Source organism: Planktotalea sp. (genome assembly GCF_018607965.1).
Classification (GTDB): domain Bacteria; phylum Pseudomonadota; class Alphaproteobacteria; order Rhodobacterales; family Rhodobacteraceae; genus Planktotalea.
Genome location: NZ_JABBAM010000125.1, coordinates 1 through 40655, shown reverse-complemented (window position 1 = coordinate 40655; position 40655 = coordinate 1). Strand labels below are relative to the sequence as shown.

Genomic DNA, 40655 nt, shown 5'->3' with positions numbered 1-40655 from the left:
CTAAGGTACATCCGCAGATTGCTATCAAAACAGTTTCGATCTGACACAGGCTAGTTTTAAGCTGACGTTAATAAATTGACCCGAGGCAGGGCAAACAGCAGTACGGACCCAACGTGGTCTATCAGGTCCAACGAGGCCAAAATAAAATGAGACCCATAAAAATGTGGGCGTAGAGCAGTTTGAACTGTCTCAATCCGAAAGGTATTGAGACATGCCAGCAACCGGCGCAGGGCTAGGTTATAATACAAGTGCATCCGCGATGGCGATGGCGAACGCTATCTTTGGCGCTGGTGTTACCGTACCAAGTGCAAGCTATACAGGCGACAATCGCAGTTCTGCGATCTATTCCAATGGTGATGCACTGTCCCCAGATGCAACACTGGGTGATACAGGTGTTATTCTGTCCACTGGCCGCGCTGATCGTTTCACCCAAAGCAATGGGTTCAACAAATACCTCAACGAATACCAGCGGACCAAACAACGATTCCGATTTCAATGCCGCTGCTGGTGCGAATACTTATGATGCGTCGTTCCTAGAGGTTGATTTTACCTCAGCCACTGCCGGGTTCATGACCATGCAGTTTGTCTTTGCCTCGGAAGAGTATCCCGGATACGTCAATTCGCTCTACCATGATATGGTCGGTGTCTGGATCAATGGCGCGCAAGTCGACATGACGATTGGCAACGGGGATGCAGACCTCGGTAATATCAACGCGTCTGACAACGGCAATCTGTTCATCAACAATACCAACGATGACTACAACACCGAGATGGGCGGTTTTACCATCACCTTGTCGCTGAAAATTCCAATCGTTGCGGGAACGAACTCGATCAAGATCGGTGTCGCCGACGTTGGGGACAACAGTTACGATTCCAATTTGCTCATCGCGGCTGACTCGCTTCAAACCGTTGTTGTTGCGAATGATGACAGCGCCAATATCAATCCTAACGGATCCAAAACGATTGATGTCCTTGCCAATGACGTCAACAGCACAGGCGGCTCGCTAACTGTCACTCACATCAACGGCCAAGCCGTGATCGTTGGCAGCATCGTCACGCTTGGCTCTGGTCAAACTGTTGAGCAGAACGCAGATGGTTCTTTCACCGTTGTGGGCGATGGCGACACAGATGACGTAAACTTTGCCTATACAATCGAAAGTTCAACGGGTGAATCTGATACGGCCTTTGTCAATTTCAACATGGTGCCTTGCTTTGTTGCAGGGACATTGATCGAAACAGCAGAGGGCAAAATGCCTGTCGAAGTTCTGGAATCTGGCGATCTTATTTTGACTCGTGATCAAGGCTATCAGCCGCTGCGTTGGATTGGGCAGCGCGATGTCGATGCAACCGGCAAAATGGCCCCAATCGAAATTGCAGAAAATACCTTTGGCGAACACGGCATTCTTCGCGTCTCGCCTTTGCACCGCATCTTGATTCAAAACGAAATGGCCAAACTGCTGTTTGGGGAACCCGAAATTTTGGTTGCCGCCAAGGAACTGGTCAATGACCATAGCGTTCGTGTGCGCGAAGGCGGTTCGGTGACCTATGTTCACCTGCTATTTGACCGCCATCAGATCGTGATTTCCAACGGCCTAGAAAACGAACTTCTACTAGGGAGTGCTGCCTAATGGGTTGGCTTGCATGGAGCGGAGGCGGCGACACGGGTGCGGCGCACGCTACGATCACCCAAGAAAGTATGATCGACACAGGCGCGCTTTTCATTGAGGCACCTTTGCCCTCGGAAAAGCGTGCAGCCACACTATTGGAAGTCACAAGCGTTCACCCCGAACGGAGCTTGCTACGCATTCAATCGATTCCCGGCGCGGGTTTTTCCGTACTCATAAGTTCGGGAAAATCCGTGTTCCACGCACTTATTTCCCACACCCTTCAAGCGCGGACTGACAACTTTTGGCTCACCTTGAATTGGGATGCGACGACAGAAAATGGGTTCTTATCGATTGAACACCCTGGTGACGATGCTCTTTTCACCCGTGAACTTGCTGGCTGCATTCCCTTGCCCGGTGCCCTTATTTTAGGCGCACTGTCCCAATGCACAGCGCAGATGTTTCGCAGAATATTTCCTACATTGGCTTTCATAAAGGTGCGTTATCCGTCGGGCCGACTCCTACGCTAGATTACCACACCCCAGTTTTAACGCCTCAAGGGTATCGCAAGATCGGGGTCATGCAGCCCGGTGACACGGTTGTCAGCACGTCAGGCGATATTGTTCCCGTGCTTGGTGTTTTTAAAAAAGTCACACCAGCCTTTGGCAGCTTTGCCCCTGTCCGTTTGCGTGCGCCTTATTTTGGATTGCAATCCGATCTGGTTATGGCCGGCACACAACGTTTGATCGTTGGTGGGTCTGACGTTGAATACACGTTCGGACAAGACGAAGTCCTTATTCCAGCGCATCACTTGATCAATGGTACAGCGGCGATTGCCCAACCCTCAAAAGGAACGATGACGTATTACCAGTTGCTGCTTCCTGAAAACGAAGCGTTTGTCGCATCTGAACTTTGCTTAGAAAGTCTGTTTATTGGACGCCTACGCCGTCGCAAAGATATCTTTCGCAATACATCACTGGCCGCATTTCCCCGCAACTTGCTTCCCGAACATGCCGCCACACTTAACAAGATATTGCGTCCCTATGAAGCAATTACACTTGCCGCAATGCGAGCAGCCTAAAGTATGGCTAATTTACGGGCTTGTCGTCGAACAGTGGCGTCATTTGTGCAATAATAACTGAATTTTCATCCAGTGCTCGCTGCATCAGCTCGCGTTCGTCATCAGCGATGTCATGGCCCTCTGCCAAACGTTCCTCTAATGTGCCGTATCCCGTCACGTCCAAAGGCGCGACATCGGCCTGCTTTAGAATAGCAACTGTTTCGCGCACGGCTTCGGCTTCATCAACACCAGATGCATAAACCATTAACGCAGCGCCGCTTGATCCTTTAGGGAAACCATCACCTTCGGATCGACCTGCTTGCACCAACAATGTGAAGACAAGCTGCTTTTTACGGATTTTTTTGGGCTTTTCTGTCATAAGTTGCGACCTAACTGCTGCACTCCCTAGCGTCAAGCGTCTGGCTCGCTTGACGAAGCGACGCGAAAAAGACCAAAGTTCCACCAGCTTTCCTGAACCGATGGAACTTGCACCTATGGCCTTTTTGAAACGTATCGCGCTGACTTTTCTAACGGTGTTGTCATTTGCCGTGCCCGCAAGCGCCCAATCAGATGATACTTTGGTATTTGCCACCGTCCATCGCCCACCTTTCGTGGACACCGAGGGTGACCAGATCAAAGGGTTCAGCATCGATCTTATGCGCGCCATCGCGGATGAACTTGGTGGTAAACGGCGGCTTTGAAGAGCGCGTTCCACGTTCCACGTTTGGCCGTATCTTCGCGGTGCTTTTGGTGGTTTCCAGCCTGTTTGTCGTTTCCATTTTTGTGGCGTCCATCACCGCAGCAATGACGGTCAATGCACTTACCTCGAACGTCCAAGGTTTGCGCGATTTGGAAAACCGCCGTGTTGCGACGGTGACAGGCTCAACAAGTGCCGCGTTCCTTCAGGCGAATGGGTTGGTTTTTGCTGACTTCGCCTCACCTGACGAAATGTTTGAAGCGTTTGAGGCAGGTATCGCCAACGCTGTCGTCTTCGACGGCCCGATCCTAGCCTATTACCAACAGACCTTCGCACAAGGAAAAGCGCGCGTTCTTGAGCGCACGTATCGTCCCGAAAACTATGGAATTGTGCTCAGCAGCGGTAGCGAACTTAAGGAAGAGATAGACCAAGTTCTGCTGAAATTCCGTGTTGACGGAACCTACGATGATCTTCTGAACAAGTGGTTCAGCAATATCTACACGCCTCAGTAAAAGGCAGATGTAGATCGGCAAGAGCACCGCATTGGACGCTCTTGCCAGTTTCTCAAATTAGTCGCGTAGCAACTCATTGATGCTTGTCTTTGAACGCGTTTGCGCATCAACGCGCTTCACGATCACAGCGCAATACAGGTTCACGCCATTCTTGGATGGCATGGAACCCGCGACAACCACAGAACCTGAAGGCACTTCGCCGTATGTGAATTCACCTGTTTCGCGATCAACGATCTTTGTGGACTGACCAATAAACACGCCCATGCCCAAAACAGACCCTTCACGAACGATGCAGCCTTCAACAACCTCAGACCGCGCGCCAATAAAGCAGTTGTCTTCAATAATTGTCGGACCCGCCTGCATTGGCTCTAGAACACCGCCGATGCCAACGCCGCCAGACAAGTGAACGTTCTTGCCGATCTGTGCGCAGGATCCAACCGTGGCCCATGTGTCGACCATCGTGCCTTCACCGACATATGCGCCAAGGTTCACGAAAGATGGCATCAAAACCGCGCCAGGCGCAATAAACGCGGACTTGCGAACGATACAGTTTGGAACGGCGCGGAAACCGGCCTCTTTCCACTCGTCATCGCCCCAGCCTTTGAACTTGCTGTCGACCTTGTCCCACCAGCCGGCACCCTGTGGGCCACCCGCGTGCTGTTCCATATCCTTGATGCGGAAGCCTAGCAGAACAGCCTTCTTCGCCCACTGGTTCACATGCCAATTTCCATCAGTCTGCTTTTCAGCAACGCGCAATTTGCCGCTATCAAGCGCGTTCAATGTATCTTCGATTGCGTCGCGTTGCTCACCTGTGGTGGACGGTGAAATCGTGTCACGCGCCTCCCAAGTTGCTTCGATCGCTGTCTCTAACTGTGCATTTGACATGGGATTCCCTCGCTAAAATGAATTGGCGGCTTTAGACAACAAACTCCCTCTTGGTGCAATCATGATCGTGACTGGCAAGCTTGGCTCTGTCTCGTTAGACATAGTCCAAACAGGGCTAAGAGGATTTGAGTGATGAAAGATAACAAGAATAAGCCATTTCGCGATGCGGAAACTGATCTGGATGCGCAAGAGCAAATGCCAGACACGCCCCAAACGCGCGCACCCGCTTACAAACTTGCTTTTGCAGACGAAGATTTCTTGTGCCGCGACGAATTGCGTTCCGTGCGTTTGCAGCTCGAATTGCTCAAGCCTGAATTGATCATGGACGAACGCGGTATCGAAAGCACAATCGTTCTTTTCGGTGGCGCGCGTATTCCAGAGCCCACAAAGAAAGATACAGCACGCACCAAAACGCTGGCTGATCTGTCCAAATACTACGACCAAGCCCGCGAATTCGCACGTCTGATGACCGAAAAATCGATGAAGTCTTACGGCAAAGAAGACGTGATCGTCACAGGCGGCGGACCCGGCGTGATGGAGGCGGGCAACCGCGGCGCAATGGATGCGGGTGGTGCCTCAATCGGGCTGAATATCGTGCTGCCGCATGAACAAGCGCCGAATGAATATGTGACGCCTGATTTGTGCTTCAACTTCCACTACTTCGCGATCCGCAAAATCCACTTCCTGATGCGCGCAAAAGCAATCTGCGTGTTTCCCGGCGGCTTTGGAACGCTTGACGAAACATTCGAGGCGTTGACCCTTATCCAAACAGGCCGCATGCAGCGCATTCCAGTTTTACTGTTCGGTCGCAAGTTCTGGGAAAGCATCATCAATTGGGATGCATTGTCCGAGGCGGGAACGATTTCAGCCGAGGATCTAGATTTGTTCCGCTTTGTCGAGACCGCAGAAGAAGCGATCGATGCGATTGAAAATTGGGATGGCGCGGGCGAACGTCGCGGCGAAATTCCAGGCCGTTAAAAGGATTAAAAGATGTCTGAAAATAGCTATGAATCAGGGCGCTTGAACCTGCCCTTCGTGGGCATCTCTACCTTTGCCAAAAAGCCCTACGTCGGCGATTGGGACGCGATTGATGCGGACGTCGCGGTCCTTGGTGCACCCTTTGATTTCGGAACACAGTGGCGTCCCGGTGCGCGCTTTGGCCCGCGCGCCGTTCGCGAAGCCTCCACCCTGTTCAGCTTTGGACATGCCGGTGCCTACGACCACGAGGATGACGCCACATATCTTGGCGGCGACGTGCGGATCGTGGACATCGGCGACGCTGACATCATCCACACTAAAACCACCGAAAGCCACGCCAACATCGAATATGGCGTGCGCAAGATCTTGGACGCAGGCGCGCTGCCGGTCACGATTGGCGGCGACCATTCGATCAACATCCCCTGTATCAACGCGTTCTCGGATGTGTGCGACCGCGATGGTCCAGTCCATGTGGTTCAGATCGATGCGCATCTTGATTTCGTAGATGTCCGTCACGGCGTTTCAGAAGGCCACGGCAACCCCATGCGCCGCGCGATTGAAAAGCCCTACGTCAGCGGAATGACCCAACTTGGCATCCGCAATGTGTCCTCGACTGCGCGGGAGGGCTACGCCGATGCCCGCGCGCGCGGCTCTGATATCCTGTCTGTGCGCCAAGTACGCAAACTGGGAACCAAGGCTGTTTTGGACCGCATCCCCAAAGGCGCGCGCATTTATGTGACGATCGATATCGACGCATTCTGCCCCTCTATCGCCGCAGGGACCGGCACGCCCAGCCATGGGGGATTCCTGTACTATGATGTCCTTGAAATCTTGCAAGGTTTGGCAGAGCGCAATAGCGTCGTGGGCATTGATCTAGTCGAAGTCGCACCCGCCTATGATCCAACTGAAAGCACGCAAGTTTTGGCAGCTCAAATCCTGCTAAACTTCCTTGGCTTTATCTTTCACGCCAAGTCTAAAGCGCCCTAAACATAACCAGCGCATCGATCATCCCATCTTTGGGGTGATCAAACGCGTTAGGAAGACGCCCAACCGTTTCAAAGCCAGCGCGATTCCAGATGTCGATTGCCCGCACATTATTGGCGAGCACGAAATTGAATTGCATCGCCTTGTACGTCGCCGCTTTTGCACGGATCAAAGCGTCCTCCAACATCTTACGCGCGATGCCTTGCCCACCTGAATTCGGTGCCGTGATAAACCCGCAATTACACACGTGTGCGCCGCCCCCTTGGGTGTTGGTCTTTATATAGTAGGTACCAAGCAAGCGGCCATCGACCTCAATAACATAGCTTCCCGCATCTGCGCCCGTCCAATAGGCAAGCGCGTCATCTTGGCCAATGTCTGGATCAATCGCATAGGTATCACCCGCGTGAAATACCTGCTTTAGCATTTGCCAAAGTCCTTCGTGATCCGCCTCTGTTGTGGGCCGAATTTTCATCACCATGTCCCCTAGTGCTTGATTTGCGCTTTAAAGAACGCAAGTATATTGATATGACAGATCAATCGCCCATTCCTCTACATCCGCAGCCCGCCCAAATGCAAGTCGCGTTTCATCGCACCGAACTCGGCCCCATCATGTCGCTCTATGGGCAAATGGTTGCAGCCGGCGAATGGCGCGATTACGGGATTTCGTGCTTGCGTGAGCTTGCCGTTTTTTCCGTGTTCAAACGCACCGCTGAAAACCCGCTCTACCGGATCGAAAAGCGCCCTAAGCTACGTAACAAACAAGGGCAGTATTCGGTCGTCGGCATGAATGGTCAGATCTTAAAACGCGGCAATGATTTGAAAGCAGTGCTACGTGTTTTGGAACGTAAACTCATCCGCGCTGTCGATTAAAACCGCACGTGGCGTGTGATTTCGCCGTCCCCTTGCGCCGCAATGCGGGCCACCGCGACGTCCAAACCCTCTAGCACAACCGCCATATGATGCGCGTTGGCGTGGATCAATGTTTTGTTGTCCGCAAGCATTGCAACATGGCCCTTCCAGAACAGTAAATCACCCGCTTTGGGATTGCCCGTCGCATCACGGCCCAAGCTGCTTTCCTGCTGATCACTATCCCCAGCGCAATCCATGCCACAGGCCAGCAAAGCCGCTTGCACAAGCCCAGAACAATCGATCCCAAAGCGGCTGTTGCCACCCCAAAGATAAGGCGTCCCCAGAAACAAACGCGCCACTTGAGAGGGGCCGCGCTCCACGTCCCCGACCCCACAGATATGCTGACGTGGTACAAAACCGTGGGCGGTTTCAGCAAACCGTGCGTGCATTTCAAGAACAGTGATGTTGCTGCCAAAGCTAAGCGGCATCAAATCACGCGATTTGAAATTGGCGGCCTCATACGCTTGGCTGGAGGGCGCGTTGATCCAATGGGTCGGTGCGCTCGGGGGCTCAATTTGTGAGCCGTGGACATAGCCACAATATCCATCTTTACTGGCTTGAACAAAGGCCCAACCTGAATGCTCTTCAAGCAAACGGACACCTTCCCCCAACAACAACTGGCGATCCCGTGGGCCATTCGGTGCGCGCAAGAGATCGGCTACAGGAACCGACACCTGACGCGCCGCCCCGTTGACATAAGTATCCGCCGCGACCGTTCCACGCAGGGTTTCGCACGCGACGCGACCATTGGCAGGGGTCAGACGTGGATCGCTCATAGGTTCAGCAGTTTAGGAAGCGCTTCAAACAAGGCGCGCGCCGCCTGACCTGCGCCCCCTTTAGGGCGTGCGGGGGCAGCACTTGGTTGCCATCCATAGATATCGAAATGCATGTAGTTCGGGGTTTCTGTCACAAACCGGCGCAAGAAAAGGGCGGCCGTTATACAGCCAGCAAAGCCACCTTTGGGTGCGTTGTCCAAATCGGCAATGCCCGGTTCGATCATGCCTTCGTAAGGATCCCAGAACGGCATACGCCACACTGGATCCTGAACCGTTTTTGCCGCCGCCTCCAAAGCCTGTGCACTCGCGTCGCTTTGTGCAAAATAGGGGGCAAGGTCGGGACCAACAGCAACACGCGCTGCCCCTGTCAAAGTCGCCATTGAGATGATTAAATCGGGCGTTTCTTCATCCGCAAACGCCAACGCATCAGCCAAAACCAAACGCCCCTCAGCATCCGTGTTATTGATCTCAACGGTCAGCCCTTTGCGGGAATTCAAAATATCTTGAGGACGGAACGCATCCGCGCTGATTGAATTTTCAACGGCAGGCACAAGAACGCGCAATCGAATTGGCAAACCTTGCGACATGATCATTTTCGCAAGACCCAGAACAGCCGCCGCACCACCCATATCTTTCTTCATCAAACCCATTGAACCGCCGGGTTTGATATTTAGACCGCCCGTATCAAAACAAACCCCTTTTCCAACAAGCGTGAGAGTGGGGCCGGCTTTGCCCCAATGCAAATCAATCAAACGCGGCGCGCGTGATGCAGCCCGTCCGACAGCATGGATCATTGGGAAATTCTGATCCAGTAGCGCTTGGCCTTCGACCACCTTAATTTCAGCACCATGCGCCATCGCTAGGTCCCGTGCCGCATTTTCAAGATCAGGTGGCCCCATATCAGATGCAGGCGTATTGATCAGATTGCGGGTCAGGACTTCGCCAGCAACAATTGCTTCAAGCGTCCTCGCGTCCGCATTTTCAGGGCACTTCAACTGCGCCTGGGGGGCCTTCTGTTCGCGATATCGATCAAACGTGTACCCTGACAAAAGCCACCCGAGCAGTTCGCACTTCAAGACATCATCATCAAGTTCATCAACTAAATGGAAAGTCTGCGCAGGTAACGAAGCCCGCGCAGCACCCAACGCAAATCGGGTTCGCACACGCGCAGACGCAGTCCCAAATCCAACCAGCGCACCTTCAATTCCACCTGTTTCATTCGGCAAGACCAATGATGTGCCGAATGCACCCGTAAACCCAGATGCGTTGACCCAATTTTGAAGTCTCTCGGATTGCTTGCTCAACCAAGGGCCTAAGTCATCACAAGAGAGCAATGTTAAAGGAATGCTCGGGGCGGTCTGCAAAGCAAAAGTTAGGGACATAGGTGCGCTCTCACAAATTACGATTGCCACTAAGCTATCTGCTTCACCTTGCCCCGCAAGCGTAGAATTCAGTGCGCGCTAACTCTCGCCCAACCCCAACCTTCAATTCGTAACATCTTGTAGGTCCCAGATTGCTGTCAGGGATTGATCTGATGTCCGTATCAATCTGGCAAACGTCGCACCAAGCGCAGTCAAATTTCCAGAATCAATGCATATGACAACATCTTGGGCAACACGGGCAAGAGTATCCAAGCCGATTTGATCCGAGATTGGGATCAGTGAATGAACTGTCTTCCTTAATTCGCCAGAAGCGCCCGCACTATAAATTTTTTCACTTTGCTTTAACCGGATCGCCATTTCTTCCATCGCGCGGCAAAGCACATTGTCAGCACCGTCCTCACCAAGTCTCGTGTACAGAACTTCCAGACGGTCCGGATCAAGCCGGACACGTTCCATCGGTGCTAAAGTTGTAATTGATTGCATGGTTTCACCCCAATTCGCCCCCTCGGCATAAGTTGTATGCGCCTTGGGTCTTCCTAAAAGGTTGATGCGCGACACTCTTTTCTCTCGAAATTCGTTCAAATTCAGCGTATCGCACCCAAACAAAGAACGAATGGGACCAAAACATGAGCCACGCAAAACCGCTGCCAAGCTATCTTGTTCAACGCTATCATGGCTGGAAAGCGACGACCCACTCGGAGAACCGCGCGTGGTACAAGCGCCTCGCAACCGAAGGTCAGCGCCCACGCGCTATGGTGATTTCATGCTGTGACAGTCGCGTACATGTGACGTCTATCTTTGGCGCGGATCAGGGTGAATTTTTCATCCATCGCAATATCGCAAATCTCGTCCCTGCGTACGCCCCTGACGGCGATCATCACGGCACCTCAGCTGCTGTTGAATATGCTGTAACGGCCCTAAAAGTCGCGCATGTTATCGTGCTGGGCCATTCAAATTGCGGTGGCATCCAAGGCTGTCTGGACATGTGTACAGGCAAAGCCCCAGAGCTTGAAAAATCCACCAGTTTTGTAGGTCGCTGGATGGACATTCTGCGTCCCGGCTACGAGCGTGTCAGCAAGACACATGAGGGCGACGCGATGCAGACTGCTTTGGAAAAGGAAGCCGTCGCAGTGTCCCTTGAAAATCTCATGACCTTTCCGTTCATCAAAGAAGCTGTCGAAAACGATATGCTGACCCTGCATGGCCTCTGGACTGAGATCGGTGAAGGCACTTTGGAATGTCTTGACTCAAATACTCGGGAATTTTCTACTCTCTGATCTTTCAATCCACTAGACGCCCCCCATATCGCTAAAAGTTGAACGGCATTTTAAGTGCCGCAAAGAGGGACACTGCTCATGGATATCTTCTCGCTTACTGCTGAAACACTGGTAACGCCGATCGTTTTGTCGTTCGTTCTGGGTCTGTTTGCAGCGCTCGTGCGATCCGATCTTAGCATCCCAGAAGCCATCGCCAAAGGCATGTCGCTGTATCTGTTGTTCGCGATTGGTTTCAAAGGTGGCGTTAGCCTAGCCGATCATGGCATCGACCTAACGCTCGGCCTAACACTACTGGCTGGCGTCATCCTCTCCGCCCTCATCCCCCTCATCGCATACGCAATCCTGCGCGTCTTAAGCGGCCTCAGCGCACTTGATGCAGCGGCAGTCGCGGGGCACTACGGATCAATCTCCATCGTGACCTTCGTCGCCGCCACTTCGGTCCTTGAAAGCCAAGGCATCGCATATGACGGCTACATGGTTGCCGTTGCCGCCGCGATGGAAGCGCCTGCTATCCTCTCCGCACTTTGGCTCGTTACGCGCTCCAAGGGCGGCGGAACGATGGAACCCGGACTATGGCGTGAAATCATGCTGAACGGCTCAATTGTACTGCTGATCGGCGCATTCTTGATCGGCATGATTACAGGCGAAGAAGGCTTGAAAGAAATCGCACCACTGGTCATCGCACCGTTCAAAGGCGTGCTCTGCCTGTTCCTTCTCGATATGGGTATCATCGCGGGTCGTGGCCTGCGCAAAGGACGCGGCGTGCTCGACGCAGGCGCGCTGGCCTTTGGCATCATCATGCCCATCTTGGGCAGCCTGATCGGTCTAGGAACCGCCGTCCTAATCGGCCTCCCCCTTGGCTCTGCGTTGCTCCTCATGGTGCTCAGCGCCTCCGCCTCCTATATCGCCGTCCCCGCTGCCATGCGCGTGGCCTTGCCAGAGGCGAACCCATCCATCTACCTCACGCTGTCCCTTGGCGTGACGTTCCCCTTCAACCTAGTCCTAGGCATCCCGCTCTACCTCGCGCTTGCCACTGCCGTGATCGGAGGCTGACCTGATGCAAACCCACAAAGCAAAACGCGTCGAAATTACGATTGAAAAGATCATGCTATCCCGCCTGACCGCGGCCATCGAAAAGGCGGACGTGACCGGCTATTCCGTCCTGCCTGTGTTCGGCGGTTCCGGTAAATCCGGCGCATGGACACGCGAAGGCAGCATCGGACGCGGCGACGGCATGGTCCAAGTCATCTGCATCATCCGCCCCGACCGTCTGGACACGCTTTTAGACGCCGCATTCGCAGTGGTCGAACGCCACATCGGGGTTGTGTCAATTGTTGATTGTGAAGTGCTGCGCGCAGAATTGTTCTAAAACGCAGAAACTTTCGCGCGACGCCGCTCTAATATAGAAATCTGATGGGTCAACGATTGGCTTTCTAAAACCAAAAGTGTGCGCTGACATACATCTTGTTCAGCGATAATCTCGCTTCCAATGTCTTGAATACGCGATTTGAGTTCGTTAATTTCTTCGGTGTACTCATGATATTGAACGCCAACGGAATGTGCCGCTTGTAGCGCCGGTATTTGGGCAGCGGGACAAACTGCACTAAGCGCCCGACCGTTACGGCCCTCAGAATACGCCTTTGAGGGAACGCAATAGGCTGGCAAGCCACGCTGTCGACCCTGTTCCGAAACGCTTTGAACTGGCACTACACCTGTTTTCTCGCAGGCCTTAACATGGCGTTGCAGGAACGCACTGGTCTTCCCGTTAGTGCCGTCCCTAAACCCAATCTCATCCCAGTTTCCACTTAAGCATTCATCTTTGGATAACGACGCGCAGCCCGCTAATGCGAAGGCCAAACCGAAAGCTAAAATGATACGCATGTGAAGTCCTTGCAGAGAATTGTGTGCTGCTGATAAGCGCAATATGAAGAGTGTTGTGCAATATCAATCAGTTTCACATGCGCCCAAAGAAAAACCCCACCTTGCAAAAGACGGGGTTTTCCTAATTCTCTGAACGTGGGCTTAGCCCTTCTTAAGGACCCTATTCCCCAGCGTCTCTGCGATCTGCACAGCGTTCAACGCCGCACCTTTGCGCAGGTTGTCAGACACGCACCATAGGTTCAGGCCATTATCAATCGTGCTGTCCTGACGGATGCGCGAAATGAACGTTGCGTAGTCGCCAACGCACTCAACGGGTGTGACGTAGCCGCCGTCTTCGCGCTTGTCGATGACCATGATGCCGGGTGCTTCACGCAGGATGTCACGGGCTTCATCTTCGTCCAAAAAGTCTTCGAATTCGATGTTAATCGATTCAGAGTGACCCACGAAAACAGGCACACGCACACAGGTTGCAGTAACCTTGATATTTGGATCAATGATCTTCTTGGTTTCCGCGACCATCTTCCATTCTTCTTTGGTCTCACCGCTATCAAGGAATACGTCGATATGCGGGATCACGTTAAACGCAATCTGCTTAGTGAACTGCTTTGGTGGCTTGTCATCTGTCGGATTGTAGATCGACTTGGTCTGATCCCACAGCTCGTCAGCGCCGCCTTTGCCAGCACCAGAAACCGATTGGTACGTGCTTACGACAACACGCTTGATGCGCGCGCGGTCATGCAAGGGCTTTAGCGCGACAACCATCTGCGCAGTAGAACAGTTAGGATTCGCGATGATGTTCTTCTTGGAATAGCCGTGGATCGCCTCTGGGTTCACTTCTGGAACGATCAACGGAACGTCCGGATCGTAACGATAAAGCGACGAGTTATCGATCACAACGCAGCCAGACTTCGCAGCAACAGGCGCGTATTTCTTGGTGGCGTCAGAGCCAACCGCGAACAAAGCGATGTCCCATCCCGTGAAATCAAACGTGTCCAAGTCTTTCGTCTTCAACGTTTTATCACCAAAGCTGACTTCCGTGCCCATGGATTTACGGCTTGCCAAAACGGCAAGCTCATCCACTGGGAACTTGCGTTCATCCAGGATGTTCAACATTTCACGGCCCACATTGCCTGTGGCGCCAACGACGACGACTTTATACCCCATGGGGTCTCTCCTCTACGGGTTGTGATGACGCGCATGTGCGCACCAACGGGGCCGCTATACGCCTATCGCACCCATTGGAAAAGGGGCGAAGCGCTGCGCTGCGGCAACGATGAAGTATGTGTGACTTTAATCGATGCGATCTTCGCTGAAGGCATAGATCAAGATGCCTATCGCCAACATGGCAGCAAAAAACAGAAAGATCGTCTGATAGGGATCAGCGACGTTCGCTGCAGTCGGCGAAAGCGAGGCATGCATACGCCCCGATATGACCTGCCAGATGCCCACACCGCCAATACCAAACAGGTTCATCAAGGTCACCCCGCGCCCCGCCAAATGCGCAGGGACAAACGCGCGCCCATGCGCCATGAGCAACGGAAAAGACACGCCAAAGAAACCGGCCGCCGCGAACAACGCAACCGCGCTCCAATACCCTTGCGCAATGCCAAGACCCAGCAACAATACAAACAGACAAGCCATCGCGTTGCCGACCAATGCCACCCATTTGCGCGTGCCAAAGATGCGATCCAAAGGCCCGTATGCAAATGTGCCCACGATCATCGCACAGCCCATCCACAGGCTCGCAATTCCAGCATTCCCACCGAATACATCCGTCACGTATGGCCCAATCCACAGCCCGCGCATCGCACCCGCAGGTGCGTAATAAACCAACATCAAAGGGAAGATGAACCAAAGCGCACGGATCTTGAACAGATCCAGCACCGACCCCTTAAGATCCCCCCCAACCGCAGGCGGATCTTTGATCACGATCCACAAACCAACCGCAATCAGCACGGTGACACCTGCCAACACCCATAACGTCTCACGCCACCCGAACACGTCCACGGCCCATGTCAAAGGAACAGATCCCGCAAGGTTCCCAAGCGATCCAACCCCGATCATAATCGCCCCAAGCGTGGCGAACATTTTTGCGGGATACATGCGCGCAAACACAAAAAAGCTCGCCATCAAGACAGGCGCGCAACCAATACCGATCAAAAGCATCGCAATATTGATATGCTGGGGTGTCGTTGCCATGGCAAAGACCGCCGCACCACCTGCCCCACCCAGCAACAAAAGAAGTGCCGTGGTGCGACGCGGCCCATGCGTATCCAGCGCCCAACCGACAGGTATTTGCATCGCCGCAAAAGACAGAAACCAAAGTCCGGACGCCGTCGCCAACATATCAGGCGTCGCGCCTAAATCTGCGCCAAGTACATCCGTGAGAACCGCAAGAAACGCGCGATAAAATTGGCTAAGAATATATGCCAGACACAACAGGAAAAGACCCAAATTCATTTCTTAGACCCTTTCATCAGCCAACTCGACCTGAGTGGCAGATAAGCCGTGCATCGACAAGCCTACGCCCAATTCACCTTTTCCAAATATCCCGGGGAGCGCGAGGGGCTGGCCCCTCGCCTACGTCGGATTGCAAATGCAATTCGAAATCAAACGTTATCTTCACCCAACTTCGGCGAAGGACGATCCAGGTCTAATTCAGCGTCCGAAAACACGAACGGCGACCGCATCGACGGGATACCGTCCAACTCAATCTGCATCCCACGCGCCTTGATCTGTGGATCGTTCAACATTTCACCCATGTCATTGATCGGACCAGCAGGCACACCATGTGCCTCACAAGCCGCAAGCAACTCAACCTTCGACATTAATGACGTACGTTCCGTCAACAAACGTGTCATCTCATCACGATTGGCAATGCGATCTGCGTTGGTTGCAAAACGTGCTTCAACACCCATCGCCTCAACCCCCAACAACAAACACAATCTCTGGTACTGCGAGTCATTACCTGTCGCGATAATGATATGCCCATCGCTACAATCAAACACTTGATACGGCGTCAGGTTCATATGCGCGTTGCCCATCATGCCGGGTGCGTCACCCGTCGCAAGATAGTTCATCGCTTGATTGGCCGTCACAGAGGCCGCAACATCCAGCAAGGACATATCAAGATGCTGACCTTTGCCCGTCGTATGACGCTGAAACACTGCCGCCAAAATACCAGACACAGCATAAACACCGGTAAAAATATCCGTGATCGCTACGCCTGATTTCTGCGGCTGACCACCGGGTTCACCCGTGATGGACATCAAGCCAGACATCCCTTGGATAATAAAATCATACCCCGCGCGATGCGCGTAAGGACCCGTCTGACCAAAGCCCGTCACAGAGCAATAAATCAGCGTCGGAAATTCTTGTTTCAAAGTCGCGTAGTCAAGGCCGTATTTCGCCAAACCACCAACCTTGAAGTTCTCAATCAGAATATCCGCATCCGCCAAAAGCGCCTTTAGCTGCGCTTGACCCTCAGACGTGCGAAAATCAATTGTGACGGACTTCTTACCGCGATTGCAGGAATGAAAATATGCCGCTGATGTATCGCCCTCACGTTCAATGAACGGTGGGCCCCAACGGCGTGTATCATCCCCCTCAGGCGCTTCGACCTTCGTCACATCTGCGCCTAGATCAGACAAAGTCTGGCCAGCCCAAGGGCCAGCCAGTATGCGCGCCAATTCGACGACTTTTAGGCCTGTGAGCGGTGCGCTCATTCAGCCAATTTTTCGTCGATGATCGCAGAGAAATCCGCATAATTCATGTTGGAATACGGCTCACCATTGATCAAGAAAGACGGGGTCGAACGGACATTATCACGCTCGGCGTTCTCTTGATACCAAGCAACCATGGCCTGTGCTTTATCTGCGTCCGCAAGGCATGCATCCAGCATTTCATCGTTCATGCCACCCTTAAGACCCAGCTTGCGCAATTCAGCAACGATTGCCGCAGGATCGCCCGCACGCGACCAAAGCGACTGCTCTTTATAAAGCAAATCCGTCATGCCGAAAAAGCGATCAGGCCCAGCGCAACGTGCGATCATGGATCCCCACAGACCAAAGCGATCAAAGTAAACTTCGCGATAAACGAACTTCACCTTATTTGTATCGATGTAATCCTTCTTGAGATCCTTAAACGGACCCGCGTGGAATGACGCACAATGGGGGCAAGTGAACGATGCATATTCGATAATTTCGACGGTCGCATCAGCGTCGCCGAGAACCATGTCTTGGATTTCGCTTTCCTGCGCGGTTGCCATGCTCAGGCTAAATAGAACCGCTGCTGCGGTAGTGACGAGGGTGCGAAGCATTCGGCTTCTCCTTAATTTTGGGATTTTGTTAATACATTTTGCGCAAGCCGTTCAAGGGCAACGCGCAAGTCATCACTTTTTACACCGCCCGCAGATTGCGCGGCAGCTGCTTTGATTTCGGGTGTGGGTTCTGCTTTTTTGGGTGTCACTGCGCGTTCAAACACAGCGCGCCCTTCTGCGAAACCTGTGGGGGCTGTCTGTGTGATGCGCACGCGGCTGATCGCGTTGTAGCCATAAACGGCGTTCACTTTGGCACGGATCTGTTCCTTTTGCATTTCGACCATCGGCGCATTCGAACCAGTGGTAAGAATGGTCAACGATGCGCCAAACCCTTGGCGACCGTAGCTGACATTCACGGGGCGCGCGATTTTGGCAATATCGTCCCCAACCACTTCTTCCCAATGTGTCAACAAACGCGATTGCGCAAAGCCACGCGATTCCGACGCCTTGCGAATGCGCTGGGTCAAAAGGCTAGACGTCAAAGCGAAACCTTTGGAAGGGGGGCGGCGTGGTGCCATAGAATCTGTCCTGCCTTGCATTTTGTGTGCTCCCGCTATCTTAGAGTGCCAAGCGCTGCGTGCCAGCAAAACCGAACAAATGGATGTATAAACATTGCGTGATGCCGTCGATCCCTTAGCTATTCTGGAGTGGTATGATCGCAACGCGCGCCCCATGCCGTGGCGCGTCAGTCCTGCGGATCGTCGCGCTGGCGTGCTGCCTGATCCTTATCGCATCTGGATGAGCGAAGTGATGTTGCAACAAACCACTGTCGCAGCGGTTAAAGAATACTTCCTACGCTTCACGGCGCGCTGGCCCACTGTCACTGATCTGGCTGCTGCCAAAGACGCAGATGTCATGGGCGAATGGGCTGGCCTTGGGTATTATGCCCGTGCGCGCAACCTGCTGAAATGTGCACGCGCGGTTGCGGATGAACACGACGGCATCTTCCCGACAACGCGCGACGGTCTTTTGGAACTACCCGGCATCGGCCCCTACACCGCCGCCGCAATTTCTTCGATTGCCTATGATCTGCCAGAGACAGTTCTGGATGGAAACGTCGAACGCGTGATGTCGCGGCTCTATGATATCCACACGCCACTGCCTGCGGCTAAACCTGAATTGATGACGGTTGCCGAGGCTTTGACACCAATCGCGCGCCCTGGTGATTACGCGCAAGCTGTAATGGACCTTGGTGCAACGATCTGCACGCCCAAGAACCCCGCGTGTGGGATTTGCCCGTGGCGCGCGCCTTGCTTGGCACGACAGGCAGGAACGCATCTTGAACTTCCCAAAAAGACGCCAAAGAAACCCAAACCCGTTCGTCGCGGAATTGCCTATGTCGCGCGCCGCGTGGATGGCGCGTATCTTTTGGAAACCCGTCCTGAAAAAGGACTACTTGGCGGGATGCTCGGGTGGCCTAACAGTGAATGGATAGGGGGTGATCCAAGCCAAGCCGAACCGATCAAGGCCGAGTGGAAAACCCTGAACGAAGAAGCGCGCCACACGTTCACGCATTTTCATTTGCGTTTGGTTGTGAAGACCGCTCTTGTTCCAATGGATCGTGCCTCAAAAGTTGGTGATTTCGTGGAATTGGAAGACTTTCGCCCATCCGATCTGCCTACCGTGATGCGCAAAGTCTTTGATTTATCGACTGGCGGCTCTAAAATAATATCAAAGATATCCGCGAGGAGTAAACCCAAATGATATCGTCCGAGACTGCCGCAAAATTTCAAGCAGCCTTGCCATTCTGGGTGTCTTTCTTACTGATCCCTGCAATCTGGCTCGCTGCGTTCGCGGGTGGATGGTGGGTTCTGATCATCCCCGTACTGACGTGGTATTTGTTCACGGCGCTCGACCTTGTGACCGGGCTTAATCTTGAGAACGTCGATGTCGAGACGGACAATGCTCAACTCACTTGGTACACGCTTGTCACCAACCTTTGGGTCCCCGTTCAATTTCTAACAGTCTTTGGACTGATTTATTACGTCGGCCAAGCCGAACATCTTGGAACGTGGGAAAAGATCGGCCTGTTCTTCAGTGTCGGTACTGCGACCGGAACGATTGGGATCAATTATTCACACGAGTTAATGCATCAAAAGAACAAACACGAACGACAGTTGGGTGATATTCTGCTTGCCATGGTTTTGTATTCACATTTTCGCTCAGAACATTTGTTGGTGCATCACCGCTATGTTGCGACGCCACGTGACACTGTTACAGCGCGCTATAACGAAGGTTTCCATCGATTCTTTCCCCGTGTTTTGCGCGAAAGCTGGCATTCCGCATTCAGTGCAGAAAAAGCAATGCTTGCGCGCAAGGATTTGCCCTGGACCGATCTTTCCAATCCTTTCTTTCAATATTGAGGACTACAGGCGGCATTTTTGATACTCGCCTTGGTCTTAGGCGGGTGGTCTGGTCTTGCCTTGTTTATGTTCCAATCCTTTGTCGCGATATGGCAATTAGAATTGGTCAATTACGTTGAGCACTATGGTCTAACGCGCAAGCATCTTGGCGATGGGAAGTACGAGCATGTGCAGCCGCGCCATTCATGGAATGCAGCGCAAAAAGCCTCAAATTGGGTATTGATCAATTTGCAGCGTTATTCGGATCATCACTACAAGCCTGACCGTCGATTTGCGTTGTTACAGAATTATGCTGAAGCAGACGCGCCGCAGCTTCCTTGTGGGTATCCTGCCATAACTATGGCCGCACTGTACCCGCGTCTTTGGAAGCGCATCATGAATCCACGTGTGCCGCGTTGGCGTGATATGTATTACCCCGAAATCACCGATTGGCGCGCGTAAAATAAGGCTAGCAATCCGTTACCACGTTAGGGTTTTGCGCCGCTTGCGCGTCGCTGTAGCGGGGGCGCTGCCCCCTTGGCCTTTGGCCAATTCCCCGGGATATTTTCGCAAAGGAGAAGAGATCAAGGCGTGACGACAATATTTCCTGTGTGCTTCTTTTCAACGAAGGCCGTTTGGGCCTCGCGGAGTTGAGCAAGTGGATAGGTCGCTGCAAGGGCTGGTTTAATCGCACCCTTTTCGATGTATTGGATCAGGTTTGGCATGACTTCGGGGGCGATGACCGTTGAACCCGTGAACGTTAGATCGCGCAGGTAGAATGTGCGCAGGTCGAGCTCGACCATAGGACCCGCAATTGCGCCTGAACATGTATAACGACCACCGCGTTCGATGATGTCGATGAGCGTGGGCCAGTACGGGCCACCAACGATATCTGCAACAACTGTGATTTTCTCTGTGCCAAGCGTTTTACGAAGATTGGTTGGCGCACGCGCGATGATAAGGTCAGGGCCAAGCGCTGCCACGTCTTTGTGTTTCGCCTCGGACGCCATCGCGATGACATGTGCGCCGCGACCTTTGGCGAGTTGCACGAGAGCACCGCCAACGCCACCAGATGCACCTGGAACGAGAACTGTGTCTTTATCCGTAACATTGGCACGTGTGAGCATGCCCTCTGCCGTAGAATAAGAGCATGAGAAGGTCGCGAGTTCCACATCTGTAAGTTTAGAATTGACGGCAAGTGCGTTGCGCGAAGGCATGGTGGTGTATTCAGCAAAGCCGCCATTGCGTTCGGACCCGAAGTAACCTGTTTTATTGATGTCTGTCAGATCGCTAGGATCACGCAGCCAGTTGTCCTTGATCACGCGTTCACCAATGCGCTTGGGATCAACGCCTTTGCCAACTGCGATGATCGTGCCACATGCATCCGCGCCTTGTATGCGGGGGAAGGTGATCGGCGCGCCGCCCCACGACGGGTCATCCTCATTAACTGTTTCATAGCCCTCGTCAGAGGTCGCTGCAGTCACCGCTTTTGAATACCAGCCAACGCGCGTGTTTACGTCTGTGTTGTTCAGCCCGCATGCACCCACTTTGACCAAGACTTCGTCCGCTCGTGGTTCCGGCGTCTGCCAGTTTTCATGCAACTCGATTTGATCAAGACCGCCATGCCCCATCGTTACCATTGCGCGCATTGTTTTAGGGTGGGTCATGATTCAGGCTCTTTCATTGGGGTGGCGCAAATAGGTTAGCGGTGGATTGGGAACGCCAAGGTAGGCGTCTTTTGGTATCTTGATAAGGGATTTGATGCCGATGGCCGTTTTATCATCAGGTGCCAGCGCATCGATTGCCTTTGAGACAGCTATGAAGATCGGATCTGGGTCCTGAGATTTCGATGTTATCAGGGGCAGTGCGGGTGTCGGTGTGGTCCACTCTAAAACACGAAGTTTGTCAGCGAAGGGTTCAAACCGTTGGATCAGGCCCCAAGTGACTCCATCCAATGCGGCAATGTCAGCGCGCCCATCCGCGACAGCGGCGGCAGAGATATTGTGAGAACCTGTTGCGAGCAGGTTTTCGAATCAAAAGCCCTTTGCGGCAGAATGCGCATGAACAGAAGCAAAGCCAGACTGTGAATGTGTTGAATTGTAAGCCAGGCGTGCATCTTTGAAATCATCCAAAGCGACGCACGGATAATCGACGCGCACGACCAAAGGGCTACGAAAGTAACCAGCGGGACAATCTTGCATGCCGTAGTCAGGGGTGCCGACCAAATTAACCTTGTCCTTTAGCCAAATACGGTACGGCATCCCACAGGTTTGGCTGACGACCAGATTGGGGCTTTCCCAAACATCGAACGCATTCGCGTCGTTGGACAGGTGTTCAGGGCTGTCGATACCAACTACGCGCAATTCTTCACGGATCAGCGCCCAAAAGCGTGCATTCGCGCCCGCAAGTTCAGGACGGGCGTACATCATTAGGCTGGCAATCATACTACGGCTCTCTCACACGGCATTGGATTTGCGCGTTACTTGAGCCAAGCAACAGTCACACGCAAGGGTTAGCCGTTGAGGATCAGATCACTTGCTTTTTCGCCGATCATGATCGCTGGGGCATTGGTGTTGCCACTGACGATCTCTGGCATGATCGAACAATCCGCAACCCGCAGTCCCGCGATGCCATGCACACGCAGCTTGTCATCAACGACAGACATCGCATCGTGGCCCATTTTGCAGGTGCCCGTCGGGTGATAAATAGAGGCGGTGTTGCCCCGCACCCAATCCAGCGTTTCGTCATAGTTATCGATATCAAGCGACGCATGGGGCCGGAATTCTTCGGAGATTTTCGCAGCCAAGGGTTCTTGACGCGCAATCGTGCGCGCGATGTTCACACCTGCGACAGCAGTTCTGCAATCGGTCTCAGTCGCAAGGTAGTTGGCGTGGATCTTGGGGTAGGCCATTGGATCAGCGCTAGCAAGTTTGATTTCACCCTTGGATTCGGGGCGCAACTGGCAAACGGACATAGTGAATGCCGCGAATTTATCTGCACCTTTGCCGGGGTTTTCGGCTGACAAGGGTTGTACGTGGAACTGAATGTCGGGTGTTTCCAGATCATCGCGCGTTTTCAAGAATCCCGTCGCAAGACTGGCTGCCATAGCCATCGGGCCAGAGCGCGTTGTAATATATTTCAGACCGATCTTAGCCTGACCAAAGAGCGAACCCACCTCATTGTTCAACGTCGGTTCGTTGCATTTATAGACAAGGCGCGCTTGCAGATGGTCCTGCATATTTTTGCCAACACCTTTGAGATCGGCAACGACTTCGATGCCATGCTCTGCCAGTTGCTCAGGATCACCAATGCCAGACAGCATCAACAGTTGAGGCGAATTGATCGCGCCCCCCGAGATCACAATCTCTTTGGCCGCGTTGACAGTTTGGATAGTCCCAGCGCGGTCCTTGTAACGCACGCCCGTCGCGCGCTTGCCCTCGATCACAATGTTTTGCGCTTGGGCGTGTGTGATGATTGTCAGGTTCGCACGCGATTTCGCAGGGCGCAGGAACGCAGCGGCAGAAGAACAGCGCAAACCGTTCTTAGCCGTCAGTTGGAAGAAACTGACGCCCTCTTGATCTGCACCGTTGTAATCCGGGTTAAACGTGTAACCAGCGGCCTCCGCGGCCTCGATCCATGCATCTGTAATAGGGCGTTGAATCCGCATGTTGGACACCGACAACTCGCCACTGTCATTGTGAAACTCATTCGCGCCGCGTTCATTATTCTCTGAGCGCTTAAAGAGCGGCAGCACATCTTCCCATGCCCAGCCCACATTGCCCATTTGGCGCCAACGATCATAATCTTGCGGCTGTCCACGCACATAGAGAAGGCCGTTCAGCGAAGAAGAGCCCCCCAACACCTTGCCGCGCGGCCATTCAATAGAGCGCCCGTTCAAGCCAGCTTCTGGTTCAGTTTTATAGCACCAGTCCACTTTCGGATTATGAATCGTTTTGAAATATCCAACCGGAATGTGAATCCACGGATTACTATCCTTGCCCCCCGCTTCCAGCAAAATGACACGATTCTTTGGGTCTGCACTAAGGCGGTTTGCGAGAACACAGCCAGCAGAACCAGCCCCCACAATGATATAATCTGCCTCCACGACGTGCCCCTTTTCGTCCAATGTCAAAAAAAACTCTATGCAGAATACAATTTGTAAGCTAGCCTTTTTTTGAAACAAAACGTCTCATTAATTAGCAAACCGGGAGATAGCTATGAGCACAAGTAACAAAATCAATCACCTAACACGTCGGGACCTGTTTAAGGTCGCCGGTCAGTACGGCATGAGCTCGACGCTTATGGCTGCAGGTGCCTTCGGCGGCGCGATGAGCCTTGCAAACTTGGCTTCCGCAGCAGAATCCACATATGAAAAGCGCTTCGCAAAAGAGCCTAAGCACACGCTTAAGTTTGGTGCGGCTGGCTTTAACGCACGCAACCTTCTGATCGAGCGCGCTGGCGCTTTGGAATTCGCTCGTGACCTCGAATCACGCTCCGACGGTGAGATTCGTGTTGAGTTCATCGGCGACAACCAGATCTGTGGTCAGGTTTCTTGCGTTGAGAAATGTCAGCAGGGCATCGTAGATATCTACGCGGCGTCTACACAGAACTCTGCGGGTGGTGCGCCATACCTCAACGTTTTGGACTATGCATACCAGTTCCGTAATCGCGCAGACCAGTATCACTTCCTTTATCACCCAGATTCACAACGCCTTCTGCGTGATCCATATGAAAAGCGTCATGGTCTGAAATTCTTGTTCTCACATGCTGAACTTCGCGGCATCCAGTTGGGTTTGAAGTGGGAAGACAAAGAGACAGTCACATCTGTTGAGCAGCTTGCTGGCACAAAGAACCGTGTAACAGGTACACAGCTTGGCCGTATCGCCATGACTGCGATGAACCTGAACCCAGTTCCAGTTGCGTGGGAAGAAACACTCGACGCGCTTAAGACTGGCCTTATCGACGGTGCGGAGACATGGTCTTCAGCGGTTGCTTACGCGAACATGGCACCTGTTGTGTCTCAGTCTGTATATCTCGACTTCTTCTGCGGTACAGAGCACACAGCGATGAACGCAGGCGTCTTTGACGGTCTGTCCGGCGAGTTGCAGGACGTTGTCATGGAAAGCTCTTACTGGGCACAGACACACGTTCAGGCAGCGAACGAAGCTGCGCTGGTTAAAACAGTTGGTGTTTCTGACCCAATCCTTCCAGACACAATCTTCGCGAAGAACAACGTGCGTAACGCGTTCCTCTCCAAGGAAGAGAAGCGTAAAGCGGAAGAGATGTGCTCACCTGAGTTCCAACCACAGCTGTGGGAAGAGTGGCGCGAGCGTCTTAACGGATGGTCCGGCGGTCAGGACACGTACCAGGATATCTACAACATCTCTCGTGAGATTGACGAAGATACGCTTCCTGAGAACGTTGAGCCACGTCGCTGGTGGAAAGCATAAGTCTTTACTGGCTTTAAGTAAAAACGAGCCGGTCCAAAGAGTTTTGGGCCGGCTTTTTTATTCCCAGACCGCATAAATGCGGCATAGTGGGATCACGTAATTCATAGGGGAGGGTGCCAGATGTCTATCTGGTCAGACATGGTCACAATCGTCAGCGCGACGCTGAGTGGCGATATCAATTTCAAAGTTGTTCAGGCCTATCGTTCCGAAGCCGCTTGGTTCGTTTTCGGACCCCTGACACTCATCGGTGCGATCTTGTTCTATTATCGCGAACGCTTTGCTGAACGCCTTGAGGAACGCCTTGGGTATTCAGTCACAAAGATCACGCACCCGATCATCTCTGTTTTGTTGCTGCTTGGAATGCTTGCTGCATTCTTACCGGGCATAAACGACCTTCTTCTTACATTGACTGCGGGCACACTGGCCCTTCTTGTCGTCTTTGGCCCGATCATCCTGATCCTGTTCGAACGCACACCCGAACGCACGATCGTGATTTATTGCTACATCATCATGGCCGCGATCATCTTTATTGGCGTGATCCAGCGCTTTGTCTTTTCCGTGCAGGTGCCGTGGTCAACGACCATTCCACCCCTGCTCTTTATGATCATGGCTTGGTTCGGCGCAACGTTTAACATTCGCCTGCGCACGCACCTTGGCTTTTCTGAATTCCGCACCAAGCTCGGCCCTAAAGGCCAGCTCTTCTGGCTGACGTTCGACAACGTTCTGTGGCTGATCTTCTGCATCATTCTCGTGACAACCATGTCGCGCGGCACGGTCAACACCTATGACAACTTCGCCATCGTGCTTGGCACAGATGACATCATGCGCTGGTGGTTCGTCGTGACCATGCCCGTATGTTTCATGTTGCTCGCCACGCGCGCCCTTGAAAACGTGGTTGAAGACTTCGCCAAACACAAATCAGGCGAACCCCTGATCAAACAAGCTGTTATCGGAGGGGATGTATAATGGTTGATTCAACTTGGATTACGATTATTTCGCTGGCCTGCACGTTCCTGTTCATGATGGGAACACCTGTTTTGCTGGTGATCTTCTATTGGGTCGTCGGCTGTAGTTTCGTCATCGATTTGACACTCGACAACACGGGCGGCGAACTGCTGAACGTCTTCAAAGACGGGTTTGCATTGCTTGCCATGCCACTGTTCATTCTGACGGGTGACCTGATCAACAAATCAGGGATCGCCAAACGATTGTCAGACTTTGCGTATTCCTGCCTTGGCTGGATCCGTGGTGGTTTGGCAATGGCAGCCATCGGCGCATGCGGATTGTTCGCGGCGATCTCTGGATCGAACTCTGCAACAACGGCCACCATCGGTTCGATGCTTCACCCTGAAATGGTCAAAGGCGGATATGACGAACGCTTCTCGGCAGCGACTGCTGCGGCGGGCGGAACCGTGGGTATCATTATCCCACCGTCGATCATCTTCATCGTTTATGGCTTCTTGATGAACCTTCCGATCTCGGAACTCTTCATCGCGGGTATCGTCCCCGGTTCGTTGATGGTCTTCGCCATGATGGCAACGTGCTTCATCGTTTGCTCTATCAACGGCTGGGGCATCTTGATCGCTCTGTCGTTCAAGCGTGTTTTGAAAACAGCAATTGGCGCATGGCTCGGCTTCTTCGCGATTGGTCTGGTTCTGTGGGGGATTTACACAGGTAAATTCTCACCCACAGAAGCGGCTGGTGTGACAGTTGGCTTTGGTATCATCGTTGCTTTGACCAGCTATCCGTTGAACAAACTGATGGGCACAGATGCCGACACACCGATCGCGGATCGCTCTATCAGTTCGATGTTCGTTGTCGAGGGCTTCCGCCTCAAAGACATCCCATCGGTTGTTGTGCGCTCTGCACAGATCTCGGGTATCTTGGCACCGCTAATTGCAGTTTCTGTTGTGATGCAACAAATTCTATCGCTGCTTGGCGCCCAAGAAGTCATCGGTGGTTTCGTCACCAGTATGGGTGGATACTATCCCATTCTGTTCACAGCGATGGCGATTGTTTTCGTGGCTGGCATGGTTCTGGAATCCCTGCCTGTGACGATCATTCTGGCACCAATCTTGGCGCCTATCGCGGCAAGTGTTGGGGTTGATCCCGTCCACTTCGCGGTGATCTTCCTTGTGGGTGCCTCCATTGGCTTTATTACGCCCCCCTACGGTTTGAACCTCTATGTCGCATCTGGTGTGACGGGGGTTCCGTATTTCAGGCTTCTGCGGTATTCAACGATGTACCTAGTGGCGCTGATCACTGTTTGGATCATGGTCGCTTTGATCCCAGAACTAGCGCTCTTCCTCGTGCCAAACAGGTAACCGTTAATGCCCGACGACCTCAAATCCGAACAAGAGACGCAGATTCCCACGAACCTGCGCCTCTTGCTATTGGTCGAAGAGATCGCAAAGGCCGGAATCCCCCTCAAGCCGATGCAGCTTGCAGACGCTTTGGGACTTCCCAAACCAACAATCCATCGCCTTTTGCAAACTGCAGAGGCGAAGGGGTTTTTACAGCGTGATCTGGACGGTCGTTCCTACGGCCCCGGTCCACGCCTGCGCCAAATTGCGGTACACACAATGTCCTCCGAGCGCCTGCGCACGGGTCGTCTTGCGATCCTTAAGGCCGTCGCAGAAGAGATCGGTGAAACCTGCAATCTTGCCACGCCAGATCGCGAAGGCATGACCTATCTGGATCGCGTCGAAACCAAATGGCCCCTACGCATTCAGCTGCCCATCGGCACACAAGTACCGTTCCACTGCACAGCCAGCGGCAAGATGTACCTCTCCACGCTGCGCGAACGCACGTTAGAGGCGGTTCTTAGTTCCATGCCCTTGAACCCCCTCACTGAACAAACGATCACCACGCCAACTGCCCTTCGCAAAGAACTCTCTGACACGCGCGAACGCGGCTATTCCCAAGACGATCAGGAATTCATGTCTGGCATGACCGCCTTGGCCGTTCCCGTGAACGACAGTACAGGCCGCTTGATCGCTACACTTTCTGTTCATGCACCCGATCAACGCCATTCCGTCCCTGATCTACTGCAATTTTTGCCTGTTCTTAAAGCCGCCGCTGAAAGACTGTCAGAGCTGCACGGAAGCTAAAGCGTCACATACGCATCGCTTTGCCTTTTGGATCGTAGGGCGAGGGCGCAATGACTTTTGCAGCCCGTTCAACACTGACGATATGCACACTTAAATCCGTTCCCTCAGACGCACTCCCAACATCAACCAAACCCATTGCATAGGATTTGCCCAACGTGTGGCCGTATCCGCCAGAGGTCACGAAACCGACCTTCTTACCGTTCTGCCAGATCGGTTCGTATCCGCTTGCATCGGCACCCTGTGCGTCCACGGCCAGCGTCACCTGAACCTGCGCAGGCCCATTGCCATCACGCTCTGCAATCGCTGCATCACGACCCACGAAATCCTGCTTGTCGAAATCAATCCAACGGTCCATCGCCGTCATCGCGGGCGTATAGCCTTGGGTAAACTCAGCAGACCAAACCCCATAAGATTTCTCCAACCGCAAACTCATCATCGCGTTGAAACCGATCTCTTTGATCCCGATATCAGCACCCGCCTCCAGCAGCGTTTTGCGCAGTGTAATGTGATCACCCATGCAGCAATGGATTTCATATCCCAACTCACCCGTCACCGACATGCGCCCAACCTTACAGCGCAGCATCCCGATATCGAATTCGCCACAACCCATGAAGGAGAGTTCACCCACAGGACCATCAGACAGCTTTTCAATCACTCTACGTGCGTTCGGACCTGACAGCGAAAAACCACACATCTCATCGCCCAAATCACGCACCTGCACATCCGCGCCCATGTGGTCATCAAACCAACGCATGTGCCAACGGCGCAGATAATAGCTACCCATGATCCAATACGTCCCATCGCCCCAGTTGAACAACGTCAAATCACCCTTCAAACGACCATCCTCGCCCAGCGCAACAGCCAGACGCGAACGACCCACTTTGGGCAGTTTCGTCGCAAAAATCGTGTTCAACCACGCCTCTGTCCCCTCGCCCGACACCTCGAACCGCGAAAAGCCCGAGATATCGAGCAGACCCACGTTTTCACGCACCGCTTTGCACTCTGCTGCGACGATACCAAACGCGTTCGACCGCTTCAGCGATGGCGTTTCCTCGAACCCTTTGCCACCGAAATACAGCGGCACCTCAAGGTCCCAGCTTTGCCCCCACTGGCATCCCGCCTCGGTCATATCACTATAGGCAGGTGCCATTTTCAAAGGGCGACCCGCTGGCAATTGCTCGTTCGGATAGGTCATCACGAAACGGCGCGTATAGAACTGACCCGTCGTTTCCTTGATGTACTGTTTGTTCTCTGCCCAAACGCCATAACGCGAGACGTCCATGCCGTAAACGTCCGCTTCTGGTTCACCGTTGATGATCCATTCGGCAAGCGATTTGCCCACACCGCCACCTTGCAAGAAACCCGCCATGACAGCGCAAGCCGTCCAATATCCGCGTTTCCCCGGAACAGGCCCCACCAAAGGGTTCCCATCGGGCGAGAACGTGAACGCACCGTTCACCCACGTCTTCACACCCACATTCTGCAAATCAGGATAGCGTTCAAACCCCATGATCAGCTCTTTTTCAATGCGATCCGTGTCTTCCTTTTGCAGCTCGAACCCGTACTCCCAAGGCGCGCCGTCCATCATCCAATGTTGGTGATCGACCTCGTAAATCCCCAACAACAAACCCTTCTGATCTTGGCGCATGTAGGTAAAGCCCTCGAGATCCACCGTCATAGGTACTTCGAAATCAAGCTCTGCCAATTTCGGGATCGTGTCAGACACAAGGTAGTGATGGTTCAATGGCGACACAGGCAATTCAATGCCCGCCATTCGCCCTACTTGCTTGGCCCAAAGACCCGCAGCGTTGACCACATGCTCGCAAGAAATCGTACCCTTCTCGGTCACAACCTCCCAGCCTTCTAACGTTTGGTTCAACTCTAGAACACGGTTATGCTCAATCACCTCAGCCCCGCGTTTCTTGGCCGCGCCCGCATAGGCGTGAACCGTGCCCGTGGTATCAACATACCCCTCACGATCCGCCCACATGCCGCCAAGCAATCCCTCACCCGACATGATCGGATTCAATTCGACCGCCTCTTCCACGCTGACCAAACGACAATCTTCAATCCCGATAGATTGGAACGTACGATACGCTGATTGCAGCCATTCCCAACGATCTGGCGTACCCGCCATCGTCAGACCACCCGTCATGTGCAGCCCAATGTTCTGCCCACTTTCCTCTTCAATCTCACTCAAAAGATCAATCGTGTAGGCCTGCAATTGCGCAATGTTAGGGTCTGCATTCAGCGCATGAATACCGCCCGCCGCATGCCACGAAGACCCCGCCGTCAGAACAGAGCGTTCGATCAAACACACATCCGACCAACCCATTTTGGCCAAGTGATATAGAACCGAGGTGCCAACAACGCCCCCACCAATAACGACCACTCTGTAATGCAATTTCATAGCAATTCTCCCACGCGCTGCGGAACAGGTTCTAAGGCCATGCCGCGATGCTCTGGTCTAAAAGCGACAAGATGTGTCGCTAAATCTGCCTCCACGCATCTGGCGTTTGATCCGTCCATCCTTTGAACGCACGGAAAAAGGCACTGGGTTCAGCGTACCCAAGGTAATGCGAAATGTCCGCAACAGATAACCTAGTGTCCCGCAACAAACCTTGCGCACGGTCCCGCCGCAAATCAGATTTCAAACCGCGATAGCTATGCCCTTGCTGCGCAAGCTGTCGTCGCAAAGTCGGCGTGCTCATTCCCAGCTCTTTCGCAAGCGCGGGGAACGCTGGCCACTCCAAAGGATCACGCGCTTTCAGCAGGTCCATAACTGCACCCAACGCCCCCTCATCATACTTATACCCCGTCAGAAAAATACCCGGCGAGGCACGCAAAAACCGCTTCAGCGCCGCTTCACTTCGATCCACAGGACGGCGCAAATAGCGCGCATCAAATGACAGCGCGCCTTGCTTTGCTTTAAACGTCACAGGCGCACCAAAGAACTGGTGATAGTCGCCCACATGACGTGGTTCTTGGCAGGTAAAATCCAGCGCATGCAAAGGGATACGCGCGCGCGCCAACCAACAGGTCAGCCCATGCAAGATCACCCAGAACGTGCGATACGCAAACGCGCTGCGATCCGTTTGGGTATCATGCAACGTAATCTGCGCTTTGCCAGCACTCACACTTAGCGTCCCATACGGCTCATCAATCGCCACCCTCAGAAACCGCAAGGCACGGCGCAAAGCGACCTCAACCGTCGGCGCGCTACGCACTGCGTGACCCATCAGCGCGAAACTACCCGGTCGCATAGGCCGCGCTGCATTGCCAAAAAACTCGTCGTTCATCGCCTCTGCAATTCCCAGCCACAGCCGACCAAATGCATCGCCAGCAACCTGCCCACCCCCAGGCGCATCAATCTGCGCTGTCTCCAGTAGGCGCGAAATATCAACGCCCCCACGACGCGCACAATCCAGCGCTTCGCTGACAAAGGCATTCGAGATAAATGTTTCAGACATGGTAAAATAGATCACAATAGTTGACGGCTTTCAGCATAGTTTGCCAGTCACCTTTGGTCTAGCCTAAGATCAACACAAGGGAGCATACTCATGTCCACCACTGACCCCATCGTTATCGTTTCCATCGCACGCACCCCCATGGGCGGGTTCGAGGGCGATTTCGCGAACACATCCGCCGCCACGCTCGGCGCAGCCGCGATCAAGGCTGCTGTCGAACGTGCGGGCCTTGCACCCGACGCTATCGAGGAAGTCGCATTCGGCAACGTGCTCAGCGCTGGCCAAGGCCAAGCTCCCGCACGCCAAGCCGCCTTGGGCGCGGGCCTCCCCCTTAGCGCGACCTGCACAACGCTGAACAAGATGTGTGGCTCTGGCATGAAGGCCACGATGTATGCGCACGATATGCTCTACGCAGGCTCTGCTAACGTGGTCGTCGCGGGCGGCATGGAAAGCATGTCCAACGCACCCTACCTGCTTCCCAAAGCGCGCGCAGGTCTGCGCATGGGCCACGCGGAAATGAAGGACCACATGTTCTTTGACGGGCTAGAGGACGCCTACGACAAGGGTCGCCTGATGGGCACTTTTGCTGAGGATTGCGCCGAAACATATCAGTTCACGCGCGAGGCACAGGACGACTACGCCATCGCCTCTTTGGACCGCGCAGTCGCGGCAATTGACGGCGGTCACTTTAACGGTGAGGTCACGCCCGTCACCGTGCAGAACCGTCGCGAAGACAGTCTAGTCACAACCGACGAACAGCCCGCCAAGGCCAAGCGCGACAAGATTCGCAACCTACGTCCCGCGTTTCGTAAGGACGGCACGGTGACGGCGGCCAACTCGTCCTCTATCTCTGATGGCGCCGCCGCAATGGTAATGATGCGCGCTTCTGAGGCGGAAAAACGCGGGTTAACCCCCCTCGCCCGCATGGTCGCGCACACAAGTTACGGCGACAAACCGGGCCTGTTCCCCACGGCCCCCATCGGATCGCTGAACAAGCTATCCGAGAAAACGGGCTGGGCGCTCAAAGACGTGGACCTGTTCGAAATTAACGAAGCCTTCGCCGTCGTTCCCATGGCCGCAATGCACGCGCTCGGCCTGCCCCACGACAAGGTGAACGTCCACGGCGGCGCATGCGCCCTAGGCCACCCCATTGGCGCTTCAGCCGCACGCATAATGGTAACCCTCATAGGCGCACTACAAGCACGTGATATGAAACGCGGCATCGCCTCGGTCTGTATAGGCGGCGGCGAAGCAACAGCAGTCGCATTGGAGATGATGCAATGATCTTAGACGAAACCCAAGAAGCCATCCGCGACATGACCCGCCAGTTTGCCCAAGAGGTGCTTTGGCCCAAAGCCGCCGAGCGCGACAAATCCTGCGAATTCCCACGCGCCGAACTGAACCAAATGGGCGAACTCGGCCTTATGGGTATGCTGGTCCCTAATGAATACGGCGGCTCTGACACGGGTGCCATCGCTTACGCATTGGCGCTAGAGGAAATCGCAGCCGGCGACGGACCTGTCTCGACGATCCTCTCTGTGCATAGTTCGGTCGGCTGTGTGCCGATCCTGAAATACGGAACCGAAGCGCAGAAACAGAAATACCTTCCCAAACTGGCAAGCGGCGAATGGATCGGCGGTTTCGCGTTGACCGAACCCCAAGCAGGTTCAGACGCATCCAACCTGAAAACCACCGCAGTGCGCGACGGCAATCACTATGTCCTAAGCGGCGCAAAGCAGTTCATCACCTCCGGCAAGAACGGCCAAATGATCATCATCTTCGCGGTCACCGACAAAGCCGCTGGCAAACGTGGCATCAGCGCCTTCATCGTCGAAACGGACACGCCCGGCTACGAAGTCGTACGCGTTGAAGACAAGCTAGGTTTGAACTGCACCGACACATGCCAACTTGCTTTCACAGACATGCGCGTACCCGCCGAAAACCTGCTCGGCGAAGAGGGTCAGGGATATAAAATCGCGCTCGCCAACTTGGAGGGTGGACGCATCGGCATCGCAGCCCAAGCCGTCGGCATGGCGCGTTCCGCTTTGAAAGTCGCTCGCGATTACGCAGCTGAGCGCACAGCATTCGGCACCCCAATCACCAATCACCAAGCCGTCGGTTTCCGTCTTGCGGATATGGCGACCCAAGTCGAAGCCGCCCGCCAAATGGTGCTGCACGCGGCGTCCCTAAAAGAAGCAGGCATCCCGTGCCTGAATGAGGCATCCATGGCCAAACTCTTCGCCTCTGAAATTGCCGAAAAAGTCTGCTCCGACGCAATCCAAACCCACGGCGGCTATGGCTACCTCTCGGATTACCCCGTCGAACGCATCTACCGCGACGTGCGCATCTGCCAAATCTACGAGGGCACCAGCGATGTGCAACGCCTCGTCATCGCGCGAAACCTAGATCAGGTCGCTTGATCCTCGGATGCGTCCACATTTTGGGCGCATCCTCTTCAACCACCTTATCAAACGCGCGCTTCATGTCCTTTAGCTTGGAACTCGCAGATTTTCCCAGTTTGGCCTCAACACCCGCCAACTGACCACTTTTGAACAATGGCTGCGCAGCCCGCGCCATTCCCCCAAACAAGGGCGCACGAATAACACCATTGGCAATCATACTCGCATACAGCTCTGAGGCCGCCGCCTGGGATATGTGAAGTTGCTGCGCCAACAAAGCAGGCGACGCACGGTTCTGCGCACGCGCAATCGCCACGGCCCACGCGTATAACGGACCCGTCGCAGGCTTCACAGCCGCCGCAATGCTAGGTAAAGGAAGGGCAGCAGCAAATGCGCCACCGATGAGGCTAGTATTAAAGGTTCGTCTATCCATACGCACTATATGGGATCGCTCCACTAAAATTGCGAGTCATTCGCAACTAAAAACCCAGATTACCTCTTCACCTTTTAAAAATATCCTCGGGGGTCTGGGGGTGAAACCCCCAGCCGATCGGATCGCGCAAGCGATTCGAAAACACTAAAGAACCTTGATCACATCTTTATCAATCGCCAGCATATACCCCTTGCGGGCGATATTCTTCACCAACAACTCACTGACCATCTGATTGCCCAAACCATCACGTAAACGCTTGATCCGCGTGGCCCCCGCGGCCTCTTCGCAATCCACAGAACTGCGTCCAGAAATCACGCCCTCAATCTCGGCACCCGTCATCACATCATCATCCATGCGGGCCTCTGCCAAAACCGACAATGTCTCCATCGCCGCATCGGTCAATTTGAACCCCATGTTATTCAAATAAACCGTCTTCTCTTCGCGCGAGATCAACAGCGAAGACACTTGAATCCCCGACCGCTCGATCTGCGCCATACGGCGGTTCAACACGATCAACATGACAAGGAATACGACCGCAGCAATCAGCAAGGAAGTTGCAAAGATCAGCAACACGAAAATCACAAAGCGATAGGATGCCAAGGTTTCAGAAAACGACGTCCCGGACTGTGCAAGGATCTCAAGCAGTTTGATCTCGGACTGGCTCGTCAGATCATCATTCTCGATGAATATCTGCTCAACCCGCAAGTTAAACGCGTTCGCATCAGGTAGGTTCGCGAACAGAATAACAGCCGCTACAAATAGAATGCCAACAATCGCCGCCAACCCAATGACGACGATCCTGTTACCTGTTCTGCGCGCGTCCGCTGCTGTGGCTGTCTCGTCTTGCACTGTCATTTTCCCACTTAATTTTCAGAGACTGACAAAACCTTAAGCAAAGTCCAGCCCCTTGAGGCAAGCGCAGCTTGAACCTTGGACGTCGCAGCAGATACAGAACACGGTCCAGAGACCGTCATCGAACTGTGCTCAAGACGCAAAGGGTTGTCCTGCTTGGCCTTATAGACCGCAGTACAATCGGCAGCGGCGGCACTAGAAAAGACAACCAGAAACGCGGCAGCGGCGAGATATGTAATGTGATGTTTCATGCCACTCTAGATGCCCTCAAGCGCGATGTTTTTCAATAACAATGGTCATGTGCGCCAGCGTTATTGGATAACAACGCGTTGATATTGCCTGCCAACAGGGGGTGACCCCAGATTGATCCCATCAAGTTCGCCAATCACTGGGGGACACCAACCAAGTCAGGATCAAAACATGCACCGCACGTTTATCTCAACTATCATTGCTGCCGCTCTCACAATTACAGGCATCTCTTCCACTATGGCTCAAGCCGGTGAATACCGCCGCGCGCCACAGGTTCATCACCGCAACCAGAACACCGTTGATCCCCTTGCTGCGGCCATTGCCGGCGTCGTTGCCCTCGCGATCATTGGTAAAGCGATTGACAACAATGGCGGCTTCAAAAAGAACTCACATCCACAAAAGAAATATGTGCAACCCCAGCGCAGTCACAAACAACAGCGTGCGCATCGCGGGCACAACACCCACCGCCAGTTCAGCAATAACGGTCATAACAATCGTCGCGCAAACGAATGGCACCGTCACGGTAATGGCCACGGTCACAAGCACCCACATGGCCGACGTCACCACCGCGGCCGTCACTAACCAAGCTTGAGCAGCCGCGATGCCCCACTCCGGGCATCGCACATACGGGAAAGCGCGCAGTTGGACATGACTGCGCGCTTTTTCTATGGAGGGGCAACACGTCTCCTATAGGGAACAAAACGCGATGACTTTGCTTGGCCCCGATTATTCCTTTGAACATGCCGCACAGATGCGCGGGCTGCATTTGGTTGCAGGCGTCGATGAGGTAGGACGCGGCCCCCTAGCGGGACCTGTAACCGCTGCCGCAGTTATCCTTGATCCGGCGCACATCCCCGAGGGGCTGAATGATAGTAAAAAACTGACTGCGAAAAAGCGCCAAGCCTTGCACGACGAACTGCTGCTCTGTGCAGATGTCTGCATTGCGCATGCCACTGTCGAAGAAATTGACGAGATAAACATCCTGCGCGCCTCGCATTTGGCGATGGAGCGCGCGGTGGCTGGTCTAAAACAGCGCCCCGATCACCTGTTGATAGATGGAAATATGATTCCACGCGGTTTGACGGGCTCATCCGAGGCAATTGTGAAGGGGGACGCACGTTCTGTTTCGATTTCGGCTGCCTCAATTGTGGCCAAAATCTGTCGAGATTATGTCATGTGGGATTTGGCGCAACACTACCCCGGATATGGCTGGGAGACGAACGCAGGTTATCCGTCCAAAAGCCACAAAGCCGCACTGCAAAAACTGGGGGTAACCCCACACCATAGACGTTCGTTCAAACCCGTACACAACATGTTGTATCAAGAAAAATAACTAACCTATTGTTTAAAAAAAGAAATTGACCCCGAATCAGGTTTGACTCACATTGGTACTCATCCACAGAGCGCAAAAGCGCCGGTATATGAGGCAAGTTATGACAGTAAAACCCAAGGTGCAGGCTCCGGCCACGCTGCCCCTAAACACGATTCAATCTGGCGACTGCATCGACGTGATGAACAGCTTGCCAGAAAACTCAGTTGATCTGATTTTTGCCGACCCCCCCTATAACCTGCAGCTCAAAGGTGATCTGCACCGCCCCGACAACTCCCGCGTTGATGCGGTTGATGATCATTGGGACCAATTTTCCTCGTTTGCCGTTTATGACAAGTTTACCCAAGGCTGGCTCAAAGCGGCGCGCCGATTACTCAAACCCAATGGTGCTATTTGGGTAATCGGCTCATATCACAACATCTTTCGGGTGGGGTCTGCGTTGCAAAACGAAGGCTACTGGATCCTGAACGATGTGGTTTGGCGCAAGTCCAACCCAATGCCAAACTTCCGTGGCAAGCGTTTTACCAACGCACATGAAACCATGATCTGGGCCTCCAAATCCGAGGGTGCGAAGTACACGTTCAACTACGAAGCACTGAAATCCTTGAACGAGGGCATTCAAATGCGCTCTGACTGGGTGCTTCCGATTTGCACAGGCCACGAACGTCTGAAGGATGAGCACGGCGACAAAGCACACCCGACACAGAAACCTGAAAGCCTGTTGCACCGCATTATTGTTGGCTCAACCAACCCGGGCGACGTCGTTCTTGATCCCTTCTTCGGAACTGGCACCACAGGTGCGGTCGCGAAAATGCTAGGTCGTGAATACATTGGTATCGAACGCGAAGAAGCCTACCGCAAGGTTGCTGAAAAGCGCATCAAAGCGGTTCGCAAGTTTGATCGCGAAGCGCTGCGTGTTTCTACATCCAAGCGCGCTGAACCGCGTGTTCCCTTCGGCCAACTGGTTGAACGCGGCATGCTACGCCCAGGTGAGAACCTCTATTCCATGAACAACCGCCATAAGGCCAAAGTGCGCGCCGATGGCACTTTGATTGGCGATGATGTCAAAGGATCAATCCACCAGGTCGGTGCCGCCCTTGAAGGCGCACCAAGCTGTAATGGCTGGACCTACTGGAGCTTTAAGCGCGATGGCAAGACTGTGCCAATCGACGTGCTGCGCCAGCAGATCCGTTCAGAGATGGCCGAAAAGCCTATCTAGACGCGACCCCCAAGTTTCAAAGAACACCGCCGGTGCCTGTGTCCTGACTTCACAGCACCTACTAACCTCGCCTTGTTTACAGGGCGAGGGCTTTTTGGTTGTCTGCATTGACTGATCCGTCGCTTTGGCCGTCTAATCCAAGGGCCAGCGGAGAAAACAAATGACCAAAATCGATTTCAAGAAAACGCTCAAACCGCTTTACGCTCCATCCGCCAAGGATTTTGTCGTGGTGAACGTTCCCACGATAAATTTCATCAAAGTCGACGGTGCAGGGCCGCCCGGTAACCAAGCCTATACCGACGCCTGTGGTTGGCTATATCCCATCAGCTATGGCTTGAAATTCATGTCAAAAATTACGCTAGAACAGGACTATGTTGTGCCACCTTTGGAGGGGCTTTGGTGGGCAAACGACATGACGGCCTACACCGACGATCGTAGGGACGAATGGCTTTGGACCTTGATGATAATGGTGCCCGATTGGATCACGAACGACATGTATGCTCAGGCGCTTGAGACGGCAGCAACGAAGCTGGGTTCACCTCCAGCCACATTGCGGCTTGAGGCTTTCACAGAAGGCAAAAGCGTTCAAATCTTACACATCGGTCCCTTCAGCGAGGAAGGGCCAACACTCGCGCGTTTACACAACGAATACATGCCCGCGCAGGGTTTGGATTGGAACAGCAATCACCACGAAATCTACCTAAGCGATCCCCGCCGGACCGCCCCTGAAAAGCTGAAAACCGTTCTGCGCCAACCTGTTAAGTCAGTTTAACGCTCTCTCGTTTCCATGAATTGGTAGTTGATTGTAATCGTTGGGTAGGTCCAATCGTTCTGACCTCTGCGATCCTTGGCCGCACTTCGTTCCGCGAGCGCGCCAAAGATCATGCCACCCAAACCAGGGTTGTCGCCAGCCACATCACGTCCCGCTTGGACCTCAGTCGCATCAAACGCGCTGGCTGTAACACTACGTGCTATACCTTGGTACGTGCAGGTCACTTTCACAGGCTTGGACAGGTTGCCATAGTCAGGCAACAAAACTTTACCCGGCGTTCTAAAACTTGCCGAGAAATTTTCGCCCTGTAGCTGGCACGCAGCACCGCTTTGCGGTTCAATGATCGAGACGATTTTTGACATATCGCGTGGTGCAACGACTTGAACAAGCATTTCGTCATAGCCGAACAGAGCATTCGAACTTTGTGAAGAAAATGTCACTTCAGTCACAGCTTGGCGTGGGCCACCAGATGACACACAAGCCGAAAGTGCCATGCCAGAAAGAAGGATATATGCGATTTTCAATGAATGCTCCGCTATTGATTTTAGGTAATCCTATGGGAGCGTGACTCCCAAAGCAACGGTTTCACGAGAGGGCCGAAACTCAACTTGTTTAGCCCAGTTCTGCGATACCCGTTTGGGCCATCGCGATGCTTAGCTCATCGCTCCAAACGTCCCACATTTTGGCAAGTCCCGCTTCACCCCCAGCCGCAATCGCAAACTGTAGGGAGCGCCCGAAGAACGAATAGCTGGCCCCCGCGTGCATCGCTTTCAGCACGTCTTCGCCAGAGCGTAATCCACTGTCATAAAAGATCGGATATTCTGGCCCTAGGGCCGCGCGCATGGCAGGAAGCGAACTGAACGGCGATGGCGCGCTCTCTAACTGGCGCGCACCATGGCTCGACACTTGAACAGCATCCACACCAGCCGCTTTCAGCGCAACCGCGTCCTCAACATCCAGAACGCCCTTCACCACAAGGTTGCCGTCCCACGCATCGCGCAGACGTTTCAGCGTATCCCAATCAGCAGCCGCACGGCTTTCGGTGCGATCAAACTCATATCCATCCATCTCAAAATTCGCCATCTGCGGTTTGCCCGCAAACAGCGACGTCAGCGACCAATGGGGGTGCAACGCAAAGTCAATGAACTGCTTGGGACCAATGCGAAACGGCATCTTGAACCCATGACGCAATTCACGCGGACGGCGTCCGACTTCTGGCACGTCAGCCGTCAGAACAAGCGTCTCATATCCCGCCGCTTTCGCACGTTCGGCCAGTTTGAATGTCCCAACGCCATCGCCGCTAAAATATAGCTGAAACCACGCATGACCCTCGGCAACTTCGATGATCTTTTCCATCGGTGTAGAGGCCACAGTCGATACCCCATGGGGCACCTGAAACTTTGCCGCCAACCGCGCCAACATTAGGTCAGCGCCGGGGCCAGACAAATTACACATGCCCATCGGCGCAATGCCAAAGGGGCGCAGCGACGATTTGCCGAATAAAGATGTTGAAAGAGAGCGATCGCTCACATCGCGCAGAATGCGCGGGCGCAAGGTCGCCGCATCCATCGCCGCGCGATTGCGTTTCGCACCAGTTTCTTCGCCAGCAGCCCCATCGATATAGTCAAAAATCATCCACGGCAGGCGGCGTTTCGCAAGCCGCCGCGCATCACTCGCAGAGTGGATATGCGCGGCGGCCCAAGTCATTAGGCTTTGACCGCTTCCATGAAGCGATGACGGATCACAACAGGATCAAGCGTGATAACAGG

At 53.6% G+C, this 40655-nt stretch carries 46 protein-coding genes and 1 pseudogene; 24 read left to right on the top strand and 23 right to left on the bottom strand.

The genetic code is table 11. From position 1 onward, the window contains the following. The first annotated feature begins 211 nt into the window (after positions 1 to 211). Genes QZ279_RS11865 through QZ279_RS11850 form a run of 4 tightly spaced genes read left to right on the top strand, consistent with a single transcriptional unit; the run spans position 212 to position 2685 of the window. Positions 212 to 523, top strand: coding sequence for a choice-of-anchor L domain-containing protein (locus tag QZ279_RS11865; protein WP_293451114.1), 312 nt, complete (start codon positions 212 to 214; stop codon positions 521 to 523). After that, a complete protein-coding gene (locus QZ279_RS11860; protein ID WP_293451112.1) occupies positions 438 to 1628 on the top strand; it encodes a Hint domain-containing protein in 1191 nt (396 codons plus the stop codon). The genes QZ279_RS11865 and QZ279_RS11860 overlap by 86 nt, the downstream gene beginning before the upstream one ends. After that, the gene (locus QZ279_RS11855) at positions 1628 to 2134 is read left to right on the top strand and encodes a hypothetical protein (RefSeq protein ID WP_293451110.1); all 507 of its coding nucleotides are present in this window, start codon (positions 1628 to 1630) and stop codon (positions 2132 to 2134) included. Before QZ279_RS11860 ends, QZ279_RS11855 begins: the two co-directional genes overlap by 1 nt. Continuing rightward, on the top strand, positions 2050 to 2685 hold the full coding sequence (locus tag QZ279_RS11850) for a Hint domain-containing protein (protein ID WP_293451108.1): 636 nt from the start codon (positions 2050 to 2052) through the stop codon (positions 2683 to 2685). Before QZ279_RS11855 ends, QZ279_RS11850 begins: the two co-directional genes overlap by 85 nt. Positions 2686 to 2692: 7 nt before the next feature. Here the strand turns inward: QZ279_RS11850 and QZ279_RS11845 are convergent, their stop codons facing one another. Next, positions 2693 to 3043, bottom strand: a complete 351-nt coding sequence (locus tag QZ279_RS11845) for a hypothetical protein (protein WP_293451106.1) — start codon at positions 3041 to 3043, stop codon at positions 2693 to 2695. A gap of 100 nt (positions 3044 to 3143) precedes the next feature. Between QZ279_RS11845 and QZ279_RS11840 the strand changes: the two genes are divergently transcribed. Beyond that, positions 3144 to 3365 (top strand): hypothetical protein, encoded by a 222-nt coding sequence (locus QZ279_RS11840; RefSeq protein ID WP_293451104.1) that lies wholly within the window; start codon positions 3144 to 3146, stop codon positions 3363 to 3365. Further along, a complete protein-coding gene (locus QZ279_RS11835) occupies positions 3337 to 3873 on the top strand; it encodes a transporter substrate-binding domain-containing protein (protein WP_293451102.1) in 537 nt (178 codons plus the stop codon). The genes QZ279_RS11840 and QZ279_RS11835 overlap by 29 nt, the downstream gene beginning before the upstream one ends. 57 nt (positions 3874 to 3930) lie before the next feature. On the opposite strand, the gene dapD is transcribed toward QZ279_RS11835, so the two are convergent. Further along, a complete protein-coding gene (gene dapD / locus QZ279_RS11830) occupies positions 3931 to 4758 on the bottom strand; it encodes a 2,3,4,5-tetrahydropyridine-2,6-dicarboxylate N-succinyltransferase (RefSeq protein ID WP_293451100.1) in 828 nt (275 codons plus the stop codon). A 132-nt stretch (positions 4759 to 4890) separates the two neighbouring features. On the opposite strand from dapD, the gene QZ279_RS11825 reads away from it, so the two are divergent. Together QZ279_RS11825 and speB are read left to right on the top strand one after the other, a co-directional pair. Further along, positions 4891 to 5736, top strand: a complete 846-nt coding sequence (locus tag QZ279_RS11825; protein WP_293451098.1) for a TIGR00730 family Rossman fold protein — start codon at positions 4891 to 4893, stop codon at positions 5734 to 5736. A 12-nt stretch (positions 5737 to 5748) separates the two neighbouring features. Then, a complete protein-coding gene (speB, locus tag QZ279_RS11820; protein ID WP_293451096.1) occupies positions 5749 to 6723 on the top strand; it encodes an agmatinase in 975 nt (324 codons plus the stop codon). Here the strand turns inward: speB and QZ279_RS11815 are convergent. Next, positions 6710 to 7192, bottom strand: coding sequence for a GNAT family N-acetyltransferase (locus tag QZ279_RS11815; protein ID WP_293451094.1), 483 nt, complete (start codon positions 7190 to 7192; stop codon positions 6710 to 6712). The genes speB and QZ279_RS11815 overlap by 14 nt on opposite strands. Positions 7193 to 7245: 53 nt before the next feature. Here QZ279_RS11815 and QZ279_RS11810 point away from each other — a divergent pair, with 53 nt between their 5' ends. Next, a complete protein-coding gene (locus tag QZ279_RS11810) occupies positions 7246 to 7590 on the top strand; it encodes a DUF2794 domain-containing protein (RefSeq protein ID WP_293451092.1) in 345 nt (114 codons plus the stop codon). On the opposite strand, the gene QZ279_RS11805 is transcribed toward QZ279_RS11810, so the two are convergent. The 3 genes from QZ279_RS11805 to QZ279_RS11795 form a co-directional block, all read right to left on the bottom strand. Continuing rightward, entirely contained in the window at positions 7587 to 8405 is an 819-nt protein-coding gene (locus QZ279_RS11805) for an NlpC/P60 family protein (protein WP_293451090.1), read from the bottom strand. The two genes, QZ279_RS11810 and QZ279_RS11805, sit on opposite strands and share 4 nt — an antisense overlap. Next, positions 8402 to 9787 (bottom strand): M17 family metallopeptidase, encoded by a 1386-nt coding sequence (locus QZ279_RS11800; protein ID WP_293451088.1) that lies wholly within the window; start codon positions 9785 to 9787, stop codon positions 8402 to 8404. The genes QZ279_RS11805 and QZ279_RS11800 overlap by 4 nt, the downstream gene beginning before the upstream one ends. A gap of 102 nt (positions 9788 to 9889) precedes the next feature. Then, positions 9890 to 10270 (bottom strand): hypothetical protein, encoded by a 381-nt coding sequence (locus tag QZ279_RS11795; protein WP_293451086.1) that lies wholly within the window; start codon positions 10268 to 10270, stop codon positions 9890 to 9892. A 143-nt stretch (positions 10271 to 10413) separates the two neighbouring features. Between QZ279_RS11795 and QZ279_RS11790 the strand changes: the two genes are divergently transcribed. The 3 genes from QZ279_RS11790 to QZ279_RS11780 all read left to right on the top strand — a co-directional run bounded on the left by QZ279_RS11790 (position 10414) and on the right by QZ279_RS11780 (position 12433). After that, on the top strand, positions 10414 to 11064 hold the full coding sequence (locus QZ279_RS11790) for a carbonic anhydrase (RefSeq protein ID WP_293451084.1): 651 nt from the start codon (positions 10414 to 10416) through the stop codon (positions 11062 to 11064). Positions 11065 to 11142: 78 nt separating this feature from the next. Beyond that, positions 11143 to 12117: a sodium-dependent bicarbonate transport family permease gene (locus QZ279_RS11785; protein ID WP_293451082.1), complete on the top strand. Its 975-nt coding sequence runs from the start codon at positions 11143 to 11145 to the stop codon at positions 12115 to 12117. 4 nt (positions 12118 to 12121) lie between these two features. Further along, positions 12122 to 12433, top strand: a complete 312-nt coding sequence (locus tag QZ279_RS11780) for a transcriptional regulator (protein ID WP_293451080.1) — start codon at positions 12122 to 12124, stop codon at positions 12431 to 12433. Here QZ279_RS11780 and QZ279_RS11775 read toward each other — a convergent pair. From QZ279_RS11775 to QZ279_RS11750, 6 genes are all read right to left on the bottom strand, one after another. Beyond that, positions 12430 to 12945, bottom strand: a complete 516-nt coding sequence (locus tag QZ279_RS11775; RefSeq protein ID WP_293451078.1) for a DUF2799 domain-containing protein — start codon at positions 12943 to 12945, stop codon at positions 12430 to 12432. The two genes, QZ279_RS11780 and QZ279_RS11775, sit on opposite strands and share 4 nt — an antisense overlap. A gap of 141 nt (positions 12946 to 13086) precedes the next feature. Continuing rightward, complete coding sequence (locus QZ279_RS11770) at positions 13087 to 14109, bottom strand: aspartate-semialdehyde dehydrogenase (protein WP_293451076.1); 1023 nt, start codon at positions 14107 to 14109, stop codon at positions 13087 to 13089. Between the two features lie 126 nt (positions 14110 to 14235). Continuing rightward, a complete protein-coding gene (locus tag QZ279_RS11765) occupies positions 14236 to 15405 on the bottom strand; it encodes an MFS transporter (protein ID WP_293451074.1) in 1170 nt (389 codons plus the stop codon). 149 nt (positions 15406 to 15554) lie between these two features. Beyond that, positions 15555 to 16670, bottom strand: coding sequence for a CaiB/BaiF CoA-transferase family protein (locus QZ279_RS11760; protein WP_293451072.1), 1116 nt, complete (start codon positions 16668 to 16670; stop codon positions 15555 to 15557). After that, the gene (locus QZ279_RS11755) at positions 16667 to 17263 is read right to left on the bottom strand and encodes a DsbA family protein (RefSeq protein ID WP_293451070.1); all 597 of its coding nucleotides are present in this window, start codon (positions 17261 to 17263) and stop codon (positions 16667 to 16669) included. The genes QZ279_RS11760 and QZ279_RS11755 overlap by 4 nt, the downstream gene beginning before the upstream one ends. Positions 17264 to 17274: 11 nt before the next feature. After that, positions 17275 to 17781 (bottom strand): DciA family protein, encoded by a 507-nt coding sequence (locus QZ279_RS11750; RefSeq protein WP_293451068.1) that lies wholly within the window; start codon positions 17779 to 17781, stop codon positions 17275 to 17277. 94 nt (positions 17782 to 17875) lie between these two features. Here QZ279_RS11750 and mutY point away from each other — a divergent pair, with 94 nt between their 5' ends. Both mutY and QZ279_RS11740 read left to right on the top strand, forming a co-directional pair. Then, positions 17876 to 18967, top strand: a complete 1092-nt coding sequence (gene mutY / locus QZ279_RS11745) for an A/G-specific adenine glycosylase (protein WP_293451066.1) — start codon at positions 17876 to 17878, stop codon at positions 18965 to 18967. Then, positions 18964 to 20067: pseudogene (locus tag QZ279_RS11740) on the top strand (alkane 1-monooxygenase). Before mutY ends, QZ279_RS11740 begins: the two are co-directional and overlap by 4 nt. A 122-nt stretch (positions 20068 to 20189) precedes the next feature. On the opposite strand, the gene QZ279_RS11735 reads toward QZ279_RS11740, so the two are convergent. The 4 genes from QZ279_RS11735 to QZ279_RS11720 all read right to left on the bottom strand — a co-directional run bounded on the left by QZ279_RS11735 (position 20190) and on the right by QZ279_RS11720 (position 23710). Next, entirely contained in the window at positions 20190 to 21272 is a 1083-nt protein-coding gene (locus QZ279_RS11735; RefSeq protein WP_293451064.1) for an alcohol dehydrogenase family protein, read from the bottom strand. Positions 21273 to 21275: 3 nt separating this feature from the next. Beyond that, positions 21276 to 21560 carry a hypothetical protein gene (locus QZ279_RS11730; RefSeq protein ID WP_293451062.1) on the bottom strand — a complete coding sequence of 95 codons (285 nt, stop codon included), beginning with the start codon at positions 21558 to 21560 and terminating at the stop codon, positions 21276 to 21278. Positions 21561 to 21638: 78 nt separating this feature from the next. Beyond that, positions 21639 to 22034, bottom strand: a complete 396-nt coding sequence (locus QZ279_RS11725; RefSeq protein ID WP_293451060.1) for a hypothetical protein — start codon at positions 22032 to 22034, stop codon at positions 21639 to 21641. Positions 22035 to 22117: 83 nt separating this feature from the next. Continuing rightward, positions 22118 to 23710: a choline dehydrogenase gene (locus QZ279_RS11720; RefSeq protein WP_293451058.1), complete on the bottom strand. Its 1593-nt coding sequence runs from the start codon at positions 23708 to 23710 to the stop codon at positions 22118 to 22120. Positions 23711 to 23822: 112 nt separating this feature from the next. Between QZ279_RS11720 and QZ279_RS11715 the strand changes: the two genes are divergently transcribed. The 4 genes from QZ279_RS11715 (at position 23823) to QZ279_RS11700 (ending at position 28165) form a co-directional block, all read left to right on the top strand. Further along, positions 23823 to 25055, top strand: a complete 1233-nt coding sequence (locus QZ279_RS11715; RefSeq protein WP_293451056.1) for a TRAP transporter substrate-binding protein — start codon at positions 23823 to 23825, stop codon at positions 25053 to 25055. Between the two features lie 120 nt (positions 25056 to 25175). Beyond that, the gene (locus QZ279_RS11710) at positions 25176 to 26021 is read left to right on the top strand and encodes a TRAP transporter small permease subunit (protein ID WP_293451054.1); all 846 of its coding nucleotides are present in this window, start codon (positions 25176 to 25178) and stop codon (positions 26019 to 26021) included. Beyond that, on the top strand, positions 26021 to 27379 hold the full coding sequence (locus QZ279_RS11705; RefSeq protein ID WP_293451052.1) for a TRAP transporter large permease: 1359 nt from the start codon (positions 26021 to 26023) through the stop codon (positions 27377 to 27379). The genes QZ279_RS11710 and QZ279_RS11705 overlap by 1 nt, the downstream gene beginning before the upstream one ends. A 6-nt stretch (positions 27380 to 27385) precedes the next feature. Continuing rightward, positions 27386 to 28165 (top strand): IclR family transcriptional regulator, encoded by a 780-nt coding sequence (locus QZ279_RS11700; protein ID WP_293451050.1) that lies wholly within the window; start codon positions 27386 to 27388, stop codon positions 28163 to 28165. A 4-nt stretch (positions 28166 to 28169) separates the two neighbouring features. On the opposite strand, the gene QZ279_RS11695 is transcribed toward QZ279_RS11700, so the two are convergent. Further along, positions 28170 to 30575 carry an FAD-dependent oxidoreductase gene (locus QZ279_RS11695; protein WP_293451048.1) on the bottom strand — a complete coding sequence of 802 codons (2406 nt, stop codon included), beginning with the start codon at positions 30573 to 30575 and terminating at the stop codon, positions 28170 to 28172. A 79-nt stretch (positions 30576 to 30654) separates the two neighbouring features. Continuing rightward, a complete protein-coding gene (locus QZ279_RS11690; RefSeq protein WP_293451046.1) occupies positions 30655 to 31635 on the bottom strand; it encodes an AraC family transcriptional regulator in 981 nt (326 codons plus the stop codon). Positions 31636 to 31725: 90 nt separating this feature from the next. Here QZ279_RS11690 and QZ279_RS11685 point away from each other — a divergent pair, with 90 nt between their 5' ends. Together QZ279_RS11685 and QZ279_RS11680 are read left to right on the top strand one after the other, a co-directional pair. Further along, a complete protein-coding gene (locus QZ279_RS11685) occupies positions 31726 to 32916 on the top strand; it encodes an acetyl-CoA C-acyltransferase (protein ID WP_293451044.1) in 1191 nt (396 codons plus the stop codon). Continuing rightward, on the top strand, positions 32913 to 34052 hold the full coding sequence (locus tag QZ279_RS11680) for an acyl-CoA dehydrogenase family protein (RefSeq protein WP_293451042.1): 1140 nt from the start codon (positions 32913 to 32915) through the stop codon (positions 34050 to 34052). Before QZ279_RS11685 ends, QZ279_RS11680 begins: the two co-directional genes overlap by 4 nt. On the opposite strand, the gene QZ279_RS11675 is transcribed toward QZ279_RS11680, so the two are convergent. The 3 genes from QZ279_RS11675 to QZ279_RS11665 all read right to left on the bottom strand — a co-directional run bounded on the left by QZ279_RS11675 (position 34021) and on the right by QZ279_RS11665 (position 35567). Beyond that, positions 34021 to 34464 (bottom strand): hypothetical protein, encoded by a 444-nt coding sequence (locus tag QZ279_RS11675; protein WP_293451040.1) that lies wholly within the window; start codon positions 34462 to 34464, stop codon positions 34021 to 34023. The two genes, QZ279_RS11680 and QZ279_RS11675, sit on opposite strands and share 32 nt — an antisense overlap. Positions 34465 to 34608: 144 nt before the next feature. Further along, the gene (locus QZ279_RS11670; protein WP_293451037.1) at positions 34609 to 35319 is read right to left on the bottom strand and encodes a hypothetical protein; all 711 of its coding nucleotides are present in this window, start codon (positions 35317 to 35319) and stop codon (positions 34609 to 34611) included. 8 nt (positions 35320 to 35327) lie between these two features. Then, a complete protein-coding gene (locus QZ279_RS11665) occupies positions 35328 to 35567 on the bottom strand; it encodes a hypothetical protein (protein WP_293451035.1) in 240 nt (79 codons plus the stop codon). Between the two features lie 169 nt (positions 35568 to 35736). On the opposite strand from QZ279_RS11665, the gene QZ279_RS11660 reads away from it, so the two are divergent. The 4 genes from QZ279_RS11660 to QZ279_RS11645 all read left to right on the top strand — a co-directional run bounded on the left by QZ279_RS11660 (position 35737) and on the right by QZ279_RS11645 (position 38886). Next, positions 35737 to 36147 (top strand): hypothetical protein, encoded by a 411-nt coding sequence (locus tag QZ279_RS11660; protein WP_293451033.1) that lies wholly within the window; start codon positions 35737 to 35739, stop codon positions 36145 to 36147. Positions 36148 to 36271: 124 nt separating this feature from the next. After that, positions 36272 to 36898: a ribonuclease HII gene (locus QZ279_RS11655; protein ID WP_293451031.1), complete on the top strand. Its 627-nt coding sequence runs from the start codon at positions 36272 to 36274 to the stop codon at positions 36896 to 36898. Between the two features lie 100 nt (positions 36899 to 36998). Beyond that, on the top strand, positions 36999 to 38114 hold the full coding sequence (locus tag QZ279_RS11650) for a site-specific DNA-methyltransferase (RefSeq protein ID WP_293451029.1): 1116 nt from the start codon (positions 36999 to 37001) through the stop codon (positions 38112 to 38114). A 160-nt stretch (positions 38115 to 38274) separates the two neighbouring features. Then, the gene (locus QZ279_RS11645; protein WP_293451027.1) at positions 38275 to 38886 is read left to right on the top strand and encodes a GyrI-like domain-containing protein; all 612 of its coding nucleotides are present in this window, start codon (positions 38275 to 38277) and stop codon (positions 38884 to 38886) included. Here the strand turns inward: QZ279_RS11645 and QZ279_RS11640 are convergent. Both QZ279_RS11640 and QZ279_RS11635 read right to left on the bottom strand, forming a co-directional pair. Continuing rightward, positions 38883 to 39410, bottom strand: a complete 528-nt coding sequence (locus tag QZ279_RS11640; RefSeq protein ID WP_293451025.1) for a hypothetical protein — start codon at positions 39408 to 39410, stop codon at positions 38883 to 38885. The two genes, QZ279_RS11645 and QZ279_RS11640, sit on opposite strands and share 4 nt — an antisense overlap. Before the next feature lie 88 nt (positions 39411 to 39498). Then, the gene (locus QZ279_RS11635; RefSeq protein ID WP_293451023.1) at positions 39499 to 40593 is read right to left on the bottom strand and encodes an alpha-hydroxy acid oxidase; all 1095 of its coding nucleotides are present in this window, start codon (positions 40591 to 40593) and stop codon (positions 39499 to 39501) included. Positions 40594 to 40655 lie beyond the last annotated feature (62 nt).

Excerpts from the sequence above, each read along its gene's own strand:
- QZ279_RS11865 (WP_293451114.1), top strand. The coding sequence starts at position 212 with ATGCCAGCAACCGGCGCAGGGCTAGGTTATAATACAAGTGCATCCGCG.
- QZ279_RS11860 (WP_293451112.1), top strand. The coding sequence starts at position 438 with ATGGGTTCAACAAATACCTCAACGAATACCAGCGGACCAAACAACGAT.
- QZ279_RS11855 (WP_293451110.1), top strand. The coding sequence starts at position 1,628 with ATGGGTTGGCTTGCATGGAGCGGAGGCGGCGACACGGGTGCGGCGCAC.
- QZ279_RS11850 (WP_293451108.1), top strand. The coding sequence starts at position 2,050 with ATGCACAGCGCAGATGTTTCGCAGAATATTTCCTACATTGGCTTTCAT.
- QZ279_RS11845 (WP_293451106.1), bottom strand. The coding sequence starts at position 3,043 with ATGACAGAAAAGCCCAAAAAAATCCGTAAAAAGCAGCTTGTCTTCACA.
- QZ279_RS11840 (WP_293451104.1), top strand. The coding sequence starts at position 3,144 with ATGGAACTTGCACCTATGGCCTTTTTGAAACGTATCGCGCTGACTTTT.
- QZ279_RS11835 (WP_293451102.1), top strand. The coding sequence starts at position 3,337 with ATGAACTTGGTGGTAAACGGCGGCTTTGAAGAGCGCGTTCCACGTTCC.
- dapD (WP_293451100.1), bottom strand. The coding sequence starts at position 4,758 with ATGTCAAATGCACAGTTAGAGACAGCGATCGAAGCAACTTGGGAGGCG.
- QZ279_RS11825 (WP_293451098.1), top strand. The coding sequence starts at position 4,891 with ATGAAAGATAACAAGAATAAGCCATTTCGCGATGCGGAAACTGATCTG.
- speB (WP_293451096.1), top strand. The coding sequence starts at position 5,749 with ATGTCTGAAAATAGCTATGAATCAGGGCGCTTGAACCTGCCCTTCGTG.
- QZ279_RS11815 (WP_293451094.1), bottom strand. The coding sequence starts at position 7,192 with ATGAAAATTCGGCCCACAACAGAGGCGGATCACGAAGGACTTTGGCAA.
- QZ279_RS11810 (WP_293451092.1), top strand. The coding sequence starts at position 7,246 with ATGACAGATCAATCGCCCATTCCTCTACATCCGCAGCCCGCCCAAATG.
- QZ279_RS11805 (WP_293451090.1), bottom strand. The coding sequence starts at position 8,405 with ATGAGCGATCCACGTCTGACCCCTGCCAATGGTCGCGTCGCGTGCGAA.
- QZ279_RS11800 (WP_293451088.1), bottom strand. The coding sequence starts at position 9,787 with ATGTCCCTAACTTTTGCTTTGCAGACCGCCCCGAGCATTCCTTTAACA.
- QZ279_RS11795 (WP_293451086.1), bottom strand. The coding sequence starts at position 10,270 with ATGCAATCAATTACAACTTTAGCACCGATGGAACGTGTCCGGCTTGAT.
- QZ279_RS11790 (WP_293451084.1), top strand. The coding sequence starts at position 10,414 with ATGAGCCACGCAAAACCGCTGCCAAGCTATCTTGTTCAACGCTATCAT.
- QZ279_RS11785 (WP_293451082.1), top strand. The coding sequence starts at position 11,143 with ATGGATATCTTCTCGCTTACTGCTGAAACACTGGTAACGCCGATCGTT.
- QZ279_RS11780 (WP_293451080.1), top strand. The coding sequence starts at position 12,122 with ATGCAAACCCACAAAGCAAAACGCGTCGAAATTACGATTGAAAAGATC.
- QZ279_RS11775 (WP_293451078.1), bottom strand. The coding sequence starts at position 12,945 with ATGCGTATCATTTTAGCTTTCGGTTTGGCCTTCGCATTAGCGGGCTGC.
- QZ279_RS11770 (WP_293451076.1), bottom strand. The coding sequence starts at position 14,109 with ATGGGGTATAAAGTCGTCGTCGTTGGCGCCACAGGCAATGTGGGCCGT.
- QZ279_RS11765 (WP_293451074.1), bottom strand. The coding sequence starts at position 15,405 with ATGAATTTGGGTCTTTTCCTGTTGTGTCTGGCATATATTCTTAGCCAA.
- QZ279_RS11760 (WP_293451072.1), bottom strand. The coding sequence starts at position 16,670 with ATGAGCGCACCGCTCACAGGCCTAAAAGTCGTCGAATTGGCGCGCATA.
- QZ279_RS11755 (WP_293451070.1), bottom strand. The coding sequence starts at position 17,263 with ATGCTTCGCACCCTCGTCACTACCGCAGCAGCGGTTCTATTTAGCCTG.
- QZ279_RS11750 (WP_293451068.1), bottom strand. The coding sequence starts at position 17,781 with ATGGCACCACGCCGCCCCCCTTCCAAAGGTTTCGCTTTGACGTCTAGC.
- QZ279_RS11735 (WP_293451064.1), bottom strand. The coding sequence starts at position 21,272 with ATGACCCACCCTAAAACAATGCGCGCAATGGTAACGATGGGGCATGGC.
- QZ279_RS11725 (WP_293451060.1), bottom strand. The coding sequence starts at position 22,034 with ATGATGTACGCCCGTCCTGAACTTGCGGGCGCGAATGCACGCTTTTGG.
- QZ279_RS11715 (WP_293451056.1), top strand. The coding sequence starts at position 23,823 with ATGAGCACAAGTAACAAAATCAATCACCTAACACGTCGGGACCTGTTT.
- QZ279_RS11710 (WP_293451054.1), top strand. The coding sequence starts at position 25,176 with ATGTCTATCTGGTCAGACATGGTCACAATCGTCAGCGCGACGCTGAGT.
- QZ279_RS11705 (WP_293451052.1), top strand. The coding sequence starts at position 26,021 with ATGGTTGATTCAACTTGGATTACGATTATTTCGCTGGCCTGCACGTTC.
- QZ279_RS11700 (WP_293451050.1), top strand. The coding sequence starts at position 27,386 with ATGCCCGACGACCTCAAATCCGAACAAGAGACGCAGATTCCCACGAAC.
- QZ279_RS11695 (WP_293451048.1), bottom strand. The coding sequence starts at position 30,575 with ATGAAATTGCATTACAGAGTGGTCGTTATTGGTGGGGGCGTTGTTGGC.
- QZ279_RS11690 (WP_293451046.1), bottom strand. The coding sequence starts at position 31,635 with ATGTCTGAAACATTTATCTCGAATGCCTTTGTCAGCGAAGCGCTGGAT.
- QZ279_RS11685 (WP_293451044.1), top strand. The coding sequence starts at position 31,726 with ATGTCCACCACTGACCCCATCGTTATCGTTTCCATCGCACGCACCCCC.
- QZ279_RS11680 (WP_293451042.1), top strand. The coding sequence starts at position 32,913 with ATGATCTTAGACGAAACCCAAGAAGCCATCCGCGACATGACCCGCCAG.
- QZ279_RS11675 (WP_293451040.1), bottom strand. The coding sequence starts at position 34,464 with ATGGATAGACGAACCTTTAATACTAGCCTCATCGGTGGCGCATTTGCT.
- QZ279_RS11670 (WP_293451037.1), bottom strand. The coding sequence starts at position 35,319 with ATGACAGTGCAAGACGAGACAGCCACAGCAGCGGACGCGCGCAGAACA.
- QZ279_RS11665 (WP_293451035.1), bottom strand. The coding sequence starts at position 35,567 with ATGAAACATCACATTACATATCTCGCCGCTGCCGCGTTTCTGGTTGTC.
- QZ279_RS11660 (WP_293451033.1), top strand. The coding sequence starts at position 35,737 with ATGCACCGCACGTTTATCTCAACTATCATTGCTGCCGCTCTCACAATT.
- QZ279_RS11655 (WP_293451031.1), top strand. The coding sequence starts at position 36,272 with ATGACTTTGCTTGGCCCCGATTATTCCTTTGAACATGCCGCACAGATG.
- QZ279_RS11650 (WP_293451029.1), top strand. The coding sequence starts at position 36,999 with ATGACAGTAAAACCCAAGGTGCAGGCTCCGGCCACGCTGCCCCTAAAC.
- QZ279_RS11645 (WP_293451027.1), top strand. The coding sequence starts at position 38,275 with ATGACCAAAATCGATTTCAAGAAAACGCTCAAACCGCTTTACGCTCCA.
- QZ279_RS11635 (WP_293451023.1), bottom strand. The coding sequence starts at position 40,593 with ATGACTTGGGCCGCCGCGCATATCCACTCTGCGAGTGATGCGCGGCGG.